Raw genomic sequence first — 57,671 nt, 5'->3', positions numbered from 1 at the left:
AGCTTGGCTCTCAAAGCGATTAAAGCGACAAGATTTTGAGCAATCGCTGCCAGGACAAGATCGCAAGAAGCACTAGCAAAGTCCGTCACCGTTAATCGGCCAAGCATGAGGGGAAGCTTTAGCCGGGAGATGGCTTGCTCCACGGCAATGCGCAAAAGGTAGATTTTCTTCCATAGCTCAGAGTTCCTTGGGACGGGAGTATTTTTTCGGTAGTTGTCCTGGGGATAAGTGTAAACCATCCGGCCGCTTTTAGAGGGGGTACACGGGTCTTGACAGGTGCAAGTATAACCCTTTTTCCCCGGCTTACTTAAGGGGCAGAGCCATTTAATACGGTTTCTGGATTTACAGAAGCCGGCGTATTTAAACTTTAAGGATGGATTTTTGGGGCACACTGGTACTCCCTCGGGAGCGAGCCGGGGCTCAGGCAGCTCTTTAGTATTCCGGGGATTGAGGTTAATAACCGGCTTAAGGTTGCAATCTTGCACCAGGTAACGGAAGTTTTCCGTGCTGTCGAACCCGGCGTCACCGGCAAAAAACTCGTAACGGGAAAGGTCATGGTGCTGCCGGAAATCCTCCAGGACCGGTTTTACGAGAAGCGAATCTTTCTGTCCTTCAAAAAGCATCACATTCCGGACGAGGCCGAAACCGTTAGTCAGGATAGCAGCGGTGTAGGCATAAGCAAAGTGACCGTTGGTATACATGAGTTTGGCCTTTGGGGCGGCCCTGGCACATTTGGGCATTTTGGCAATAGTCATGGCATAAATCTCGTTTTCAGGTTTTTCAGGGGCTCCCTTCTCGACCTGGTTTTTCAAGGAATAAAAGAACTTCGGGTTATTTTCTCTTACCGGCACTTCTAAGCCGGTTGTATCCAGGACGAGAAGGGAGGCCGCAAAAGGGTCGAGCTTTTTTAAGTAGGGCTCGGTTAGTTCCACCAAACGGTCTAAGATTTTTTTAAGCTCCTTTGGCCCGATTTTATCTTTAAACCTCGAGAAAGTAGCGGGGTCAGGAACGCTTTGAGTAAAGCCGCAAAAGTCTCTCAGGGGCTCTGACAATTCAAGGAAGGTAACCAAAAGTTCAACTGTGGGAATGGATAAGATCTTCTGGAGGATTAAGGCAGACAACATGGACGCTAAAGAATAAGGGGGGCGACCAGTGGATTTGTAGTAAGCCAGTTTAACCTCTAAGGGGATAATCTCTTCGATGTCTACGTAATCGGTGAGCATTTTCAGTTTGTCTTTGCTTGAAGCCTGTTCAAATTCTTCGTAGAGATCACACAAGGAAATTTGCTTATGTTTGGGCAACAGGGGCTCACCTCCAGAGTAATTTCTCCTAAGTATTTCGATGAAAACTGGAGGAAACCCTGCTTAAAAAGCCTGCAAAATCCCTTGTCTCTCAAGACCTCTGGGGTTTTGCAGGAGGCTAAAAAAACATCAAAAAGGAGGTGGAGTCCATAGTTTGCAGGACAAGCTATGGACACATGATGCGTAAAGGATGGCGTTTCATACCAGTGCTGCTCCTGGCCTTGGTGGTAGCTGTATTTGCCGCCGGCTGCGGCGGCCAGAAACCGGCCGGGAACAGCCAGAGCGGGGAAAAGCCGGCCGCAGGGCAGGCTGCAGACCAGAAAATGAAGGTCGCCTTTATTTATGTGGGACCGATTGGTGATGCCGGATGGACCTGGGCCCATGAGCAGGGACGCAAGTACCTGGTGGATAAATTACCCTGGGTGGAAGCCTCTTATGTAGAAAACGTCCCCGAGGGGGCCGACGTAGAAAGGGTTTTAACGGAACTGGCGGAAAAGGGTAATAAGGTCATTTTTGCTACCAGCTTCGGCTACATGGATTACGTAATCAAGGTGGCCCAGAAATACCCCAACGTCGTCTTTATGCACTGCTCCGGCTATAAGACGGCTGCCAATGTCGGTACTTACTTTGGCGCTATGGAAGAACCCCGTTATCTTTCCGGCATGGTGGCCGGCAAAATGACCAAGACCAACGTTCTGGGGTATGTAGCAGCCCACCCCATTCCGGAAGTAATCCGCGGCATCAACGCCTTTACCCTGGGGGCGCGTTCAGTTAACCCCAACGTTAAGGTTAAGGTAGTCTGGACCAATACCTGGTATGACCCGGCGGCCGAAAAACAGGCGGCTTTAAGCCTTCTAGATGCCGGCGCCGACGTTATCGCCCAGCACCAAGACACCCCGGGACCGCAGCAGGCAGCCCAGGAGCGGGGTAAATACGGCATCGGTTATAACAGTGACATGCGCCAGTTCGCTCCCAATGCCAATTTGACCTCGCCGATCTGGAACTGGGGTCCGTATTATGTAAAGACGGTTGAAGCCGTCAAAAATGGGACGTGGAAATCTGAGGACTACTACGGAACTATGAAAGACGGTGTGGTTGACCTCGGGCCCTTCAGCGACAAGGTGCCCCAGGAAGTGCGTGACCTGGTGAACGCCAAGAAACAGGAAATTATCGACGGCAAGTTCTATGTCTTCCAGGGCCCCATCAAGGACCAGAGCGGGAAAGTACGAGTGCCTGAAGGACAGAAGATGAGTCACCAAGATGTACTCGGTTTTGACTGGTTTGTTGAGGGCGTTGAAGGCGATATTCCCAAATAAAAGCGGGTAACATTTTGATAGGGGGGCCGTGGGATTTGCTTCCACGGCCTCAATTGTAAACCGGTAGTTAAATAACATGATATTTTTGGGAAGAAAATTTAATAAAATTATATAAGGGAGAAGGAATTTTGTCAAAGAGCGGCGAATCAAATAAATAGTTCAGGCCGATGGGGAGGAGAGCATTTATTCATGACAGCACCCCTGATAGAGATGCGGGGCATAACTAAGGTTTTTCCCGGTGTGGTGGCTAACGACGGCGTCAATTTAACCGTACGGGCGGGGGAAATTCATGCCCTTTTGGGCGAAAACGGTGCCGGTAAGAGCACCTTGATGAGCATTCTTACGGGGCTTTACCGCCCTGACGGCGGCGAAATCTATATCGACGGGCAAAGGGTGAATTTCCGTTCACCACGGGACGCCATTGCGGCGGGTATCGGTATGGTTCACCAGCACTTTCGCCTGGTGGCGCCTTTTACCGTAACGGAAAACGTAGCTTTAGGCCTTAAAGGCGGCTTTCGCCTCAACCTCAACAGGCTGGCCGAAGAAATTGCCGCCCTTTCTAAAGAATACGGCCTCCAGGTTGACCCCCAGGCGCGCATCTGGCAGCTTTCGGTAGGCGAGCAGCAGCGGGTGGAAATCATCAAATTGTTGTACCGCCATGCCCGGGTGCTGATCCTCGATGAGCCGACGGCGGTTTTAACCCCCCAGGAAGCCCGGGATTTATACCGTACGTTGAAAAAGATGGCGGCCCGGGGATGTGCCGTAATCTTTATTACCCATAAACTGCAGGAGGTAATGGATGCCGCCGACACCATTACCATTTTAAGGGGCGGTAAAACCATTGCCACCGTTAAAAAAAGTGAAACGAACGAGAAAGAACTGGCGCGAATGATGGTGGGTCGAGAAATACTTTGGCAGATAGATAAACTGGCAGCCAGAAAAGGCGATAAAATCCTGGAAATAAAGAATTTAAAGGCTTTTAACGATAAAGGTTTGCCTGCCTTAAAGGGCGTCAACCTGACGGTTCATGCCGGCGAGATTCTGGGAATTGCAGGGGTGGCCGGCAACGGCCAGCGGGAACTGGCAGAGGTTATTGCCGGTTTAAGACCCTTTCATGAAGGGACCGTTATTATCGCCGGGGAAGAATTAGACCGGTGCGATCCTTGCCGGGCCATCAACGTGGGTGTCAGTTACATTCCGGAAGACCGCCTGGGAATGGGGTTGGTGCCCAATATGGGGGCCGTTGATAACCTGCTCCTTAAAGAGTACCGCCACCCCCGCTGGGGCCGCACCCTTCTTGACCGGCGTGCGGCGCGCCGTTGGGCCAAGGAGCTGGTGGAGCGTTTCCAGGTTAAGACGGCGGGCCTGGATGCGCCGGTAAAGCTAATGTCCGGCGGCAACCTGCAGAGGTTGCTGCTGGCCCGGGAAATATCGTCCAGGCCGCGCCTCCTGGTGGCCGTTTATCCGGCCCGAGGACTAGACATAGGGGCGACGGAAACAATCCATCGCCTGCTTTTGGAACAACGGGCGGCAGGGACGGCCGTATTATTAATCTCCGAGGACCTGGAAGAGCTTTTTCGCCTTGCCGACCGCATCGCCGTTATCTACGAAGGCGAAATTATGGGCCTGATGGCGGTGGAGGAAGCTGATGTTGAAGAAATAGGCCTGATGATGGCCGGAGCGAAAAGAATGGAGGTCGGCGCCTGATGGCTAAAACCTCTTTTATCACTTGGGAAAAACGTCTCGAACCTTCCCGGGCATTGGCCGTAGTCGTGCCTGTGGCTGCCGTCATCATGGCTCTGGGTGTCGCCGCCGTTTTCCTGGCGGCTACCGGATATAGACCTTTACAGGTTTATCAGGATATGCTGGCAGGGGTCGTCGGCTCCAAATACGGCCTCTCGGAAACGGTTGTCAAGGCAATACCACTAATGCTGGCCGGGTTGGGCGTTTCCGTTGCCTTTAGGATGCTCCTCTGGAACATTGGGGCGGAGGGGCAGTTTTACATGGGGGCCTTTGGGGCGAGCTGGGTGGCCCTGACCTTTCCCCACCTGCCGGCCTATATAATGCTTCCCGCTATGTTTTTGGCGGGGGTGGCCATGGGCGGCCTGTGGGCCGTGCTTCCGGCTTTGCCTAGGGCCAAATGGGGCGTGAACGAAGTCATTACCACATTAATGTTAAATTATGTGGCCATCCTGTGGGTAGATTATTTGGTTTACGGTCCGTGGAAGGATCCTAAAGGTTTCAATTTTCCCTTGACAGCACCTTTCAGCGAAGCCGCCACCCTACCGACAATAGGCGGTACCCGCATTCATCTGGGCCTGATTTTCGCCCTGGTGGCCGCCGTTCTTTTGGCCGTCGTTCTCTGGCGGACGCGCTGGGGTTATGAAATCCGGGTTATAGGTGAAAGCCCTCGGGCGGCCCGCTATGCCGGTATTAAAATAGAAAAAAACATCATCCTGGTGATGTTGTTGAGCGGAGCCCTGGCCGGATTAGCCGGCATGAGCGAAGTGGCCGGCATCACCCATCGCCTGCAGCACGGCATTTCCCCGGGATACGGCTATACGGCCATCATAATCGCCTGGTTGGCCAAACTCCATCCGGCGGCCATAGTTTTAGTGTCCTTCCTTTTCAGCGCCCTCATTGTCGGCGGCTATAGCGTTCAAACTGCCGGCGTGCCGGCGGCGACGGTGTCCATGCTCCAGGGGGCCATCCTTTTCTTTGTCCTTGGAGGAGAAATTTTCACCCGCTACCGCCTGCGCTTGAGAAGCAAGGAGGTAAGATGATTTATGGAAAACTCCATTTGGATAGCTACCCTGGCGGCGGCCATTACCGCCGGAACACCCATCCTTTATGCGGCCCTGGGAGAAATTCTGGCCGAACGGGCCGGAGTTTTAAACCTGGGAGTGGAAGGCATGATGCTGGTCGGGGCCGTGACCGGCTTCATGGTTGCGGCCCGCACGGGCAGTCCATGGCTGGGCTTTTTGACGGCCTTGCTAGCGGCAGGTGTTATGGCGGCCCTTTTCGCCTTTTTGACCATCACCTTACGGGCCAACCAGGTGGTCACGGGTCTGGCTCTGACCATATTCGGCACTGGTTTGAGCGGTTTTTTGGGCAAACCTTACATCGGTATCCCTCTGCCTTTGAGCTTTAAGCCGGTGGCCGTACCCGTCCTATCCGGTATTCCCGTGATCGGTCCGGTGCTTTTTAACCATGATCCCCTTGTCTACCTCACTTATTTCCTGGTTCCCCTGCTCTGGTACTTTCTATATCACACCCGGCCGGGCCTTAATTTACGGGCCACGGGAGAGAATCCGGCGGCCGCCGATGCCCTGGGAGTCAACGTTTTTGCCCTGCGCTACCTTTATGTCATTATCGGCGGCATGCTGGCCGGTGCCGGGGGAGCCTTCCTTTCCCTGGCCTATGCTCCCAGCTGGCTGGAAAACATGACGGCCGGACGGGGGTGGATAGCCGTGGCCCTGGTGATCTTTGCCGTTTGGGATCCGGTTAAAGCCCTTCTCGGCTCGTACCTTTTCGGCGGCGTGGATGCCCTTTCCTATACACTGCAGGCGGCTACTAAAATCGCCATACCTTCCTTTTTCTTAAAGATGTTGCCCTATATATTGACCCTGGTGGTCTTGATTGTCGCCACCCGTCAGACGGTGGTCAAGCATATTGGGGCCCCTGGAGCCCTGTCCGTACCCTATGATCGGGAAGAAAGGTAAGGAGGTGGGAGACGCGGTTTCGTCGGCATCATTATGGTAATTTGCAGGGAGGGATAACATGGGCGATGTAATGCGACCGCTGCCGTTTAGAAAACTTTTAACCTGGGTCCTTGAGGAGAAAGAAAAATACGGCACCATTTTCGGTATTCCCCAGGAAAAGTTCTTTAAGAAAGAGAACGGTCCTCGCCTGCAGCTCTTCGGCGAGGACTTAGAAACGCCCATCGGGCCGGCAGCCGGTCCCCACACGCAACTGGCCCAGAATATTGTGGCCGCTTATCTTTGCGGCGGCCGGTTTTTCGAACTAAAGACCGTCCAGGTACTGGATCAACTGGACATTGCCAAACCGTGCATCGATGCCGAAGACGAGTGCTACAACGTAGAATGGTCCACGGAGCTCACCGTAGAAGAGGCCTTTGCCGAGTATGTAAAGGCGTGGTTTTTGCTGCATGTCCTGCAGAAAGAGCTCTGGAATGAGGACCGGCGCGGTTTTATCTTCAACATGAGCGTAGGTTATGACCTGCAGGGTATAAAATCCCCCAAGGTCGATCAATTCATCGAGGGTCTCAAGGATGCTGCCTCAACGGCCGTATTCCAGGAATGTAGGCAGGTTTTAAAAGAAGAATGCCGAAAGTTTACCAGGGTTGACGAAGATTTTATCGACGGCATCTCACCCCATATTTGCCGTTCGGTAACCCTTTCCACCCTTCACGGCTGTCCTCCGGCCGAGATAGAAACGATCTGCCGTTATCTCGTGGCGGAGAAGAAGCTAAATACCTTTGTCAAGCTCAATCCCACCCTCCTAGGCTACGACTTTGTCAAAGAAACCCTGGCCGCCATGGGGTACAATTACATTAGCCTGAAGGAGGAATCTTTTAGCCACGACCTGCAGTATGAAGATGGCCTGGCCTTATTAAAGGGATTAAAAGAATTCGCCCGGGAACAGGGAAGGAGCTTCGGCGTCAAGCTCTCCAATACCCTGCCGGTAAAGAACACCAGGGGGCAACTGCCGGGAGAAGAAATGTATCTCTCAGGAAGGGCGTTATATCCCCTGACGATAAACCTGGCCGCCAGGCTGGCTGCCGCATTTGCCGGTGAGCTGAAAATCTCCTTTGCCGGCGGCGGCGACGCCTTTAACGTCCCGGATATCTTTGCCGCAGGGATATGGCCCATCACCGTGGCCACAACCCTCTTAAAACCCGGTGGCTACACCCGGCTGCTGCAACTGGCCAGGGAACTGGAGCCCAGGCTTACGGGGGCCATGGACGAAAAAATAGACGTGGATTTCCTGGACGCTCTTGCCGCGGGTGCCGCGAAAAAGAGCGACTATCTCAAGGAAAAACGCGGTGTCAACAGGCGGAAGCTGAACAAAAAACTGCCTTTGACCGATTGCTTTATCGCCCCGTGTACAGTGGGCTGTCCCATCGGCCAGGATGTACCGGAATATATCAGGCTGGTGGGGGAGGGGAGATACTGCGAAGCCTATGAACTTATAACGGCCAAAAACCCCCTACCCTTTATCACCGGTTCCATTTGCCCTCAGTTCTGCGCCGCCAAATGTACCCGCCTGGATTATGATGAACCCGTATGCATCCGCGCCGTAAAGAAGGCGGCGGCCGAAGGCGGCTATCTTAAGTATCGGCAAAGGCAGGGGCAAAGCTCTGGAGCTACCTCCGCCAGGGTGGCCGTCATCGGAGCGGGTCCCGCCGGCCTGGCTGCAGGGTACTTCCTGGCAAGGGTCGGAATGAAGGTTACCATTTTTGACAGGATGGAAAAACCCGGCGGCACCGTCCAATACGTAATTCCGCCCTTTCGCATTGACGGCGAAGCAATCGCCAGGGACGTGGAGCTGGTCAGAGGAACGGGCGTCGAGTTGCGCTTAGGAATAGACCCGGAATTTTCCGTTGAGGCCCTTAAAAAGGAAGGCTATAAATACATCTTCCTGGCAATTGGTGCGGGCAGCAGTCAACCCCTTAAGCTCAGTACCGGCGGGGAAAGGGTTATTAGCGCCGTTGATTTTCTCACCAGGTTTAAAGCAGGCGGAAATAAGATGAACCTCGGCCGCAAAGTGGTCGTAATCGGCGGCGGGGATGTGGCCATGGATGCCGCCCGGGCGGCCATAAGGGTAGATGGGGTGGAACAGGTATCTATCGTTTACCGGCGGACTAAAGAATATATGCCGGCAAATAAAGAAGAACTGCAGGCTGCCCTGGCTGAGGGCGCGCTTTTAAAGGAGCTTCTTGTACCCGTTTCCTGGACCGGGGGCGTGCTGCGTTGTCAGAAGATGGAACTAAGTGCACCCGAACCCTCCGGCAGGAGGAGCGTGGTTCCTCGGGAAGGAGAATTTGAGGAAATCGAAGCCGATATCGTCATTGCGGCCGTCGGCCAGGCGGTTGATTACGACATCCTCCAGAGAAACGGCATAAGGGTTGACAACCGCGGTAGAGTAGTGGTGGATCCCGCCACCAACGAAACTAATGTAGAAAATGTATTTATCGGCGGCGACGCCCTGAGGGGCCCGGCGACGATTGTGGAAGCCATAGCCGACGCCGTCAAGGCGGCTCGGGCCATCCTGACGAGGGAAGGCCTGAGTTTGCCGGAACGCCCTGAATATCCCGAGGCGCCGGATAAGGCGTGGGGCCGGATTACGTTAAAGAAAGGCGTGCTGCAGAACGCCGCAAGTGATGCGGCAAAGGAACACGAAAGGTGCCTGGAATGCGGTACCATCTGTAACATTTGTACGGAGGTTTGCCCCAACCGCGCCAACATTGCCGTTAAAGTAGACGGCGGCTTTAAGCATGGCGAGCAGATAGTCCACGTGGACGGCATGTGCAACGAATGCGGCAACTGTGCGACCTTTTGTCCTTACGACGGCGCTCCCTACAAGGATAAGCTGACCCTATTCTGGAGGGAAGACGACTTTAACGCCAGCGACAACAGCGGCTTCCTGCTGGTGTCCGGAGGAGAGCGTCCCATATTCAAAGTAAGGTTGGAGGGCAGGGTATTTGAAGTTGCCCTTGATGATTCCTCTTCTTCAGGTGATAAAGATTACGAAGAAATATTACCCATCATTAGGACCGTTTACGAGAAGTATAACTATATTTTTTAAGATAAATTTATGGCAGCCGCAGCGGTAGCCGGCACCTTCGGTACCAGGATTGTTGCCGGGTAAGGTGGAACCGGCGGCGGTATAATACTTAAGGGGTGGCGGCGGTGGATGCCTTCGACGTTATCGGCCCGGTGATGATCGGGCCTTCCAGTTCCCATACGGCCGGAGCCGTGCGCATAGGTCGCCTAGGCCGGGCCATCCTTGGCGAACCTCCCGTACGGGCGGAAATTTTCCTCCACGGCTCCTTTGCCCGGACCTACTGGGGGCATGGTACCGACCGTGCTTTGGTAGCCGGCCTCCTTGGTTTTGATGTCGATGACGAGCGGGTGCGGGAAGCCCTGGACCTGGCGCCGGCAGAGGGCCTTGAAGTATCTTTCGGCGAAAAGGATCTCGGCGACGTCCATCCCAATTCGGTGCAGTTGAATTTAGAGGGTCGGTCGCAGACCGTCAGCGTGGTGGCTTCCTCCCTGGGAGGAGGTCAGGTGGTGATTAAAAAGATCGACGCTTTTAGTGTAGACATGGGCTGCGAGTTGCCGACTCTGGTGGCTACCTATCCCGACAGGCCGGGGGTCATCGCTGCGGTCGCCGCCCTCCTGGCCGGGGGTGGAATAAACATCGCCAGTATGCGGGTTTCCCGGGAAGCCGCCGGCCGCCAGGCCTTAATGGTTATGGAAACGGATCAACCGGTGCCGCCGGGTTTGCTGACGGCCATGCGTTCTTTACCAATGATGGAGCGGGTGATAGCCATTGACCCGGTATAGTTTTAGGAACATGGCCGAACTCCTGGCGCTGGCGGGGAATGAAGGGCTTTCCCTGGCGGAGACGGTCATCCGTTACCAGATGGAAGCCGAAGGGAAAACCCGGGATGAGGTCCGCGCAAAGATGGCTGGCAGGCTAAAGATAATGCGGTCCGCCGCCCAAAAGGGTTTAACTGAGGATGTTCGTTCTCAAAGCGGTCTTGTGGGCGGCGGCGGTAAACTCTTGGAAGAGTGGCGGCGGTCGGGGAGGGGGCTTTCCGGCACCGTTACGGGACGTGCCATTGCCATAGCTACCGCCGTGGCCGAAGTTAACGCCGCCATGGGCCGGATTGTAGCGGCTCCCACGGCCGGCTCCTGCGGTATTATACCGGGGGTACTCCTTTCTTTGGAAGCGGAAAAGGGTTTCATGGAAGAGCAGTTGATAGACGGTTTATTTACCGCCGCCGCCGTGGGCATGGTGGCGGCCAAACAGGCTTCCCTTTCCGGGGCGGCTTTAGGATGTCAGGCGGAGTGTGGCGTAGCTGCGGCCATGGCGGCGGCTGCGGCCGTGGAGATGGCCGGTGGAAGTCCGGAACAGGCCGCCGGCGCTGCCGGAGTGGCCCTGCAGGGATTGATGGGGCTGGTCTGCGATCCGGTGGGAGGCCTGGTGGAGCTGCCCTGCGTGCTGCGCAACGCTACGGGGGCGGCCCATGCCCTGGCGGCCGCCGACATCATTCTGGCCGGCGTACCGTACTACCTCCCCTTTGACGAAGTCATCGCCGCCATGGTTGAGGTGGGCAGTTCCCTGCCGGCTTCCCTGCGGGAAACCGGGACGGGAGGGATAGCCGCCTGTCCTACCGCCCGAAGGCTGGTGGCTCACCTCTTCAGTGGTGAAAAGGACAGACAGCGGATAAAAGACTAAAAGAAGGATTTTAAGAGGATTAAGCGAATATAATTATTATAAAATTAAAACTGCATAGCGGGTGGATGAAGGGAGTGGAAGAGACCCTTTTACCAGGGCGCCGAAGGAGCAAGCTTTCCCGGTCGGGGTGACGGGGGAGGGAAACTCTCAGGCAAAAGTACCGCTCCCGGACCCGACTCTGGAGAGATCCCCGGCGGCCGGAAGGGGAAAACGGGCGGCGGGGACACCAAAGGGGAAGGCTTTTTTGCCTAATCTCTCAGGTACCAGGACAGAGGCCATCACCGCGTAGTTGCGGCGATGGCTTTTATTTATGGTTATACTAACATGGGCGAGGTGGAAAAATGGCGGACTTAAAAAAGCCCCCTCTGTATGAAGAACATCTGGCCGCCGGAGCCAAAATGGTGGAATTCGGCGGCTGGATGATGCCCCTCCAATATACGGGCATCATCGAAGAGCACCGCAGAGTACGCAGCTCAGCCGGGCTCTTCGACGTTTCCCACATGGGGGAAATCGTCGTTAAAGGGTATGATGCCTTTAAACTGGTGCAGAAATTAATCACCAACGACGCCGGCCGGGCCCGGGGGGACCGGGTTATTTACAGCCCCATGTGTTACCCGGACGGCGGCGTCGTCGACGACCTGTTGGTCTATCCCCGGGACGGAGGAGAGTACCTGCTGGTGGTCAACGCCGCCAATAAAGATAAAGACCTGGCCTGGATTCGGGAAAACGCCGTTGGCCTGGCGGCAGAGGTGGAGGACGTGTCGGCGGCGACTGCCCAGCTGGCCATCCAGGGACCGAAGGCATTAGAAATCCTTCAGCCTTTGACGGAAGGAGAACTTGCTTCCCTGGGGTACTACCGCTGGACCAGGGGGCGGGTTCTGGGGGTCGACTGTCTGATTTCCCGCACCGGCTATACCGGGGAAGACGGCTTTGAGTTATATTTTGCAGCGGAAGCGGCTCCGCATGTGTGGCGCCGGCTTTTGGCCGCCGGAAAAGAAAAGGGCCTGGCGGCGGCGGGCTTGGGAGCGAGGGATACCTTGCGCCTGGAAGCGGCCCTTCCCCTCTATGGTCATGAGCTGGGGCCGGACATCAGTCCCCTGGAGGCAGGCCTGGAACGCTTTGTCTGCCTGGATAAAGGCGATTTCAACGGCCGGGCGGCCCTGGCGGCGCAGCAGGAAGAAGGCGTCAAACGCCGCCTGGTGGGGTTGATTATGGTTGACAGGGGCGTTCCCCGGCAGGGTTATCCCATCACGGCCGGGGGACGGGAAATCGGGCGCATTACCTCCGGCTCTTATGCCCCAAGTTTAGAAAAAAACATTGCCCTGGCCCTGGTAGCGGCAGGAACTATCAGCACCGGCGCCGAAGTAGAGGTAAGCATCCGCGGCCGCTTAAATCGTGCCGTGGTGGTGAACCTCCCCTTTTACCGCCGGTCTAAAAAATAAGAAGGAGGAATGGGAATGGAATTTCCCGCTAATTTGTATTACAGCAAAGATCATGAATGGGTAGAAGTAGAGGGCAACCGCGCCCGCATCGGCATTACCGACTATGCCCAGGAATCCCTGGGGGACATCGTCTTTGTCGAGCTGCCCCAGGTGGGCGACGAACTGGCTGCCGGCGACAGCTTCGGCGTCGTCGAGTCCGTCAAGTCGGCTTCCGACGTCTATGCTCCGGTGGGCGGCAAGGTTGTCGCCGTCAATGAAGCCCTCCTGGATTCGCCCCAGGACATCAACGCCGACCCGTACGGCAAGGGCTGGATGATCGAAGTGGAAATGAGCGATCCGGCAGAAATAGAAAACCTGATGGATTCCGGCGCATATCAGCAGTTGGTCAAGGAGGAAAAGGGGGAGTAGGGGATGACATACATTCCCACCACGGCAGCGGAACGCCGGCAAATGCTGGCGGCCTGCGGCGCCGACCGGATGGAAGAGCTTTTTAACGACATACCATCAGCCGTCCGTCTGGGCCGGGAACTCAACCTCCCCCGGCCCATGGCGGAAGGCGAGGTCCTGCGCCACATGGAAGAACTGGCTGGAAAGAATAAAAGGCTGGTTTCTTTCCTGGGAGCCGGGGCCTATGAGCATTTTATTCCCAGCGTTGTCAAACATCTTATAAGCCGCCCAGAGTTTTATACCGCCTATACGCCTTACCAACCCGAAATCAGCCAGGGGACTTTACAGGCCATTTTTGAATTTCAATCTTTAATCTGCCTTCTGACGGGAATGGAAGTGGCTACGGCTTCCCATTATGACGGTGCTACGGCCACGGCCGAAGCGGCTCTGGTGGCCTGCAACGCCACCCGGCGCGGGAAGATTTTGGTTTCCCGGGCCGTCAATCCCCAGTACCGGGACGTCCTGGCCACCTACACTCGGGGCCAGGGAGTAGAGCTTTTGGAGATTCCCCTGGCCGAAGGCTGTACTGATTTGGCCGCTCTGGAAAGGATGGCCGGGAAAGAAGTGGCCGGGGTCATTCTCCAGAACCCCAATTTCTTCGGCCAGATTGAGCCCATGGCCGCGGCTACGGAACTGGCCCACAAAGGCGGAGCTTTAAGCATCGCCGTCGTCGAGCCCATTTCCCTGGGGTTGCTGGCGGCACCGGGGGAATACGGTGCCGACCTGGCCGTGGGCGAAGGCCAGGGTCTGGGTAACCCCCTGAACTTCGGTGGCCCGTACCTCGGCTTTATCGCCGCCCGGGAGAAACTGGTACGGCGCCTGCCGGGCCGCATCGTCGGCCAGACCACCGATGTGGAAGGCAGGCGGGCCTTTGTCCTGACCCTCCAGGCCCGGGAGCAGCATATCCGGAGGGAAAAGGCCACCTCCAATATTTGCTCCAATGAAGCCCTGTGCGCCCTGGCGGCAACCGTGTATCTCGCCTCCTTAGGCAGGGAAGGTCTTAAAGAAGTAGCGCGCCAATGCCTTCTCAAGGCCCACTATGCCTTTGCTAAACTGACTTCCCTCCCCGGGGTGACGCCTATCTTCAACGGGCCTTTCTTCTGTGAATTTGCCATAAAGACGAAGCAAAGTCCCCAAGAAGTGGCGAAGAAACTTATGGCAAAGGGTTTTGCCGCCGGATTCGATTTAAGCCCCTTTTACCCGGAATTTGCTGGAGCCATGCTCTTTGCCGTCACGGAAGTGCGCACCAGGGAAGAGATCGACGCCTTGGCGGCGGCCATGGGAGGGATATTGGCATGAGGACGGAACCGCTTCTTTTTGAACTTGGTGCACCGGGTCGGCGGGGCTATAGACTGCCGGATTGCGATGTACCGGGCAAGGTAGAAGACTACCTCCCGGAAGAGGCGCGCCGCCGTTCAGAATTTGCCCTGCCGGAACTGGCGGAAGTAGAAGTCGTCCGCCATTTTACCCACCTGGCGAATATGAATTACGGTGTGGATACCGGCTTTTATCCCCTGGGCTCCTGTACCATGAAATACAACCCCAAGGTCAATGAAACAGCTGCGGCCCTCCCCGGATTTACCAATCTGCACCCCCTGGTGCCGGCGGAAGCGGCCCAGGGCGCCCTGGAACTTATGTACAACCTGCAGGAGTACCTTGCGGAAATAACCGGTATGGACGCCGTCACCCTGCAGCCGGCCGCCGGGGCCCATGGCGAGTATACCGGGCTGGCCGTCATCGCTGCCTATCACCGGAGCCGCGGTGACCTGGAACGCCGTCAGGTGCTGGTACCGGATTCTGCCCACGGAACCAATCCTGCCAGCGCCGCCATGGCCGGACTGGAGGTAGTCCAGATACCTTCCGACGAACGGGGTCTGGTAGATCTCAAGGCCTTGAAAGCAGCCGTCGGTCCCAGGACGGCGGCAATGATGCTCACCAACCCCAACACCCTAGGTCTTTTTGAAAGCGATATTGAAGCCATGGCCGAACTGGTTCACGGGGCCGGCGGCCTTCTCTATTATGACGGCGCCAATCTGAACGCCATTATGGGCATAACGCGGCCGGGGGATATGGGCTTTGATGTGGTGCACCTGAACCTCCACAAGACCTTCTCCACCCCCCACGGCGGCGGCGGGCCCGGCAGCGGGCCGGTGGGGGTAAAGAAACACCTGGAACCTTTTTTACCGGTGCCGGTGGTGGCCCAAAGCGTTGACGGCAGTTACTATCTGGACTATGACCGGCCTCAGACCATCGGCAGGATACGTTCCTTCTACGGCAATTTCGGCGTCATGGTCAAGGCCTACGCCTATATCCGGACCCTGGGCGCCTCCGGATTGAAGGAGGCCAGCCTGCAGGCGGTCCTGAACGCCAACTACATGCTGGCGCGCCTGCGGCCCCACTTCAAGGTCCCCTTCGATCGGTTGTGCAAACATGAGTTTGTCATCGCCCCGCCAAAGGAGGTAAACGATGCCGGGGTGCATACCCTGGACATCGCCAAGCGCCTCCTGGATTATGGTTTCCACGCACCGACCATTTATTTCCCCCTCATCGTTCCGGAAGCCATGATGATTGAACCTACGGAAACAGAACCGAAGGAAACCCTGGATGCCTTCTGCGACGCTTTGATTGCCATCAGTAAAGAAGCCGTCGCGAACCCGGACCTCCTCCACAGTGCGCCCCATAACACCCCAGTGCGGCGCCTGGATGAGGTGGGTGCGGCCAGGAACCCGGTTTTACGCTGGCAGGGAAAATAGTCGTCCCTGGCGAATAGATACTATCAAAGCCGGCAGCTCAAGACTTGCCGGCTTTGTTCATCTATTTTCGGCATGGCCATTCTGCGAAAGCTAAATAGTAAAGCATAATTATGTTAAATATAGGGATAATCATAAGTAAGCTAAGCTTTCCTGGAAATCCAGCTTTTGAAAATATTTTCCAGAAAGGCCCATATAGACAGTACCCTATAAGGCCCTTCGATAGTTTACATAACTAACCAAGGGTCGCGTAAAGAACTAAATCTATTTAGTTCAGACCATCATTCCATTCCCAATAAGTTAGCCGGGTCAAGCTGGTGAGAGTAGACAGCATGGTAGAGTTGAATGGCATTTTTTAAAAGCTCCCTGGCGAAACGGCTTTTTTTAAGTTCGTCGGGAGTATACACAAAAAGGTCCAGCCCCACGGGAAATTTGCCGGGCAAATAATCCGGTACTCTATCCCAGGGTTTTCTATCGTCATTTGTAACCAGGATCAAAAGGTCGATGTCGCTATAAGGGGTGTAGTTCCCCCTGGCCCAGGAACCGCAGAGGTAAACAGCCAGCACCTCCGGCCTTGACTTCAACCTTGCCGCCAGGTCTTCCAGGGCATTTCTGACAGTATTTTCGTCAACTGAGATGACTCTTACAGAATTCAATGATTTCACCTGCAATCTTGATGGCGGTGTCAGCCTCCCCCGCAGTGTAAAAATCGGTGGGCGCTCCGATTTCAAAACCATTCGGATAGCGGGCCGGGATATAATGCTTGTCGATAACTTTGGCTTGCTCAATCAATTTTCCGGGCACGGCAATTTCCGCAGGAAGATTTGCTAGTAAAATGGAAACGGTATGACCCCAGGCATCAAGGTGCAACTTTTGAAATAATGCTTTTACTGCTTTTTCCGCCGCCTGCTGAGCGGCAAAACAGGACCATTCAAAATCCCCGGCGTTAAACGAATTAATGGCATGCCTTAAGTCTGCTTCTGCTTGCCGCAGCCAGTCGCTGCTTCTTTCAGGCATTTTCAACACCTGCAATATTATTACATATTTTCCCATCTATTTACAGGATAGCATTAGGCGAGAAGTATGTCAATATCAGGGTAAATATTTAAGATTAGTCCCCGGGTGCAGTTTTTAATGGGGATTATATTTCCCGGATCTGTTATAATACAGAAAAACGGAAATAAAAAGAGGTGTATCAGGTATGGAGCGGGGACACGGTACCAGCCTTCGCCTTGTCCCGGTTGACTGGCACCCCAGGCAACAGGAATATTTCTGGAGCGAGGAATGGCAGGAAAGGATGCAACGGAGCTTGCAGCATCTGGCGGAAGGGCGAGTTAAGGCTTACGGCAATGTTGAAGAATTAATAGGAGAACTAGAGAATGCCTCAGATAATAAGGACTGATAGTTTCCTGGAACAGTTTCAAGAGTAAAGCAAAGAAGCTCAAAAGCACGTGTTGAAAACCATACGCTTCCTGGCGCAAAACCCGTGCCATCCTTCCCTCAAGGTACACCGTATTAAAGGAACACCCTTTTGGGAAGCCTATGCGATCTAATCAGTTCAGGACCAGGGGGGTAAATCTATGCCGGCTGAAACCTGGCGGCTATTAGATACCGGTGTGGCCGATCCTTACACCAACATGGCCGTGGACGAGGCCATCCTGCTGGAGCACCGGGAAGGCAAAACGCCGCCAACCTTACGTTTTTATGCCTGGCAGCCGCCAACCATCTCCTTGGGTTATTTCCAGCAACTGGAGAAAGAAATCGACGTGGTGGCTGTCAGGGAGCGGGGGCTGGGGCTGGTGCGCCGCTTAACCGGCGGCCGGGCCGTCCTTCACGATAAAGAAGTAACCTACAGCGTAGTGGCCCGGGAAGACCATCCCCTTATGACCGGCGGGATTCGCCCATCTTATCTGCGTCTTGCAGAGGCCTTGGCTTTGGGATTGAGGGAGCTGGGAGCGCCGGTGGAGATTGCCTCAGGCCGCAAAGGAGGCCAGGATGAGCATACTTCGGCCGCCTGTTTTGATGCCCCCTCCTGGTATGAGATAACCTGTGGCGGCCGCAAGCTGGTAGGCAGCGCCCAGACACGTAAGGGGGGCGTGGTCCTCCAGCACGGGTCGATAGTCATCGCCTTAAATGTTGACGACCTTTTTGCCGTCCTAAAAATGCCTTCGGAAGCCGTACGCCAGCGCCTCAAGGATAAATTTTACCACCAGGCCTGCGGCCTGGAGGACATTTTAGGCCGCCGGGTCGAAGGAGAGGAAATAAAGGCCGGTATAGCCCGAGCCTTTACCAGACTCTACGGTTTAGAATTTATACGGGGAGAGCTGACAGATGGGGAAAAAGGGCGATTGGAGGAGCTAAGGGCGAAATATGCCAGTAAAGACTGGTTGGAAAGACGGTAAGTTCCTAAAGAACCGACCTGCATCTCTAAACTCATTTTTCGCGCCTGGTGTCTGAGAACAGCGCTATTACCGGACCGGCGAGAAAGTAGCAGTTTTTGCATAGCCCGGCCTGGCTCCAGGGAAACTAATTTTAGAAACTTTCCCTGGGGAGGTTATAGATTTGGGCGATAAAAACCGCAGCCGCTTTATAAGCGATAAACGAACGCGCCTGCAGCAGATGCGGGCGGCCGAATATCCCGGCGGGGTGGTGGTGGACCCGGTACCCATTACCGCCGGCGATGAAGTGACCATCCTTTACCACGGCCTCCTTGATGCCTGCGGCGCCGACCAGGTATGGATGCATACTGGTTACGGGGACGCCAATAACTGGCAGAATATCTATGATTACCGCATGGAGCGTACCGGCTACGGCTGGGTGAAAAACATCCGGGTGGAAGACGGCAGCCGCCTGAACATCTGCTTCAAGGACAGCGCCAACAACTGGGACAACAATAACGGCCTCAACTGGAGCTTTGAAATCCACAACGGCAAATAATACGCCGGTCCCCCATGAGGGGGGCCCTTTAATTTGCCGGCAGGATTTATTGGCTGAATATAGAATTATTGTATAAAAACCGTTAAGCTCCTGTACGACCCGGGCGAGGTGGTTGCTTCATGGCCATAGACAAAAATTCCTTTGTGCCTCCTTATTACCAACTAGCCCAGATCCTGGAACACCAAATAAAGACTGGCGCCTACCGACCGGGTGAAGCGTTACCCTCCGAGGCGGAATTGAGTGAAAAATACGGATTAAGCCGCATGACCGTCCGCCGCAGCTTGAGTCACCTGATCAGAGCCGGTCTCATCCGTGCCGAACGGGGAAAGGGCACCTTTGTCTCCCGACCCGAGTTAGACCGGGCGGTTTTTGTCATGGAGGAGTTCCACAAGGATGCGGCTGCCCGGGGCATGGCCGCAAGCTCCCGGCTCCTGGAGGCCCGGCTGGTACCCGCCCCGGAAAAGGCGGCAGCCATGCTTCAAGTACGCCAGGGAACAAAAGTCCTATTTGTTCGCCGCACCCTCCTGACCGACGGCGAGCCCCTGGCATATGACCGTAAATATCTGCGTTACGACCAAGGAAGGCCGATTCTGGAAAACGAACTCCAGTATCAGGCTTTTCCCGATATACTGGAAAAGCACGCCGCCGCCCTGCCAATGAGCAGCAAAATGATTTTAAAAGTGACAAATCTCAATGAAGAAGAGGCCCGTGCCTTACGCACTTCTCCCGGTTCCCCGGCTTTTTTGGTGGAACAGTTTTTGCTGGCGGCCGACAATCGGCCGGTAGGTTGGGGATGGTGCCTTTACCGTGGGGACCGGTATCAATTGACCTCGGTCACAGCTACGATTTAGCCGGCTGCGAATCGTAAAAGGGAGGGGGTGTTTTTTTGGGTCCCTTAACCCTGGCGATGGCGGAATTAGAGGAAAAGAGAGTCCTGGAACTGGTGAGGAAGGCCCTTAACGAACAGGTAGCGCCCCTAACGATAATAGAAGAGTGCCGGCAGGGAATGAAAATGGTCGGCGATCGTTACGCGGCAGGAGAATATTTTTTATGTGACCTGGTGATGTCGGCGGAAATCTTTCAGGAAGTGCTGGGAATCCTTGATCCCTTTCTGGCATCTCCCCCCATTTCTTCCGGACAGCCGGAACGGGCCGATATTGTTTTTGGTACGGTGGAAGGGGACATCCACGACATCGGTAAAAACATCACCATATCCCTCTTGAGATGTGAAGGCTTTCGCGTTTTTGATGCCGGAGTGGATATCCCGCCAGAGGAGTTTTTAAACATCGTTAAACAGACGGGAGCCAGGGTTTTAGGGTTGTCGGCCCTCCTCTCTACTTCTTTTGAAGCCATGCGCCGCACCGTCCAAAAGGTACGTACGGCGGCGGTAGGGCAGGAGGTCAAGGTGGTTATCGGGGGCCTGGTGGACGAACGCGTCTGCCGCTATGTGGGTGCCGATGCTTGGGTACGGGAGGCCGTGGAAGGGGTGGCCGTCTGCCGGCGCTGGCTGGGGATGCGCCTTTTAACCTAAAGAGGTGATTTTTTCACCTGAATAAGAAGGAATTCTCGGAAATGCATAGAATATATTTGTATATACAGGTAGATAAGTATACCGGAACTACCACAATATTGGATGGGTTTTTAACATGGTAAATAGATTGGAGGCGTAAACCAGTGCTTATCATCGGAGAAAAATTGAACAGCGCCATACCGGCAATCCGCCAAATCATCAACGATAAGGACAAAGCCGCTGTACAGGAACTCGCCCGCAGGCAGGCGGCGGCGGGAGCTGCTTATTTGGATGTCAATACGGCCCACTGCAACGAAGAAGCCGATATGGAGTGGCTGGTTCAAGCGGTTCAGGAGGCGACGGAGGTACCCCTGTGCATTGACAGTACCTCACCGGCCGCCGTTAAAAAAGCCCTGGCGGTCTTAAAGGGCGATAAAAGCGCAATTATAATCAATTCCATATCTATGGAAAAGAGTCGCCTGGAGGGTATATTGCCCCTCGTATTGGAGCACGGCTGTCCGGTAATCGGACTAACGGTAGATGACAACGGCATTCCCAAGACAGTGGCGGACAGGCTCAAAATCGCCGAGAAGTTGATAGAAATCCTTTCCCGCCATGGTTATGATCTGGAGAAGCTGTACATCGATCCCCTGGTGCTGCCCCTGGCCGTCAATCATACCAATGCTTTAATGTTTTTCCAGTGCCTTACGGAAATTAAGCGTCAATTTAAGGTAAAAACGGTATCGGGTTTGAGTAACATTTCTTTCAACATGCCCAAGAGAAGGCTAATCAATCGTTATTTTCTGGCCATATGCATGGCCCACGGCATGGACGCCGCCATCCTCGATCCCCTGGATGCCAAAATCATGACTTTGCTGACGACGGTAGATTTATTAATGGGTAACGATCCCTTCGGTAAAAGATTTTTAAAAGCCTACCGGGCCGGCGCCCTTGAGGATTAACATGATATTGGGGTTATAAGGAGGTGACGGGTAAGGCAATAGAAGAAGACAGGGTTCGAACCGGGCTTTTTATTCTAGACCAGGGAGGGAATTAGAAAATGAGCGATAAGGAAAAGCTTTATCAAGAAAGGTTTGCACGTTACACGACGGCCCTGGACTGCGGCAAGCCGGACAAAGTTCCCGTCGTGTTTCCCATCGGTGAATGGTTCGTCAAATACACCGACACCAACATGCAGGAAATATACTACGACGTAGATAAATCCACGGCCATAATCAGCGACCTGATAAAGGATTTGGATTTTGACACTATGTTCGGTTCCCCCAACTTGTGGTGGCCGCCCATGTTCGACGCCATCGGCTGCAAGCTGTATAAATTCCCGGGCATCTATTTTGAGGAAAATTCTGGTTTTCAATATATAGAAGAAGAGTATATGAAAGCTGAAGATTACGATGAGTTTATCGCCAATCCGACTTACTGGCTGGCAACTAAATACCTGCCGCGGATATGCGGGGAATTCAGCGAACCGGGCTCCTACCGTGCCAGCGTGGCCCTGGTAAAAGGCGCCGCCGCCTTTGCCATGCACAACGACAAGATGGCCAGAGCCTCGGAAAAATGGGCAAAGGAATACGCTGTAGTGCCTGCCACTTCAGGCATGACCAAAGCCCCCTTCGATACGCTGGGCGATGCCCTCCGGGGTACGAAGGGAATACTGGTAGATCTCAGGCGGCGGCCGGATAAGGTAGTGGCCGCCTGTGAGGCTATCGTCCCCCACAATATTGCCTACGCCATGATTACCGCCGCCGGAGACACAACGTTTCCCTGCTTTGCCCCTCTGCATAAAGGTGCTTATCCTTTCTTGAGCCCCGCCTTCTGGGAGAAGTATTATTGGCCCACCTGGAAGGCAGTGATTGAAGGCCTTTGGTCCATGAGGAAGAGGACATTCTTCTTTGCCGAAGGAGACTGGACGCCTTATCTGGAAAAGATAGCCGAACTGCCGGATAAGAGCATTGTTTTCTGCATCGATTTAACCGACGCCAAGAAGGCGAAGGCAGTTTTGGGCGGGCGTTTCTGCCTGTACGGCGGCGTTCCCACCACCCTTTTAACCTACGGTACGCCCCAGGAAGTAAAGGACTGCGTAAAGAAAGCCATCGATGAACTGGCCGGGGACGGCGGCTTTATCCTCGCTGCGGGCGGCGTGGTGATGAGCGATGCCAAACGGGAAAATATAATGGCCATGCTTGAAGCGGCGCGGGAATACGGCGTGTATTAAGATAACAGGAATGGAGGGGATAAGATGTTCGTACCAGAAGCCGGCACATGCGTACCCTGGGACATAAAGAAAAAGGAGTTTGGCACGATAGCAGGCAATGAAGAGCTCGTGAAAAAAGAATGGACAGGTCTTGATGCTTTGGCTTACGCCTTTATATGGTTCTGGGTGCAGCGTTAGAATAGATGATCGATTTAAGGAAAGGGTGTGGCAAAATATGCAAAAAGATGCATTGGCCCGGGCCATGGCCGAATTAGAAGAAGCCCAGGTAGACGCCCTGGTCAAAGAATTTCTGGACGCCGGGGCGGCGCCGCTGGAGATCGTGAAGGCCCTGCAGGAGGGAATGGTCGAGGTAGGCAGCCGGTTTGAAAGCGGTGACTATTTCTTGAGCGAGCTGGTCATGGCGGGCGAAATCATGAAAAACGCCATGGATATTTTGGAACCCTATTTAAAGGGCGAAGGAACCGGCCATAAGGGGACTATCGTTATCGGCACGGTTAAGGGCGACATCCACGATTTAGGGAAAAACATCGTGATTATGCTCCTTAAAGGTGCCGGGTACAATGTGGTAGACCTGGGCGTGGATGTACCTAAAGAAAAATTTGTAGAAGCGGTAAAGGAGACGGGAGCGCCATTGGTGGGCATGAGCGTTCTCCTTACAAGCTGCCAGGCAGCGCTAAAGGAAACTGTCGAGGCCATTCACGACGCGGGGTTGTATCCCAAAGTGGTCATTGGTGGCAACTACGTTGATGAGGCCGTGAAAAAGTATGCTGGCGCCGATTACTTTGCCACTACCGCCGGCGACGGCCTCCGGGTGGCCGCCGAGGTCTTTGGCGCTTAATTGGCTAAAGTTTTGCCCCCTCTCTTCCCAAGGGGAAGGAGGGGGCTTTAATATTTTTGGAGGCACCCGGGATTCATATCTCAATGTAGCCATGGCAATACTACTTTGTGTATTATTCTGGCTCGTTCGAGGTGGCTTTATGGCCTACGGAGTTACCCTGGGGGCTACGTACCTGGGCCAGGGACGCTGCCGTTTTCGCCTCTGGGCACCGCTGGCCAGGGAAGTAGCGGTACGGATAGTGGCGCCTACTGAGCGCGTGGAGTTTTTAAACCCTGGGGAACGGGGTTATTATGAGGGCGAGATGGAGGGAGTGGAACCCGGTAGCCTTTACTACTATATCTTAGACGGACAGAAATTGCCGGACCCGGCCTCGCGCTTTCAACCCCAGGGCGTCCACGGACCGTCCCAGGTGATGGCTAAAGAAGACTTTCTCTGGTCCGATACCGGCTGGCGCGGCCCCATCATGGAAGAACTGATTTTTTATGAGCTGCATGTAGGCACTTTTACTCCTGAAGGTACCTTTGAGGCCGTCATTCCCCATCTGGGCACCTTGACGGCGTTGGGGGTTACGGCCGTTGAATTAATGCCGGTGGCCCAGTTTCCGGGGAGCCGCAACTGGGGATACGACGGCGTTTTTCCCTTTGCTGTCCAGGCTTCTTACGGTGGGCCGGATGGGCTGCGGCGTTTGGTAAACGCCTGTCACGGACATGGCCTGGCCGTTTTTCTCGACGTCGTTTACAACCATCTGGGCCCGGAAGGTAACTACCTGGCCCGTTTCGGGCCTTATTTTACCGAACGTTATCGGACACCATGGGGGCCGGCCCTTAACTTTGACGGTCCGGGCAGCGACGAGGTGCGGCGCTTTTTTATCGAAAATGCCCTTTACTGGTTGATCGAGTTTCATATAGACGGACTGCGCTTGGACGCCGTCCATGCCATTATGGACAATTCCGCCATGCCTTTTTTAGAGGAACTGGCATCAGCCGTGAAGGATGCGGGAGAAAGGTTGGGACGCCGGGTGTACCTCATTGCCGAAAGCGACCTGAACGATCCCCGGCTCATCCGTCCCTCCAGTTTTGGGGGGTATGATCTGGACGCCCAGTGGTGTGACGATTTTCACCACGCCCTGCATGCCTTGCTTACCGGGGAAAGGAATGGTTATTACCGTGACTTTGGTAGCCTGGGCAGCATGGCCCGGGCTTTAAAGACAGGTTATGTTTACACCGGCCAGTACTCCGCCTACAGGCAGCGGCGACATGGTCGACATCCCCATCTCACGAGGGGGGACAGGCTGGTAGTTTTCGTCCAGAATCACGATCAGGTCGGCAACCGTGCCCGGGGGGAAAGGTTGAGTGTGCTGGTTCCTTTTGCCAGGCTCAAACTGGCGGCTGCCGTAGTGCTCCTTTCCCCCTTTATCCCCCTTTTGTTTATGGGTGAAGAGTATGCCGAGACGGCGCCCTTTTTATATTTCACCAGCCATTCCGACCCGCAACTGGCGGCGGCGGTACGCGAAGGGCGGCGGCAGGAATTCGCCGACCACAATTGGGAAGGCGAGGTCCCCGATCCCCAGGAGGAAGCCACCTTTCTGGATTCTCGCCTCAATTTCAACCTGCGGAGGCAGGGGCGGCACGGCGTTCTCTGGGAATTTTACCGGCAGTTAATTCAGTTGCGTCGGCAGCTTTCGCCCCTGGCGGCATTGAATCTGGAAAATATGGAAGTCATCGCCTATGAACAGGAACGGGTCCTGTTTGTGCGCCGCTGGAGCGACGACAGCGAGGTAAGCCTCATTTTCTCCTTTAACGACAGCAGCAGGGACCTTACCCTGCCGCTCCCGCCGGGACGCTGGCAAAAAAGATTGGATGCCGCTGAGGAACGCTGGCTGGGTGACGGCAGCCCCGCACCTGCCATGGTCGTGTCGCCGGGTGAGGTGCAGATTGCCGTAAGCCCGTGGTCCTGTCTGCTCTATGAACGCCTGAAGGAGGCCTGTGCTAACTGATGGATAAATACATTTGCATCCACGGCCACTTTTATCAGCCGCCGCGGGAAAATCCCTGGCTGGAGGATATCGAACTCCAGGATTCAGCCAGTCCCTATCACGACTGGGATGAACGCATTAATGCCGAATGTTACGAGCCCAATACCGCCTCGCGCATCCTCGACGGCGAGGGCTGGATCAAAAAGATCGTCAACAACTACAGCAAAATCAGCTTTAATTTGGGTCCCACGCTCCTTTCCTGGATGGAAACCAATGCCCCGGAGGTTTACCGGGCAATAATAGCCGCCGATGAAGAGAGCCGCCGGCGCTTCTCCGGTCATGGATCCGCCCTGGCCCAGGCCTATAATCATATGATTATGCCTCTGGCCAATACCCGGGATAAAATAACCCAGGTTGTCTGGGGAATTAAAGATTTTGAACTGCGCTTCGGCAGGCGGCCGGAAGGCATGTGGCTGCCGGAAACGGCCGTTGATATGGAAACCCTGACTATCTTGGCCGAGCACGGCATCCGTTTTACCATTCTGGCACCCTGGCAGGCGCGCCGCGTACGCCCTCTGGGCGACGAACACTGGCAGGAAGTCCACGGCGGCATCGATACCACCATGCCCTACCAGGTGCGCCTCCCCGAAACCGACCGGACCATTAACGTCTTTTTTTACCACGGCGAAGTGGCCCGGGCCGTAGCCTTTGAAAGGCTTTTAAACAACGGCGAACGTTTTGCCAGGCGTCTTTTAAGTATTTTTGATGAAGGTCGCAACGCACCTCAGTTGGTCAACATCGCCACCGACGGCGAAACCTACGGTCACCATCACCGGCACGGGGACATGGCTCTAGCCTATGCCCTGGATTTTATAGAAAGCAATAAGCTGGCACGTCTGACCAATTACGGCGAATTCCTGGAAAAACATCCGCCTACCCACGAGGTAGAAATAAATAACAACACCTCATGGAGCTGTGCCCATGGAGTGGAAAGATGGCGGACCAACTGCGGTTGCAATACGGGCATGCATCCCGGCTGGAGTCAGGCCTGGCGGGCCCCACTGCGCGATGCCCTCAATTGGTTGCGCAACACGTTGGCACCAAAGTTTGAGGAAAAGGGACGGCAGTTTTTGAAGGATCCCTGGGCCGCCCGTAACGATTACATTACCGTTATCCTCGACCGTTCACCGGAAAATGTGGACCGCTTTTTTGCAAAACACGCCCTCCGTCCCTTAGATCAAAAAGATAAGGTTACGGTTTTAAAGCTCCTGGAACTGCAGCGGCACGCCATGTTGATGTTCACCAGTTGCGGCTGGTTTTTCGATGAAATTTCCGGGATCGAAACGGTGCAGGTTATTAAATACGCCGGCCGCGTCATCCAGCTGGCCGAGGAGTTATTTGGCTTCTCCCCCGAGGGGCAATTTCTGGAACGACTGGCCCAGGCCAAAAGCAACATTCCCGAGCACCGCGACGGGGCCCATATCTATGAAAAATTCGTCAAGCCGGCGATGGTCGACCTCTTGAAGGTCGGGGGCCACTATGCCCTGTGCTCTCTATACGAAACCTACGATCAACACTCCCGCATATATTGTTACGACGTTTACCGGGAAGACTGCCACAACCGGCGGGCGGGAACGGCGCGGCTGGAAGTAGGGAAGGCCCGCATCACCTCACAGATAACCCAAGAAGAAATGCTCATCGACTACGGCGCCTTTACCCTAGGCAATCACAACGTCAGCGGCGGCGTGCGGGTTTACCGGAATGAAGAAGGCTACGAGCAAATGGTGCGGGAATTAACCGCGGCCTTCGACCGGGCCGACTTTAACGAAGTCATAAGGCTTATAGATCAGCATTTTGAGGGAACCACTTATACCCTCAGGCAGCTTTTCCGCGACAAGCAGCGGGTAGTGTTGGACATCATCCTGGAATCCACCCTGGCGGAAGTGGCCGAAGATTATCGTCGCATCTACGACGTCCATGCCCCACTGATGCGTTTCCTTAAGGATCTAAATATCCCCCAGCCCCGGGCCCTCCAGGCCGCTGCGGAGTTTGTTTTAAACACCAGCCTGCGCCAAGCCTTTGCCCGGGACGAACTAGACTTGGACCATATTAAAGCCCTTTTGAACGAAGCCGAGATGTCCGGGGTTTCCCTGGACGGTGAAGTTTTGGGATATGTTCTAGAACGGAATCTAAAGGAAATGGCGGAAAAGCTGTTAGCCCACCCCGACGACCGAACCTTTATCGAACATCTGAACGGAGTCATCGGCCTGGTAAGTTCCCTGCCCTTTGAAGTCAACCTCTGGCAGGTGCAAAATGCCTATTACCGTCTGGTCCAGTCTGTCTATCCCGCCTACCAGGAAAAAGGGCGTCGGGGTAATGAAGAAGCCAATACCTGGCTCGACCTGTTTAACTCTTTGGGTGATAAACTTAAGGTGCGTAGGTAAGGATGGAAAATCTACGTATTCCCGTTGCCACCTACAGGTTACAGTTCAACCGGGACTTTGACTTTAATGCGGCGCGTCGGGTGGTACCTTACCTTCATGCCCTGGGCGTTACCGATGTCTACGCTTCCCCCCTGTTGCAGGCCAGAAAAGGAAGCCTCCATGGGTACGATGTAACCGACCCGGGACGCTTAAATCCTGAGCTGGGAAGCGAGGAGGACTTTGCCGCCCTGACGGCCGCCCTCAAAGGGTACGGTATGGGGCTGTTGCTGGACGTGGTGCCCAACCATATGGCCGCCAGCGAGGAGAATCCCTGGTGGTGGGACGTTCTTCGCTTTGGGCGTGCTTCGGCCTACGCGACCTACTTTGATATTGATTGGGAGTCTGCAAGGCCGGGCCTGGCGGGTAAAGTGCTCTTGCCCATCCTGGGGGAACCCTTCGCTAAGGTGCTGGAAAACCGCCGGTTGAAACTGCAACTGGCGGAGGATGGTCTGGTGCTATGTTACTTTGGGCGACGCCTGCCCTTAAACCCCTCTTCCTCCCTCCGCATCCTTGCATGTACGGCTGCCGCACCGGTGCCGGCGCCGCTACTTCCTTTGATTCCTGAGGAGGGTTCCGACCCCCTTTTTTGGCGGAAGCTCTGGCAGCTATATCAAAATAACCCGGCGGTCAGGGAATATATCGATGACAAACTGCAACAGATGAACGGCGGCGAGAATGACCGGGGGAGTTGCAATGTGCTGGAGGAGATCCTGGCGGAACAGTTTTACCGTTTAGCCTACTGGCGTACGGCCAACGAAGAGATAAACTACCGACGCTTTTTTGACGTCAGCGATCTGGTTGCCGTCCGGGTGGAAGACGAAAGGGTGTTTGAAGCGCTCCATTTCAAGGTTTGGGAATTGGTGCGCAGGGGGCAGGTAACTGGGGTGCGCATTGACCATATAGACGGCCTTTACGATCCCCAGGGCTATCTCATCAGGTTACACCACGTCCTTGGCAAACAGGCGGCTTCTCCCGGCTTTTATGTGGTTGTGGAGAAAATCCTGGGCGATGAAGAGGAGCCGCCGGAAGCCTGGAAGGTATATGGGACTACGGGTTATGATTTTTTGAATGCCTTAAACGGCATCTTCGTTGATCCCAAGGGCCTGGCCGACCTGGAAGAGTTTTATAATGAGCATTGTGATATTTTTGATCTGCCGGGCGTAGTCTATGATTGCAAGTTGAGGGTAATGGAAAAGCTTTTCGCGGCCGAAATCCGCAGCCTGGCAAGGGATCTGGAACGGCTGGCTGCCGAACACCGCCAGGGCTGGGACCTTACCTTGTCGGAATTGAAAGAAGCCCTGGTACATGTTACGGCCGGTTTGGAAATTTACCGGACTTATATTCGCAATTTTAACGTCAGCCAGCGGGATCGGAGCTATATCGAAGGTGCCGTCGCCGCAGCCGCCCGGCGGTGCACGACTGCTGCGCGGGCTTTAAACTTCTTACGCCGGGTGCTGTTGCTCGAGGAACAGAGACAAACATGGCTTGGTTTTGTCATGCGCTGGCAACAGTTTACCGGACCGGTCATGGCCAAGGGTTATGAGGACACCGCCCTTTATGTCTATAATCCCCTGGTTTCCCTCAATGAAGTAGGCAGCAGCAGCCGGTCCCGGTATCTGTCCGTGGAAGAGTTTCACCGTTTTAACCAACGGCGAGTGGAGGCCTGGCCCCATACCCTTAACGCCACCTCTACCCACGATACCAAGCGCAGCGAAGATGTGCGGGCCAGGCTCAACGTCCTGACGGAAATTAGCGGTCCCTGGTTGGAGGGGATCAAGCGCTGGCACAGGTGGAACGCGGAGAAAAAAATAGATCATAAAGGCAGGCCGGTACCGGATAACAACATGGAACTCTTTATCTACCAGACCCTCGTCGGCGCCTGGCCCCTTCAGGAAGACGAGGTTCCCGAATTTATTGAACGCCTTAAGGCTTATTTAATAAAGGCGGCCCGGGAAGCCAAGACGTGGACCGATTGGCTCGAACCGGACACCGTTTATGAAGAGGCGATATTAAATTTTGCCCTTTCCTTGTTAAACCCTGCGCAGGAGAACCGTTTTTTTGCCGACTTTCTTCTTTTTCAAAGGACGGTGGCCTATTTTGGGGCCTGGAACTCCCTGGCCCAGGTGCTCCTTAAAGGCGCCAGCCCGGGCGTGCCCGATTTTTACCAGGGAACTGAGTTGTGGAACTTCAGCCTGGTCGATCCCGACAACCGTCGGCCGGTCGACTTTAAACGGCGGGCCGAACTTTTAACCGGCCTTATCGCGGAAGAAGGGGAAGACAGGAAAGCTTTAATAAAGAACCTCATCAACAGCTGGTGGGACGGCCGCATCAAACTATATCTTACCTATAAGGTATTGCAATTCAGACGCGAGCACCGGGAGTTGTTCACCTTCGGAGATTATGTTCCCGTGGCGGCGGCCGGTACTGTCGCCGGGCACGTCTGCGCCTTCGCCCGCCACCGCGGCAAAGAATGGGTCCTGGTAATCGCCCCGCGTTTGCCGGCGCGGCTGACGGCAAGGGGTGGGGCGTCAAGGGGCGGGTTGCCTCCGGTCGGTGCCGTTCTCTGGGGCGAAGCCGTCTGGCGGGACACGTTTCTTGTTCTACCTGAACCTGCTCCGAAGATATGGCATAATATTTTGACGGGCGAGGTAGTGGAAGTCAAATCGACGTCGCAAGAAAAACATCTATCCCTTGCTGCGACATTATCCAGTTTTCCCCTTGCCCTCCTGGCTGGAATGTTAAAATAAGGAAGGGAGAACCTATGCTACGAAAGGTAAGCCTTAAGGATTATGAAGGAGTATGCGGCAGGTCCCTTATTGAGGAAATTAAATCTTTAGGCGAGGTATTGAAGGACTACAAGGTTTGGCATGTAAACTCTACCATCATCGGTGGTGGGGTAGCGGAGATTTTGAGCTCCCTGGTGCCCTTGATGGAAGAAGTGGGTTTGCAGGTCGAATGGAAGGTTTTAAGCGGCACCCCGGAATTCTTTAATACCACCAAACAATTTCATAACGGCATGCACGGCCAGCCGGTCAATATAACTGGGGAGATGTTGGAAAGTTATCTGGCTACAGCCCAAAAAAACCGCCGACTTTTAGAAGGGTATGCCGATCTGGTAGTTATTCACGACCAGCAGCCCCTGGGGTTGACGGCCTTTCGCAGTGGGCACAAGGGCCGTTGGCTCTGGTACTGTCATGTAGACCCGCGCTACGCCGTGCCGGCGGTGTGGTATTTCCTGGCTCCTATGATAGCCACCTGCGACGCGGCCGTTTTTCACCTGCCGGAGTATGCCCGGGACTTGCCAATCCTGCAGTATTTTATGCCGCCGGCCATTGACCCCCTATCCGACAAAAACAGGGAGGTTACTCCCGAAGAATACAGAGGGGTGTTGGAAAGGCTGGACGTCGATCCGGAAGGCCCACCGGTAATCCTTCAGGTGTCGCGTTTCGACCGCCTCAAGGACCCCTTCGGCGTCATCGAGGCCTTCAGACTGGTGAGGAGGAACGTTTCCTGCCGTTTGATATTGGCGGGGGGTGGCGCCAACGACGATCCGGAAGGAGCCACCGTCCTGGAAGAAGTGCGGATGATGGCGGCAGGGGATCCCGACATCACCATCCTGGCCTTAAGGCCCGACGCCAACCTGGAAATAAATGTATTGCAAAGGCGTGCCGACGTAATTGTGCAGAAATCCTTGCGGGAGGGTTTCGGTCTGACGGCCACCGAGGCCCTCTGGAAGGGGAAACCTCTGGTGGCGACTGCCACCGGCGGCCTGGCTCATCAGGTGCTGGACGGCGAAACCGGGTTGACTGCCGATACGACGGAAGAGATGGCCGCTCAGATTGAGCGCCTTCTGACCAACCCCGACCTGGGCAAACGCCTGGGGGCGGCGGGGCGCGAGCACGTACGCCAGCGCTACATTTTACCGGTGTACCTGTACAACTGGCTCCGGCTGATAAACCTCCTCGAGGGACGGCGCGACGGATGGTAGGGATAGAAAAAGGCCCTGGACAGGCCGGAAAGCGAGGCCGATCTAGGGCTTTTTTAAACCCGGTTATTCATTGACGGCCTTCATCCGCGCGGCCGTCCTTTTATGAAGGGCCTCCCGGTACATATCCTCATATTGACCTGCCGAAGCGTTCCAGGAAAGGTCGGCCGCCATGCCCCGTCGTACCAGATTGTGCCATGCTTCTGGCTCGTTGCGGTATACGTGGAGGGCGCGGTTAATGGCATCCAGGAGGGCCTGGGGTTGATAGTCGTGGAAGGAAAAACCGTTGCCATTGCCCGGATGCTGGTGGAAATCCTTAATGGTGTCTTCCAGACCTCCGGTGGCCCGCACCACCGGGACGGTGCCGTAGCGGAGGCTAATCATTTGCCCGAGGCCGCAGGGTTCAAAGCGGGAGGGCATGAGGAAGATGTCGCAGCCGGCATAAATCCGCTGGGCGAGTACCGGGTCAAAGCCGATTTTGACGGCCATTTTGTCGCGGTATTTGACTTTGTAGCGGGAGAAAAGCTGCTGGTAATAATCTTCGCCGCTGCCCAGGAGGACGAACTGCAGGTCCTGCTGGAGCAGGGGATCGAGGATGGCCGCCAGGAGATCCAGGCCTTTTTGGTTTACCAGGCGGGAAATAAGGCCCAGGAGGGGAACGTCCTTCACCGGCAGTTCCATTTCCCTCTGTAGGGCCGCCTTGTTCTCTTTTTTCTTATCCAAATGGTCGGCGTCGTAATTGACGGCCAGACGCCTGTCGGTGGCCGGATTGAATTCCTCGTAGTCAATCCCGTTTAAAATTCCCCGCAGATCGGCGGCACGTTTCCTCAGCAGACCGTCCAGGCGCTCGCCGTATTCGGGGGTCTGGATTTCCAGGGCGTATTTTTTACTCACGGTGTTGATTAAATCGGCGTATAAAATGCCGGCCTTCATGAAACTGACCTGGCCGTAAAACTCGAGGCGTTCGGGAGTGAAAAATTCTTCGCCCAGGGCCATGATTCTCAAAGTTTGGCGGGGGAAGGTGCCCTGGTACTGGAGGTTGTGGATGGTATAAACGGTTGCCGTATCCCGGTAAAAGGGGTTGTCTTCATGTTTGACCTTCAGGAACAGGGGGATGGGGCCCGTCTGCCAGTCGTTGCAGTGGATAATGTCCGGACGGAAATTCAGCCACGGCAGCATGGAGAGGACGGCCTTGCAAAAAAAATTGAACCGGGCGGCGTCGTCGGCATAGCAGTACATTTCATCGCGCCAGAAAAACTTATAGTTATCGATGAGATAGACGGGTATGGAGCCCTCACCGGGGAGGCTTCCCCGGCGAATGATGGCCGTTTCCAGGCTGCCGTCCATCTCCACCGGCAGATCAGTCAGGTAATCGACGTCCTTGATCTGGCGGTAGCGGGGCATGACCACCCGCACCTCATGTCCCCGGGCGGCCAGGGCCTTGGGAAGGCTCCCGGCGACATCGGCCAGCCCTCCGGTTTTGGCTAAGGGGGCCACTTCGGGGGATACGAACAGGATTTTCAAGGGTTCAGTCATTAACCTTCCTCCTCAGGGCTTTAGGCTTATTTCATTGAGGGATTGGGCCGCTATTTCCGGCGGCGTAGGGTTGATGTACATATCAGTTCCCCATTCGAAGCCGGCGACAATCGTCAGCCGCGGCAGGATTTCAAAATGCCAGTGGTAGATAACTTCTCCCTGACGCAAAGGAGCCGTATGCAGGACGAGGTTAAAGGGCGGGTCATTGGCTGCCTGCTTTAAGCGGCTTAAGGTTTCCTGGAGAATGGCGGCCAGCTGTACCAGCTGATCGTCTTCGCAGGCACCGAAACTGGCCTGGTGGCGCCGGGATATAATCCACATCTCCATGGGAAAACGCGAGGCGAAGGGGCAAAAAGCCAGGAATTCGTCGTTAAAGGCGATGACTCTGGTGCCGGTCTTCAGTTCGGCGTCTACAATATCGCAGAAAAGGCATTTATCCTTTTCTTTCCAGTAAGCCCTGATCCTGGTCATTTCCGCCGTAACTGCTGCCGGTACAAGGGGGGTGGCGATGAGCTGGCTGTGGGGGTGTTCCAGGGAAGCCCCGGCGGTAGGGCCGTGGTTTTTAAAAAGCTGTACGTAGTGCATCCGTTCGTCCCGTTCAAGTTGCAGATAGCGCTGGCGCCACGCTTTAAGTACCAGGACCGCATGTTCGGGGGCCAGATCGGCAAAATAGGTGTCGTGGTCCGGCCCTTCGATGATGACCTCATGAACGCCGGTGCCGGAAAGGGTCTGGTAGATGCCGTTTCGTTCACCGGCTACTTCCCCGCCCGCCGTCAGGGCAGCAAACTTGTTGGGCACCACCCGCACCTGCCAGCCGGGGGTGTCAGGCTCAGTGCCGACGTCACGGAAGGCCAGCACTTCTGGCGGCGTTTCCTTTTCGTGGCCGGGACAGAAAGGGCAGCCGACGTTACCCTTCTTTTCCTTATGGGGAGGTTTAAAGTCCGAGGGCCTTTTGGCCCGTTCGGTGGCTATAATCACCCAGCGCTGGCTAACTGGATCCTGGCGTATTTCGGGCATACCTTAACCTCCAAATTCAGCAACTTGCTACTAGGTTTTATCGGGAAAGGATAAATTATGCGGTATAAGTTCGGCGGTGATTGTAATAATAAATTAAGGTAAAAATTTGGTGCAGGTGATTATTAGGTGCGTATCCTGATGCTTTCCTGGGAGTATCCCCCCCAGAGCGTCGGCGGCCTGGCCCGGCATGTCGAAGACCTGGCCGTTTCCCTGGCGCGTTTGCGCCACACCGTCCACGTCTTGACTTTAGGCCGGCCGGGACAGGCCTTTGAAAGGCGCGAAGACGGAGTAATGGTCCATCGCGTCGACCCCTACCCGGTCCAGGCTCCGGATTTTCTCACCTGGGTGTTGCAGCTAAACGCCCGTTTTCTGGAAGAAGCCATGATTATCACCCGCAAGTATGGACCTTTTCAGCTCATCCACGCCCACGACTGGTTGGTGGCTTTCGCTGGCCGGGCCTTAAAACACGCCCATCGTTTGCCCCTCATCGCCACCATCCACGCCACCGAGGCCGGCCGCAACCGCGGATTATATAATGATATGCAGCGTTACATCAACAGCGTAGAATGGTGGCTGACCTATGAAGCCTGGCGGGTCATCGTCTGTAGCCGCCACATGCGCCAGGAAGTGCAGGGTTTATTTCAGTTGCCGGCCGACAAAATCACCATCATCCCCAACGGCGTCTACAGCCAGAAGTTTGCCGACATAAAGGTAGATCCGGCCGTGCGGCAGCGTTATGCCGCCCCCCACGAAAAGATCATTTTTTTTGTCGGCCGGTTGGTTGTGGAAAAAGGCGTGCAGGTTCTGCTGGAGGCCATGCCGCGGATACTGGCATCCTGCCCGGAAGCCAAATTGGTGGTGGCCGGCAAGGGCCCTATGGAAGAGCAGCTCCAGAGCCGGGCCCGGGAACTGGGCATCGGCTACAAGGTCACCTTTGCGGGTTACATCGACGATTCTACCCGCAATCAGCTCTACCGCGCCGCTAGGGTGGCGGTGTTCCCCAGTTTATACGAGCCCTTCGGCATCGTGGCCCTGGAGGCCATGGCGGCGGGAACCCCGGTGGTGGCCAGCTCCACGGGAGGCTTGGCGGAAATTATCACCCACCGTGTTGACGGGATGCTCGCCTTCCCCGGCAATGCCCCTTCCCTGGCCGACAATGTCCTTGCCGTTTTAAACGATGAAGCCCTGGCGGAAAGCCTTAAGGTCGGCGGGCTCCGTCTGGTGCGGGAAGTTTATGATTGGGAAAATATTGCCCGTCGGACCCTTGATGTTTACCAGGAGGTTTACAATCAGTACCGGCGCACCTCCTGGCCGGAACGGCCTTCCGTCGTCGCCCGCCTCTGGCGTTTTACGCCGACGGCAAGTTCTGAAACGTCCGGAGAGCAGCCGCTGCCCCTATGGGGGCGCTACGATCTGCCCCTGCGTCGGGCCGCCCTAGTAAACCGGAGCCGGGGCAGGGGAGAAGTTTAACCTTGATTTTTATGGGAACTTTTCCTCCATAATGGCGTCTATAAGAATCAGAAACGAAACAATATGGGACGTGCAGTTTTTAAGCAAGGGAGTAAGGGAAGAGGACCAAACTAACAGAAGGAGGAAGGGCAAATGTTAAAGCAGTGGCGGGTTTTTCCAGTACTGGTGCTGGCGTTTTTGTTGCTGGCGTTTGTTTACCCACCTTCAGCTACGGCTGAAGAAGCTGGCGCATTTTCATTGGAGCAGGCCATTCGTCTCGTTAAGGCCAACTTCGATATTCCCCAAGAATACACCAATTTTACCTCTAATTATGACAGTTATGACGGCCGTCAAACCTGGTCCCTGCACTGGAGCGCCCCCAGTGACGGCGGTAGCTTCCATGCCGACGTCGACGCACGTACCGGCGAAATAATCAACATGAACACCTGGAGGCCGGCACCGGAGCCGGGAAGTAGTGCAGGGTCTCCCTCTGTGTCCTTGGAGGCGGCCCGACAGACGGCCGAAGAGCTGTTAAACCGCCTGGCGGCCCGGCACGTCCGGGAACTGCAATTGTTGCCCATTGATGATCAGCTCATTCCTTTAAATAATTCCGGCCCGCCGACCTACACCTTCCGCTGGCAGCGGCTGGTCAACGGCATCTCCTTCCCCGCCGACGGCGCAACTGTAACCGTCCGCGGCGATGACGGCCGGGTGACGAATTACAGCCTCAACTGGACGGAGGCCGATTTTCCCGCGGCTATGGGTGGTATCACCCCGGAAAAGGCGCGGCAGGTGTTTGCCGAGGCCGGCATGCTGGAGCTTCAGTATTTCCTGCCGGCGCCTGTGAAACCCCTGGCAGCCGGCGAGAAACGTCCGGTACTGCTGGTGTACCGGCTGAGCCACCCTTCCCAGGGTCTGATTGATGCATTGAGCGGCCAACCCCTAAATCTGGGCAACGGGGCATGGTTTGACAGCGGGGGCAGGAGCGAAGTAAATCTGGAAATGGCCCGCAAGGCCGCGGCACTCCAGGACGGCGTCCCCGCTAAACTTTTAAGTCCCGAAGAATTGAAGGAAATCGAAAAAACGGCCAAATTAATCAGCCGGGAAGAAGCCGTTGCCGCCGTTAAGAAATGGGTGGATATCCCGACCGGGCTAACCTTGCGCAGCGCCAACCTTTATGCCGACTGGCAGGACCCGGAAATACGTACCTGGAACTTGACCTGGAGCAGCGATAGTCCCGAAAATGGTAAACCCGGTTTTATGAGCGCCAGGGTCAATGCCATTAACGGAGAACTAATGGGCTTCGACCTGCCCATAACTTCTTCTGGGAACGATAAGGAAGTTAAACTTGACCGGCAGGCGGCCCGGCGCTTGGCTGAGGAATTCCTACAAAAGGTGCAACCGCAGCGTTTTAAAGAAGTCCGGCTGGACGAAAACAACCCTTCCGGCGGTGCACCTACGGTTCAGTATTTTAACTACCGCCGTCTGGTCAACGGCATCCCCTTTTCAGGCAACGGTATTAACATTACCGTTGATGCGGTGGCAGGCCGCATCACCAGCTACAACCTTAACTGGGGCAATTTCGATTTCCCGGCGGCTACGGGTATCCTTGATGCCCGGCAGGCCGTAGAAACCTTCTTGCAAAACCGTCCCTTGACCCTGAGCTATACCCGCATTTACCGACCGGGCAGCACTGATGGGGGCGAGATACGCCTGGTCTACCAGCCCCTGGGCAATTCTCCCTTTATTACCTCGAACATGATCGACGCCAGGACCGGCCAGTTCCTGGACTGGGAAGGCAAACCCATCGGCCGGCAACCCCGGCCCTATCGCTTTAACGACATCGCCGGCAATTTTGCCGAAAAGGAAATCAGCCTCCTGGGCCAGGCCGGGATCTTCGGCGAGTACAAAGATGCCTTTCACCCCGACGAGAAGGTGACCGTTGTTTCCCTGCTGCGGGCCATGCTTATGTCCCGATACGGCGTCTGGGGTTATCATGACCTGAAGGATGGGGAGATTCTGCAGCGGGCCCGGGAAGAGAAGTGGCTCAAGGAAAACCTCGAGCCCGGGGCCGCCGTCAGCCGGGAACTCCTGGCCAAATTCCTGATCCGCTACCTGAACCTGGAACGGGTCGCCCGCATAGAAGGCATCTACAGGGTACCTTACCGCGATTCATCTTCTTTAAACCCAGAAACTTTAGGTTATGCGGCCCTGGCGTGGGGTTTGGGGATCATAAAGGGCGACGGCTTTACCTTTGACCCGGCCCACGACATCACCCGCGCCGAAGCGGCCGCCGCTCTGGTCCGGACCTTACAGGTGAAACAGTAAGTTTACGCCGTCTGCTTTGCCGGCCACGGGGGATTTTTTAATGTTTTAGGTAGGAACTTAAACCCGGATGGAGAATTAAGTAAAATAAACGCACCATCAGAGAAAACACGAGAAGGGATGGAAGTGGCAACTGCCGTTGAACCTCTATACGATAAACGCTACCAATGCCTTTTCTGCGGTCGGGAATTCACCAATAAAAAGCTGCGCTTGAGCCAGATACGCCAGGTGAAACGCGATAGCGATTTGTGTACCTATTTTGAAGGCGAAAACCCCTATTTTTACGAAGTGGCCGTTTGCCCCCATTGCGGTTATGCTTTTACCACCAACTTCGGTCCTGTCAAAAAAGAACGCCGGGAATTGATTTTGAAGGAATATATCCAAAAGATCACCCACAAGGATTATACCGGTAGGCGTAATTTGCATGAGGCCTTAAACGTACATAAGCTGGGTTTACTTTGCGGCAACTTGAATCAAGAAAAGCGATCGGTACTGGCCGGTTTGTGTTTGCACATTGCCTGGTTTTACCGCTATGAAGGGAACGAAGAGGAGGAGAAAAAGTACCTCCGTTATGCCTGCGACCTTTATCAGGAAGCCTACCAGAAGGAGAGCCCCGGAGGAGGAAACGCCAACCTGATTATTTATTTAATCGGAGAATTAGAGGGACGTTTGGGAAATTATCTAACCGCCACCCAGTGGCTGGCACGATTGCTGCAGGTACGAAATTTAGAACCTTATCTGCGGGATTTACTGCGCGATCGCTGGGAAGTCTACCGGAATCACCTGAAAGAAAAGACACCTTCCGCCGGACCGACGGAAGGGCGGCATACATTATAGGTGGCCCCAGAAAAAATACGGCTTTGTAAATCAATAGCCGTCCCGCTTGATAAACGCAGGTACTAAGTTGAATTAGAAATTACCTGTAAAAATTTTTCTACCAGATAGGGATCAAATTGGGTTCCGGCATGGTGGCGTAGCTCGGCAACGGCTTGGACGTGACTCATGGCCCGGCGATAGGGTCTTTCGCTGGTCATTGCATCGTATGCATCGGCGATGGCCAGGAGGCGGCACTTCAGCGGTATATCCTCAGCTTTAATCTGCAGGGGATAACCCCGACCGTCCCACCATTCATGGTGCTTTAAGATCAAATCCACCACGATAGCTGTGCCTGGCGGTCGTTTGACGCACTGCCTCGCAAATCGCTTATATCCCGGGCGATAACCGAAGCTCCCAGAATCTTCCTGTTTTCATTTTTTACCGACGAGACTGTGATGGATACAAAGACCTTCCGCCCGTCTTTAGCTAATCGTAAAGCATCATAATTTCCGGGTTCTTCACCGGCAGCTATCCTGGTAAGTAAAGCATCTGCTTCATCCTTGCCTTCAGGCGGGAAAAAAAGGGTGAGCGGACGCCCGATGATTTCTTCGGCCGTATAACCGAAGAACTCCTCCGCACCTTTGTTCCAACTGTGAAGCGTTTTTCCCATGCTCAGACTTTAAAAAAAGCAGACACCGTGGGAGGAACGGTGTCTGCCGGCGTGAGTCTTTTTACCCTGGCTGTTGCCCAGGGTTCACTTTTCCAACATATTACTCATATTACTGCTGGACGGAAGGCGTAGGCTCCGCTTGGCGGACCTTTCCTGCATGTCCGCCAAATCTTCCGAGTTTGTTTAGATCCATTTGCTGAAGGCGCGAAAGAATTTTATTTTCGTTATCCTGGGTCATTTTGCCCTCGGCTACTTTTTGGTCTAATGCTTGTTTTTCCTGGGCCACCAGCTTCTCTTTGATCTGATCGAGTGTCATGCCCTTTTCCTGCGCTATGTCCGCCAGGGTCTTGCCGCTCTTAAGTTCGCTAGCAAGATCGGCCGGGCTCATACCCAGAATGGAGGCTATTGAGGCCTGGCCACCAAAGGGCATCTTGCCGGCGGGCTTTCTGCCGAATTGCGGCCCCAGGAAAAGCCCCAGCCCGTTCCAGTTGCCGTTTTCAACAGCTTGTTTAATCTGGTTTGCCCTTTCCTGATTGATTATGCCCTGGGCTACAGCTTGATCCACAGTTTCAAGAGCCGATTGCTTGAAGGCCTGCTCTAATTGAGCTGTGTCGATGCCGAGGTTGGCAGCCAGACGGGAGACAAAAAACTGTTTCAATTCGGCAGCTTGCTGACCGGGCGCAGTATTAGCTGCAGCAGCCACTCCGGCTCCTACGGCCATCACCAGCACAAGAGCTGTCACTCCAATGAGCCATCTTTTGCCTCTCAATTTGAGCATTTTGAAACCCCCTTCAACGATGATTTTTGTTTGCAAGCTAATTATACGATCTTCATAAAATATTTACCTTAAAACTGGTTAAGAATTACGGGCAACTGGCTTAAAATATAAGCGGCAAACTATCAATAAAATTTCAAAACGAAGGGAGAAACTCGGTAACTGTGAATGAAATCTGTTTCCATCGGGGCCGGGGGTATTACGTGTGGGCGGCGCGTAATCGGTCTCGCCTATATATGCCCAAGCAAGAAAAAACGCCAATCTTTGTTTACGGCACCCTGATGAGCATCCACAGCAATCGTCTGCAACGCCTCGGCGGCTACGGGCCGTATTTCGGCGTTCTGTACGGGTACGCCATGTACCAGGTGGCGCCCGATTTTCCGGGAATCGTCCCTGAACCCGGAGGGAAAGTAATGGGTGAAGTGTTTTATATTCCCCAACAAGCGTTTGCAAGCCTGGACCGCTATGAGGGCGTCCCCGACTTCTACTGCCGGGAGGAAGCGGATGTAGAGATGGCTGGAGGCGGGACGGTCAGGGCGCAAGTTTACGTATGGAACGGCAAACCGGAGGGCCGAAAAATACCTTTCAGCGAACAGCCCTGGCGGATGTTTCTCATACCATCGTGATACGAGCAGATAATGCCATTTTGCCTGCAGGGGGCGCAAAAAAAGTTTTACCCCAGACACATCAACAATGCTAATTAGAGCGGGCCGCTTTGCTTACCTGAGTACCTGCCGGCGTAGTTTGGTTGCTATCCTGGGTGGTACGATTGTTGCTTTTAGCTCCTGCAGCAGTTGCTTTTGCAGAAGCCTGTGCATCGCCAGTTGTTTGCTGCCAGATGTTGGGGGAATGTTGTGCGGTGGTCTTAACCTGTTGGTTATTGGCTGCTTCTTGACCAGTTTTTGGTACCGCCGGCTTAACCTCCTTTAAGGATGCCTTTGGAGTTACCTGGCTTTCGGCAGAAACACTTTTGTTACTAGAGGTTGCGGAACGGCGGCCTGCTATGTTAGGCTGGATAGGTGTATTCAGGACAATTTCATTTGTTGTTTTACCATAGAAAAATAATTCCTGAGCAACCTGCCGCGCCTGGTCCGGATTAACCCCCCAGTAACTTATGCCGTTTAAGTTCAAAAAATAGCCCGGCAAAGTTTGGCTAACAACAGTTATATTTTTAAGGTTGGCTGCTGTTTTGGCTATGGCAATTAACTCATCAAGGCTCATATTCGTTTCGACATCTCTATAAATTTCCGGTAGGAGTCGAGGTAATTTCAGCAAAGTTGCCGGCTGCATAACCTGTTGTACCAATGCTTTAAGGAGTTCCTGCTGCTGCCCGGTACGGTCAATATCACCCAGCGCTTCCTCCCTGAAGCGTGCAAAAGCCAGGGCTTGATGGCCATTTAAGTGCTGAATACCTTTATGCAAAGCAATTTTGTATTCCGGTCCATCGACAGGATCGTAATAATACATATCCTGCTTTATGTTTACAGTTACGCCCCCCAGCATATCGATAATATTGATGAAGCCGTTCCACCGTATCAAAGCGTATTCAGTCACGGAAGTTCCAATTAGATCTGACACGAGCCTGGCCGTTAGCATAGGTCCACCATAGCTGTAAGCGGCGTTTATCTTATCCATGCCATGATTCGGAATAAATACACGGCTATCGCGAGGTATGGAAAGCAAGGCCAGCCTGTTTCCCTCGAAATGGGCAACGATAATGGTATCGGTATTACCGATTTTTTCACCCGGCCGGGCATCGGTACCCAGAAGTAGAATATTGAAAGACCCGCCAGTTTCGCTGGGGGTATCATCGCCAGTCTTTATTTCCTGGTTTTCCGGTTCTTGAAACCGGAAAAATTGCCTGGCAATAATCGTCCCACTGCCCAAAAGGCTGAAAGCCAATAGCAAAGCAATTAGTTTTAATTTACCCCTAAACATAAATATGCCCCACTTTTTTAATGCCTTTTTAAATTATTCTTCGTGGTTAATAGTAAAATTCCTGCCAGCCATATTTCAGTACCAAGAAGGCTCCTCTAAACAGCTTAAGCAGTTTAAAGAGTACCTTTTTGGCGATGCTGTTTCCCGGTCCGCAGTTCGGTATTTACACAGTAGCCTTACTTACCTACCGAGGTAGGCGAAAATAGGCGCAAACCGGCAAAGCCTTTATAGGTTCTGGAAAACCCCCTCTTTCTTGGAACTAGAATTATCAAAGGGTGAAACATCAATATCCAAAGGGACATATTGGCGCTTTTGTTCCCCTGAAACCAGGGTAACAAGAGTGACCGGTGCGTTAAGTTTCTTAAGGAATCTGGCCGTTTCCTCGAGGATAATCTCCTGGTAAGATACGCTATGAGCTATCATATCCAGGCGTTGACGCAGGGTAGGGCTTGCAGGCGCATCCTGAATACCTAGCGCCGAAGAAAAAACTTAATATAGGCCGCTAGGTTATGTTCATATCATAGAAAGAAAGTGAGGATTTGGGTAATGAAAGCAATAATGTTTTACGGTATTAAAAAGCTGGAGTTAGTCGATATCCCGATTCCTAGTACTAAAAGCGATGAAATGCTTATAAAAGTTGAAGCATGCTCTATTTGTGGTAGTGATTTAAGGATTTTTAACCATGGAAGTCCCAGGATACAACAACCTACTATTTTGGGGCATGAAATAGTCGGTACCATTGAAGTTCTTGGTGAAAATATTAAAAGTAGATATGAAGGTCTTTATTATGAGGGACAGAGGGTGGGAATATCCCCAGCCGTCCCATGTGGAAGATGTTATTGGTGTAAAAATAAATCCCAAAATGTATGTGATAATCTAAAAATCTTCGGCTATGAATTTTGGGGCGGTTTTTCTCAGTTTTTGCACATTCCCGCTGTTGCAATTGAGAATAGATGTATAATTCCGGTTCCAGAAGTATTATCAACGAGTGAAGCAACGCTAATTGAACCCCTTGCTTGTGTTTTAAATGCCCAACAATTTGTAGGTGTAAATTCAAGCGATACAATTTTAATTATCGGTGCTGGGGTTATGGGATTGTTGCATTATAAATTAGCTAGTTTCTATGGGGCCCAAGAAATAATTATCTGTGATAAGGTGCCAGAAAGAATTAGAAATGCTAAGGCTCTAGGCATAGAAAATGCTTGCATTAATAGTGAATTAAAACAAAGGCTCAATGAAAGGGGCGCTGATCTGGTTATCGTAGCTGCTGGTACTAAAAGCGCTCTTGAAGATGCGTTTAAATATGTGGCAAAACGAGGTAAAATTGTTCTATTTGCAGGTCTGCCAGGCGAAGAAGAACGACAAATAATAAGTTGTAACCAGATTCATTATAATGAATTAACTGTAGTAGGAACTCATGGCTCAACTCCTGAACAGTATAAAGAGGCGCTTAGGATTGTTCTGGAGGGCAAATTGAGTTTAAAAGACTTAATAAAAAAGGAAGTTACCTTGGAAGAAGCCATTGCGATATTTAGGCAGCCGAATTTTTCAAACGATAAACCCGGCCGGGTAATAATATTCCCCAATAAATAAGGGGAATTTTTTTATTAGCATAGCAGGATTTTAAATTCTAATGTAGAATAATATACATTGAAAAAATGAACATTAAGGGTGAAAAAAATTTCATAGATGGATATTAAGAAATTATTAAAGATAGCCCGCCTTTATTACGAAATGGGTTTAACCCAGGAACAGATAGCCCAACAAGAAAAAGTATCGCGGGCAACTATTAGCAGGGCTTTAGATGCCGCTATAAAACAAGGTATTGTCGAAATTAAGATTAGATATCCTTTAAATTCGGTTGAATATCTTGAAGAAAAACTAAGCAAAAAGTATGCCCTGAAAAAGGTTTTCGTAGTCCCTGTAATTGTGTCTTACCCTGAAATTATAAAAAAAGATGTCGGGCGTGCTCTATTTCGATTTTTGAAGCAAATAGTAAAGGATAACGATATTATAGGGATTTCCTGGGGCATGACTATGGCTGCTGTGGCGGAGCAATTGGAAAGAGTAGAAAGGACTGGTGTGAAAATAGTGCAGCTTAATGGCGGCGTGGGGAAGAGTTATTTTGCTACTAATGCAAGCACAATTTTGGAGGCTTTTACTAATGCTTTTTCCGCAGTCCCATATTCATTGCCCGTACCAACTATAGTAGATTCGCCAGAGATAGTAAATGTCATTTGCAGCGATTCGAGGATAAGAGATACATTAGAGCTTGCTAGTAATAGTAGAATCGCAATATATGGTATAGGAAAGGCCTCAACAGATTCTATACTTTTCAAGACGGGATACTTTACACCAGAAGAATATGAAGAATTACTTAATAAGGGCGCAGTTGGTGATATATGTTCCAGATATTTTAATATTCAAGGCGAAATATGTGATAAATATTTAGATTCGCGGACTATAGGGATACCTTTAAATTTGTTAAAAGGAAAGGAGTATGCTATTGCCGTTGCGGTTGGGGAAGACAAAGTAAAATCCATTATAGGTGCACTACAAGGAGGATATTTAAATTGTTTATTTACAGATGAAATAACTGCAAATGCTATACTCAATTATCAAGAAAGGGGACGTATTAATGAAAGCAGTTAGGCTATATAAGGCGGGGGATTTACGAGTAGAAGATATTCCAGTGCCTGAACCTAAAAACAAAGAAGTGTTAGTAAAAGTAAAGGCTGTAGGTGTATGTGGTTCTGATATACCTCGTATACTTTACGTCGGTGCTCATAAAGAGAAGATTACTGTTGGCCATGAGTTTTCAGGAGAAATTGTGGCAGTAGGTAAAGATGTTAAATCGTGGCATGTTGGCGATAGGGTAGTAGTAGCGCCGCTGATCCCGTGTTACCAATGCCCTTCATGTCTAAAAGGAGATTATTCCTTATGCATGAATTATGATTATTTCGGTTCAAGACGTGACGGGGCAATGGCCGAATATGTAGTGGTACCAGAGGGTAATTTACTTAGGTTACCTGAAAATGTAAGTTTCGAAGTGGGGGCAATGACTGACCCTGCTGCCAATGCATGGCATGCAATATGGCGGTCAGGGGTAAAGAAGGGTGAAAATGTTGTTATTTTCGGTGTTGGCCCAATAGGAATGCTGGCACTACAGGCCGCAAGAATTCAAGGAGCAAAGAACATTATTGCTGTTGATATTATTTCAAGCAAGTTGAAAATAGCCGAGAGTTTGGGCGCTACTTATATAATCAATTCAAGCGAAAAAGATGTATCTAATACAATACTGGAAATCTTAGGAAAAGAACCAGAAGTTGCAATAGATTTTACAGGAGTGCCTTCAGTACAAGCAGAAGCTATTAAGACAGTAGGACGTCATGGACGTGTCGTCTTTTTGGGTATTAGCCATAAAGGTTTAAATTTGTTGGAAGAACATGTAGATAGGATTTTACGTTATGAGTTAATTATTTTAGGTTCCTGGAATTCCTTCTCCAAACCTTTCCCGGGAAAAGAATGGACTACATCAATCGAACTTTTTGCGGAAGGGAAAATGGTTGCTGAACCGATTATTACCCATCGTTTATCCCTCGATGAGGCACCTGAAGTGTTTAGGAAAATTAAAGAAGGATCCATTGAATACAATAAAATAATGTTTTTGCCTTAACAGCAAAGGTGAGCAGAATGGAAAAAATACCTGCAGTAATGGGAATCGATGTCGGTACTCAAGGAGTTAAAGTCGGCCTTTTTACTTTGAATGGGCTTCATACGCTTTCATACAAAAGATACAATACACATTTTCCCCATCCCGGCTGGGCCGAACAAAACCCCCAAGATTGGTGGAAAGCAATTAAAGAGGCCGTGAGGGAATGTGTATCGTCCGCACCAAACACAGCCGTTAAGGGGATATGTGTCAGCGCAACTTCTTCAACGGTGCTCTGTGTCGACCGGGAAGGTGCGCCGCTGGCGCCGGCGATAATGTGGATGGATATGCGAGCTTCGCAAGAAGCCAGGGAAATCTCCAATATTGATGACCCAATTCTTCGCTACAGTGGTGGAGAAGTATCAGCGGAATGGATGCTACCTAAAACTCTTTGGCTAAAGAGAAATAGGCCGGAGTTATACAAGCAAAGCTATAAAATTGTAGAACAGTTAGATTGGATTAATTATCTCTTGACAGGTAAATGGGTGGCATCGCAATGTAATACAACATGTAAATGGGGTTATTCAAGTAAAGACGGCGGTTGGAAAAGCGAATTTTATACTGCTGCTGGTCTCAGGGATTTTTATGAAAAGTGGCCCACTGAAGTAATACCCATGGGTGAGCTCATAGGGCCGCTGACCAAACAGGCAGGCGAAGATTTAAATCTCGACGCGGATATTCCGGTATTTCAAGGTGGAATTGACGCTTATGCGGCAATGATTGGTCTTGGTGTCGTCAATGAAGGACAGATGGCAGTAATAATGGGGACAAGCTTTGTACATTTAGTTTTATCAAATAAACCTTACTTTCATAAGGGCTTATGGGGGCCTTATCCGGATGCTGTTTTTAAGGATATGTGGGTATTGGAAGGTGGGCAGGCTTCATGCGCCTCTATAGTTAATTGGGTAGTAGATGAAATGGCGCGGGAATATGGCGATGATAGTATTAAGGCCCACCAGAAATTAATAAATGAAGCCAGTGAATTAGGTCCTGGAGCAAATGGGCTAATTTCCCTTGATATGTGGCAGGGAAATCGAACACCTTTTCGTGATTCGCTGATTACAGGTGTTATTGCCGGGTTGACTTTAAATACTAATCGCGCTGCAATATATAGATCATTAATGGAAAGCGTTGCCTTTGGTACAAGGGCAATTATAGATATTTTTAAAAGTAATGGCTATCAGATTAATGGCGTAGTTGCATGCGGGGGCCCAACGAAAAACAGTTTATGGTTACAAATTATAGCAGATGTATTACAAATACCCATCACGATAAATAAATTTACCGAGGCCGGTATTTTGGGAGGAGCTATATTAGCGAGCGTCGGTGCAGGATGGTTTCATTCGATTGAGGAAAGCGCCAAAAATTTTGTTAAAGCAGGATATACTGTATATCCCAATAAGGATGTTACCGCGGAGTACAGTTTTTATTACCAGTGTTATTTGGACCTTTATAAGTCTATTAAACCTATCCTTCATCGCATCTACAATTATAGGGCAAACTCCAGGAGGTTATCTTAATGAATATCCTGGAAATGAAAGGTATAAACAAGTCTTTTCCCGGAGTTAAAGCTTTAAAAGAGGTAGATTTTATTGTCAAGAAGGGTGAAGTGCACTGTCTGGCCGGTGCTAATGGGGCCGGGAAATCCACCCTCATGAAAATATTGAGCGGCGCTTATCAGGCTGACAGCGGCGAAATTTGGATTGAAGGTAAAAAAGTAAATTTGCGGAATCCCATTGATGCTTTAAAGGCAGGTATAGGCACCATTTACCAGGAGTTATCAGTGGTCCCGAAACTTACGGCAGCGGAAAACATCTTTTTGAACAATTATCCAGTAAAAGGGCCGATTGTTGATTGGAGAAAAATTTCACAATTATCCCGAGATATGTTCGCCGAGATAGGCATAAAAAATATCGATGTAGATAAGCCCGTCGAAACGTTGACCATTGGGCACCAGCAGCTTGTTGAACTGGTTAAGGTCTTGGCGCAGAAGGCAAAAATTATTATAATGGACGAACCTTCGGCGACATTATCAGCGGAAGAATTTAATGTCCTTAAAAGTGTTATTAATGATTTAAAAAAGAAAGGCATTACCATTATTTATATCTCGCATCGGTTGGAAGAACTATTAGAATTAGGGGATCGCGTAACAGTCTTGCGTGATGGTTCTCTGGTTGGAACATTTAATATCGAAGATTTGGATCATGATAAGCTTGTCGAGCTTATCGTCGGTCATTCTATTACTAATAGTACCCCCAATCGGGGCCTTAGTACGGGCAAAGACATTGTCCTTGCGTTAAAAAATGTTTCTAACCATAAGCTTAAAGAAATAAATTTAAGCGTAAGGGCAGGGGAGGTTGTCGGGCTCTTTGGACTTGTCGGTTCAGGGAGAACGGAAGTATTAAGGGTTATTTTTGGCGCCGATAAAATATATAGCGGTGAGATCGAGCTTTTCGGCCAGACAATTAATCCCAAAACTTATTCCCCTACTAAAGCCTGTCAAATGGGATGTGCTTTAGTACCAGAAAATCGTAAAAGGGAAGGACTTGTATTAAGTTTAACCGTGTGGGAGAATTCAATCCTCCCGGCGTTAAAAAGGTTTACTAAATACGGCATAATAAAAAATCGCCAAATCAACACTAGTGTAGCCGAACAAATAAAGAACTTGCGGATAAAGACACCTTCCCATCAATTTTTCGTATCAAAACTTAGTGGCGGCAATCAACAAAAAGTCGTTATTGCCAAGTGGCTTTTAAGCGAATCGAGGTTGTTTCTTTTTGATGAACCAACACAGGGAATTGATGTTGGAGCTAAAGAAGAAATTTATAACATTATTAATCATTTAGCTTCTTTAGGCAAAAGCATTATTATCGCCTCATCAGAATTGAGCGAGCTGACCAGGTTGTGCAATAGGATTATTGTTATGTATGACGGGTGTTTGGTGGATGAATTTTATCCTGTCTCCACATCCGAGGAAAAAATTTTACAATGTGCAGTTGCTGGAAGGAAAGTGAGGGTTAATTAAAATGGGAGCTGATATAATAAGAAAATCTAGTATGATTTTAAGGCGCTATAGCATTTTATTCTTGCTGTTAATTTTAGTCATTGTTGCCTCCATGCTTTCTCCGCGCTTTTTCACGGTAGGTAATTTCTTGAACCTGCTCCAACAGTCTTCTGTTATTGGCATTGTATCCATTGGTATGACGTTTGTGATTATAACGGGGGGGATTGATCTTTCTGTCGGCTCAATTTTGGCACTAGCCGGGATGATAGTGGGTATATTGCTAAAAAATGGGATGGCAATCTCCTTAGCCATTTTTATCACTTTAGTTGTGGGAGCGTTACTCGGTGGAATAAACGGTTTTATAACTACTAAAGCAAGGGTACCGGCTTTCCTTGCTACTTTGGCTATGATGGTGGCTGCGCGTGGTATGGCATTGCTAACCACCGATGGACAACCTGTATTTGGATTGCCCTCAAAATTTAATGTTTTAGGCGCAGGCTTTTTGTGGGGAATACCTATTAGTGGAATTATATGGATATTATTAACCCTTATTACCGCTTTTATATTAAAATACTCGGTCTTTGGAAGACGTCTTTATGCAGTTGGCGGCAACCCTGAAGCTGCTTATTTATCGGGCATAAACATTAATAAGGTTATTGCAACAACATATATAATTTCTGGTTTATTATCAGCTTTTGCAGGTATTGTGTTGGCCTCCTGGCTCACGGTATCTCAGCCTACGGCTGGGAATGGTGCAGAGCTAAATGCAATTGCGGCTGTGGTTCTCGGCGGGGCCAGCCTTTCTGGCGGTACTGGAGGTGTAATGGGAACCTTTATTGGAGTTCTACTAATGAGTATCATTACTAATATATTTAATTTGATAGGTTTATCATCTTATTATCAGTCTATTTTTATGGGGGTGATCATTGTATTAGCTTTGGTATTGAATGAATTTGTAGTTGGAGGGAGTGAAAAGTAGCAAGAGAGTAAGCAAGAAAAGTTTCTGCAATTACTTAAAGAGCCTATTTGAATTTAATTTAATGGAGGTAAAGGGCAAATGAAAAAATTTATGAAAAAAGCTTCTCTACTATTAGCAGCGGTATTTGTATTTATGCTTGCTGTGGGATGTGGTCAGAGTCAGAAGCAAACCTCAAGCTCCTCATCTCCTTCTTCGACCAGTGAGCAGAAAAAGGTTATCATTGGCTTTTCCCAGGTTACTTTACAGTCCCCTTTTTATGTTGAATTAATGAAGGCGGCGGAAAATGAAGCAAAGGCTAAAGGAGCACAATTAATTTATGTAGATGCTCAAGAGAATATTCAAAAACAGAATAATGACGTTCAAGATTTAATTACTAAAGGAATTAATGTGCTCTTGCTAAACCCTGTAAATCCGGATGGTGTTGCGCCAGCCCTTGCAGCGGCTGAAAAGGCTAATATTCCTGTAGTAACAGTAGATAGACCAACTACTGCTAAAGTAGCTACCTTTGTTGGACGTGACAATAAAGAAATGGGTAGGCTTGCTGGTAAAAAGGCAGTTGAATTGTTAGGTGGAGCTGGTCAAGCTAAAGGCGTAATAGTTGAAATTCAAGGTGCCGCTGGTGATAAGGTTATGATGGCCAGACGGGATGGGTTCCATGAAATAGTTGATAAGGAGCCCGGCATTAAGGTAATTCAGAGCCCGTATTGTGATTATACCCGTTCCAAAGCGGTCAAGGCTTTCCAGGATATACTCCAGGCAAATCCCAAAATAGATTTGGTATACGCCCACAATGACGATATGGCTTTAGGTGCTGTACAGGTATTAGAACAGAACAAGATTACTGGGGTTAAAGTTGTAGGTGTTGACGGCTTAATGGAAGCTTTAGTAGCTATAAAAGCCGGTAAATATGATGCAACAGTCCTTAATGATCCCCAGTATCTAGGTAAATTAGCCGTCGATACAGCTTTAGGGGTACTAAATGGTGAAAAATATCCTGAGTTTATAGATGCTGGCACCGGGTTAGTAGACAAGCAGAATGTTGACCAGTATTTAAATACCAGTTTAACTTTCGCTCCGAGTAAAAAGTAATGACGTTGTAGTAGATTTAATAGGTAGTGCTAGGCAGACTGATGAGGAGATTTGGGTCTGCCTAGCACAAAAATATTGTAGGAGGAAATTCTGTTGATGTTTTGGGATAAAAAAGCTCTAGCGGCCGTAATTGATCATACTTTATTAAAACCTCAAGCTACGCCGGAAGATATAGTGCGCTTATGTGAAGAGGCAATTAATTACCGTTTTGCCAGTGTTTGTATTAATCCGTGTTATGTATCTTTAGCCTCTAGAGTATTAAGGGGAACTGGTGTAAAAACATGTACGGTGATAGGATTTCCTTTAGGTGCAAATGAAACTAGTATAAAGATAAAAGAAGCACAAAAGGCAATTGAACAAGGTGCCTCTGAAATTGATATGGTAATTAATATAGGCATGTTAAAAAGTAAAGAATTCAGTTATGTAGGTAAAGAAATTAAAGATATTGTTGACGTCGCTACTAAAGAACAAGCCATTGTTAAGGTAATTATAGAAACATGTTTATTAGACAAAGAAGAGAAGATAGCTGCTTGTAAATTAGCTATAGAAAATGGAGCAGCTTTTGTAAAAACAAGTACAGGCTTTAATGGACCTGGAGCAGCGGTAAGCGATATAATTTTGATGCGGGAAACTGTAGGCGATAAAATAAAAATTAAAGCGTCTGGTGGAATAAGGGATTATCAAACAGCGATTGCCATGCTTGAAGCAGGTGCAAACAGAATTGGTACAAGCTCGGGGGTAGCAATAACAGAGGCAATTAGGAATTCATAAGGAAGCAAAATAAGATAAGCATTGGGAGTGTAAATCATTTTGTGTAAATGGCAGAGCACTTCATAAAAAATGGGGATACTATAACTGGCTCTTAGCCGGCAGGAGAATAGGGCAATGCTGAGGAGCAACCCGAGCACCTACCGGTATTCTGCCGGAGAATGGGGAGGGTTGGGTAGTAACCTTCCACCTCCTCTCCCCATTCCCAGGTATTCATACTAATTATCCCTTGGAGAATTAAAGCGATAAACCTCGGGGGTTTGGGGGCAGAGCCCCCAAGAACTACCTCAGTTCGTATTCTGAGAAGGATTATCCCCTATACTTAAGGATGGTGCCAAGGTGGGTTGTATTTGACACTTACGTGGCATTATGGAAATTCCCGGCGGGTCTTCAGGATTAAAGGCCCGCCGGGAATTTTTTGTGGGGAGAAAGGGCAAAATGCTAAAAAGTGCTAATCTGGATCTTGCAGGAGGTTAGATATGAAAGCAATTATCATGGCCGGTGGGGAAGGGTCGCGGCTCAGGCCCCTGACCTGTAAGCGGCCCAAACCCCTGGTGCCGGTGGCTAACCGTCCTATAATGGAGTACTGCGTCGACCTGTTACACGGTCTGGGCATCAAGGAAGTAGGGGTTACCCTGCAGTACCTGCCGGAATTGATTCAGGAATATTTCGGTGACGGCAGCGATTTCGGCCTGAACCTCCATTATTTTATAGAAGATAAGCCCCTGGGTACCGCCGGCAGCGTCAAGAACGCGGCTTCCTTTTTAGATGAAACCTTCGTGGTGGTAAGCGGCGATGCCCTTACGGATTTTGATCTCAGGCCGGCCATCGCCCGGCACAAGGAAAGCGGAGCCCTGGCTACCCTTGTGCTGACGACCGTCGACAACCCCCTGGAGTACGGGGTGGTGATTACCAACCCCGACGGCAGCATTCGTTCCTTCCTGGAAAAACCGAGCTGGGGCGAGGTTTTCAGCGACCAGGTCAACACCGGCATCTATATCCTAGAGCCGGAAGTCCTGGAACTGGTGCCGGAAGGGGAACCCTTTGATTTCAGTAAAGACCTTTTCCCACGCTTGTTAAAAGATAGAAAGCCCCTCTTTAGCGTAACCCTGGCTGGCTACTGGTGCGATATCGGTAACCTGATCCAGTACCGGCAGGCCCAGGAGGATATCTTGAGGGGTAAAGTTAAAGTTAGGGTCGTCGGGGAAGACCGGGGCGGGGGCGTGGTAACCGGCGAAGGGGTGGAGATCGATCCCAGAGCCAGGATCGAAGGCCCGGTTCTCCTGGGCAGCTATTGCCGTATCGGGCCCGGGGCCGCGGTCGGCCCCTATACCGTACTGGGGCCATATACTCGGGTGGAAGCCGGAGCCAGTATCAAACGCTCCATCATTTGGGATAGTGTCTATATCGGGAAAGAGGCCAATCTGCGGGGAGCGGTTGTCTGCAGTCGAACTAGTCTGCAGCGGCAGGTACGGATTTATGAAGGCGCGGTAATCGGCGACGGCAGCCGGCTGGACACCGGCGTCGAGGTACGGCCGGAGGTAAAGATCTGGCCGGAAAAAGTTTTAAGCCGGGACACGGTGGTGCATGAAAGCTTGATCTGGGGGCAGGGGACCGGACGGCCCCTCTTTGTCGGCAGCCGGTCTCCCGGCTACCTGCAGGGGGGGTTAACACCCTTTCAGGTCACCCGCATGGGGTTGGCCTACGGGGCTACCTTTAAACCGGGGGCCATGGTAGGCTTGAGCACCTTTGCCGGCGGGGTTGGGGAGATGCTCTTTAAAGCCATGGCCGCCGGCTTGATGGCGGCCGGGGTCAGGGTTGCCGATCTGGGTCGGTTACCGACACCGATCCATCGCTATGCCGTGCGCAGTTTGAGGCTGGCCGGCGGCTGTCACATTAAACAAGACGCCGCCGCCAGGGATAAAATCTGGTTGCACCTCGTCAATGAGCGCGGCCATGATTTGGCGCCGGGAGCGGTACGTAAAATCGAAAACCTCTACTGGCGGGAAGATGGCCGCCAGGTGAAAGACATTCAGGCCAGCACTTATTTCCCCGCCCTCCAGGAGAGTTACTGTGAATGGCTGCTGACCACCCTGGGAGAAGACGGTATCAAAAAAAGGCCGCTGCGGCTGGCCTTGGGATGCCAGGGAGATATAGCCGCCCTGGCCGCCACGGTTTTACAGCGGGCCGGGGCCGAAGTGATCCGGTTGGATTTCGATCCGGCCAAGGACTGGAGGGCCATTCAGGATGACCTGCCCTTTTTTGCCGCCGAAATGGGGCGCTATGGCGCGGAAATGGGGGCGGCCCTGGATCAAAACGGCGAAGTCTTAATCCTTTTTACCGGTGAAGGACGTCCCTTGACAACTTCCCAGCAGCAGGCCCTCCTGGCTCGGATTTATTTAGAAGCCAACCGGGAGGCACGGCTGGTCCTGCCGGTGACGGCTTCCCATGCGGTGGAACTGGTGGCCGAACGCTTTGGGGGTAAGGTCGAGCGGGTGAAAAGCCACCCCGGTATCCACCACGAAGCCATGGCCCGGGTGGACGGCGACGGATACCCGACCCAGGAGCACCTGCAACTGGACGCCCTGGCGGCCCTCCTCTATACGCTGGACTGGCTGGCCCGGCGGGATGAAAGCCTGGCAGAAGCAGTCGCGGCCCTGCCGGTTGTGCACACCGTGAGCCGCAGTGTGCCCTGCCCCTGGGAGGCCAAGGGCCGGGTGATGCGTACCTTGATCGGCGAAATACCGGCCGAAAAGGTGCAACTCCTGGACGGCGTCCAGATCTACCATAAAGACGGTTGGTCTTTGGTATTCCCCGACGGGGAGGAGCCCCGCTACCGGATATACAGCGAGGCCTTTTCCCAGGAAACGGCCGAAGAACTGGCTGCCTTTTATGAGCAGCGTCTCAAGGAATTAATCGGTCGGGAGAAGGAATAGAATCGAGGGCCACTGGAGCAGTGGCCTTTTTTATTGACAAATATTACTTGCTACTGATATTACCTGGTGGTAAAATATGAAGTGGGAGGTAATAAAATGTTGCAGGTTCGCTGGCATGGCCGCGGCGGCCAGGGCGCCGTCACCGCGGCGCGTATCTTCGGCCTGGCGGCGGCCGTTTACGGCAAGTGGTACGCCCAGTCTTTCCCATCCTTCGGCACGGAAAGGCGGGGCGCCCCGGTAACGGCATTTACCCGCCTGGATGATCGACCCATCCGCGGCCGCAGCCAGATTTACAACCCTGATTACGTGGTGGTATTGGACGCCACCCTGCTGGACAGCGTAGATATTTTCGCCGGGCTGACGTCTGCAGGCGCGGTTCTCATCAACAGCGGCCGGGAGTTGGAACTCAGCCTGCCGCCGGGAGCCCGGGTCTTTTTCCTGGACGCCACCCGCCTGGCCCGTGAGGTGCTGGGGGTTCCCCTGGTAAATACGGCCATGGTGGCGGCTCTGGCTGGGGCCACGGACCTCCTTTCCCTGGAGGCAGTGGAGAAAGCCATTGCCGACGTCCTACCCCGGGAACTGGCGGCCAAAAATATCGCTCTGGCCCGGCGGGCCTATGATTTGGCAAAGGAAGGCAAAGGTAAGGAGGCGACGGCCTCCTCGGGGAAGGACGACTTTCCCGAGGGGTAAAAAGGGAGGCTTTGTTTTATGCTGGAGGAAAGGGATTTAAAGAGAGGCCCCAACCTGGCAACACCTTTACTTACCACGACTACCGCTTCCTGGCGGCTGATGCGGCCGGTTTTACATCCCGAACGCTGCAATAATTGCCTGGTCTGCTGGCTCTTTTGTCCGGAAGGCTGCTTTGAAAGGGGCACAGGGACGGTGGAGCTGCATCTCGATTTTTGCAAGGGCTGCGGCATCTGTGTGGCGGAGTGCCCGCGGGGGGCCCTGGCCCTGGTGGAAGAGGGGAGCGGCGATGCGCGCCTATCTGAACGGTAACGAGGCGGTGGCGGCGGCCGTGAAGCTCGCCCGCGCCGAGGTGGTGGCCGCCTACCCTATCACCCCCCAATCGACCATTGTCGAAAAAATAGCGGAATACATAGCCGAGGGTTCTATGGCGGCGGACTACATAAGGGTGGAATCCGAACATGCCGCCCTGGCGGCCTGTTACGGGGCGGCGGTAACGGGGACGCGGGTTTTTACGGCCACCTCTTCCCAGGGGTTGGCCTACATGTTTGAAATGCTCCACTATGTAAGCGGATGCCGCATCCCCATGGTTATGGCCGTGGCCAATCGCGGCCTGGCGGCTCCCTGGACTATCTGGGCCGATCACCAGGACGCCGTTGCCTGCCGCGATACGGGCTGGATCCAGCTTTATGTGGAGACGGCCCAGGAAGCCCTGGACACCTGCCTGCAGGCCTATAAAATCGCGGCCCATCCGGAAGTGCTAACGCCGATCATGGTCTGCCTGGACGGCTATGTCCTGTCCCACACGGAAGAAATTGTGGACGTACCGGACCAGGAGGCCGTGGACCGCTTCCTGCCCCCCTACCGGCCGGAATATAAGGTGGATACCGGGCGACCCTATGTCTTTGGCGTCGGCGCCGGGCCCGACGTCTATCCCGCCTTTAAATTTTATCAGCAGCAGTCCATGATGAAGGCTAAAGAAGTTATCAAAGAAATCGACCGGGAGTTTGCCAACCTTTTCCGGCGCAGTTACGGCGGTCTGGTGGATCCTTATTGCTGCAGCGACGCCGAGGTAATCCTGGTGGTCATGGGCGCCACCGCGGGAACGGCCCGGGAAGTGGTGGATTTTATGCGCCGGCAGGGCGAAAGGGTGGGGCTCCTGCGCCTGCGGAGCTTCCGGCCTTTTCCCGTCGAAGACCTGAAAGAACTTTTAAGGGGGGCAAAGGCGGTGGCCGTCCTGGACCGGGATTGTTCCTTTGGTTATGAAGGGGTGCTGGCCACGGAAGTAAAGGCGGCCCTGGCGGAACTTCCGGCAAGGCCGCAGGTTGCCGGCTTCATCGGCGGCCTGGGTGGCCGCGACCTCACCCCGGAGGACCTGGCCGGCATTTTTCGCCAATGTTTGGCAGGTGTACGCCGCCTGGATAAGGGTGAGGCGATTATTATAGGCGGCGGCTGGCAGAAGTAGAGGTGGAGGTAGGTAATATTGATTAAAATAAGAGAATTACCGGAAGAAGAATTGGTACAGGGTTCCTACGCCTGCGCCGGCTGCGGCGGGATTCTGGCCGTCCGCCTGGCTTTAAAAGTCCTGGGGCCGGAAACGGTCATCGTCACCACGCCGAGCTGCCTGCTGGGGGTGACCACCTTCTATCCCCAATTGGCCTTCAAAGTCCCCTGTGTCAACGTCACCTTTCCCAGCACGGCGGCCGCGGTTTCCGGGGTGGCGGCAGGATTAAGGCGCCGGGGGAAAAAGGGAGTTAAAGTCGTGGGCCTGGCCGGTGACGGCGGCACCGTGGATATCGGCCTTCAAGCCTTATCCGGGGCCCTGGAGCGGGGCGACAACTTTATCTTTATTTGCTACGACAATGAGGCTTATATGAACACCGGCGTGCAGAGAAGCGGGGCAACCCCTTTGGGAGCCAGGACTTCGACGACGCCGGTGGGCAGCGTCGGCCGGGGCGAAGAGCGGCCCAAAAAGGATATGCTGCGCATCGTCGCTGCCCATAACATCCCCTACGCGGCCACGGCCAGCATCGGCTATCCCCAGGATTATCTGACCAAGGTAAAGAAGGCCATGGAAGTGGAGGGACCTGCCTACATCCAGGTATTATCCCCCTGCCCGCCGGGCTGGGGCTATCGCAGCGACCTGACGGTAAAACTCGCCCGCCTGGCCGTCCAGACGGGGCAGTGGCCCCTGGCCGAATACGTAAATGGAGAGCTTACGGTAAAAGAGATTCGCAATCCCAGGCCCTTGAACGAATACCTGGCG

The 57,671-nt window shown here is 52.6% G+C and carries 49 protein-coding genes, 1 pseudogene and 2 riboswitches (2 of these 52 only partly in view); of the genes and pseudogenes, 41 read left to right on the top strand and 9 right to left on the bottom strand.

Annotated elements, in window-relative coordinates; genetic code table 11:
• On the bottom strand, positions 1-1,301 hold the 5' portion of the coding sequence (locus MHFGQ_RS10875; RefSeq protein ID WP_211292901.1) for a transposase. Its footprint begins 40 nt before the window's first position; 1,301 of the gene's 1,341 nt are visible here — the first part of the coding sequence; its start codon is at positions 1,299-1,301; its stop codon lies beyond the left edge, outside the window.
• A gap of 176 nt (positions 1,302-1,477) precedes the next feature.
• Here MHFGQ_RS10875 and MHFGQ_RS10870 point away from each other — a divergent pair, with 176 nt between their 5' ends.
• The 11 genes from MHFGQ_RS10870 to gcvPB all read left to right on the top strand — a co-directional run bounded on the left by MHFGQ_RS10870 (position 1,478) and on the right by gcvPB (position 15,746).
• A complete protein-coding gene (locus MHFGQ_RS10870) occupies positions 1,478-2,617 on the top strand; it encodes a BMP family ABC transporter substrate-binding protein (RefSeq protein WP_245907819.1) in 1,140 nt (379 codons plus the stop codon).
• Positions 2,618-2,806: 189 nt separating this feature from the next.
• Positions 2,807-4,324 carry an ABC transporter ATP-binding protein gene (locus tag MHFGQ_RS10865; protein WP_106005182.1) on the top strand — a complete coding sequence of 506 codons (1,518 nt, stop codon included), beginning with the start codon at positions 2,807-2,809 and terminating at the stop codon, positions 4,322-4,324.
• The gene (locus tag MHFGQ_RS10860) at positions 4,324-5,400 is read left to right on the top strand and encodes an ABC transporter permease (protein ID WP_106005183.1); all 1,077 of its coding nucleotides are present in this window, start codon (positions 4,324-4,326) and stop codon (positions 5,398-5,400) included. The genes MHFGQ_RS10865 and MHFGQ_RS10860 overlap by 1 nt, the downstream gene beginning before the upstream one ends.
• Positions 5,401-5,403: 3 nt before the next feature.
• The gene (locus tag MHFGQ_RS10855) at positions 5,404-6,339 is read left to right on the top strand and encodes an ABC transporter permease (RefSeq protein ID WP_106005184.1); all 936 of its coding nucleotides are present in this window, start codon (positions 5,404-5,406) and stop codon (positions 6,337-6,339) included.
• A gap of 58 nt (positions 6,340-6,397) precedes the next feature.
• Positions 6,398-9,445, top strand: a complete 3,048-nt coding sequence (gene ygfK / locus MHFGQ_RS10850; RefSeq protein WP_106005185.1) for a putative selenate reductase subunit YgfK — start codon at positions 6,398-6,400, stop codon at positions 9,443-9,445.
• A 104-nt stretch (positions 9,446-9,549) separates the two neighbouring features.
• Positions 9,550-10,206: an L-serine ammonia-lyase, iron-sulfur-dependent subunit beta gene (gene sdaAB / locus MHFGQ_RS10845; RefSeq protein ID WP_106005223.1), complete on the top strand. Its 657-nt coding sequence runs from the start codon at positions 9,550-9,552 to the stop codon at positions 10,204-10,206.
• A gap of 10 nt (positions 10,207-10,216) precedes the next feature.
• A complete protein-coding gene (gene sdaAA / locus MHFGQ_RS10840; protein ID WP_170066238.1) occupies positions 10,217-11,104 on the top strand; it encodes an L-serine ammonia-lyase, iron-sulfur-dependent, subunit alpha in 888 nt (295 codons plus the stop codon).
• A gap of 65 nt (positions 11,105-11,169) precedes the next feature.
• Positions 11,170-11,277, top strand: a riboswitch (glycine riboswitch).
• A gap of 1 nt (position 11,278) precedes the next feature.
• Positions 11,279-11,380, top strand: a riboswitch (glycine riboswitch).
• Positions 11,381-11,445: 65 nt separating this feature from the next.
• Entirely contained in the window at positions 11,446-12,546 is a 1,101-nt protein-coding gene (gene gcvT / locus MHFGQ_RS10835; protein ID WP_106005187.1) for a glycine cleavage system aminomethyltransferase GcvT, read from the top strand.
• 15 nt (positions 12,547-12,561) lie between these two features.
• Complete coding sequence (gene gcvH / locus MHFGQ_RS10830; RefSeq protein WP_106005188.1) at positions 12,562-12,954, top strand: glycine cleavage system protein GcvH; 393 nt, start codon at positions 12,562-12,564, stop codon at positions 12,952-12,954.
• 3 nt (positions 12,955-12,957) lie between these two features.
• Positions 12,958-14,292, top strand: a complete 1,335-nt coding sequence (gene gcvPA / locus MHFGQ_RS10825; RefSeq protein ID WP_106005189.1) for an aminomethyl-transferring glycine dehydrogenase subunit GcvPA — start codon at positions 12,958-12,960, stop codon at positions 14,290-14,292.
• Positions 14,289-15,746: an aminomethyl-transferring glycine dehydrogenase subunit GcvPB gene (gene gcvPB / locus MHFGQ_RS10820; protein ID WP_106005190.1), complete on the top strand. Its 1,458-nt coding sequence runs from the start codon at positions 14,289-14,291 to the stop codon at positions 15,744-15,746. Before gcvPA ends, gcvPB begins: the two co-directional genes overlap by 4 nt.
• Positions 15,747-16,024: 278 nt before the next feature.
• On the opposite strand, the gene MHFGQ_RS10815 is transcribed toward gcvPB, so the two are convergent.
• Positions 16,025-16,399 (bottom strand): nucleotidyltransferase domain-containing protein, encoded by a 375-nt coding sequence (locus MHFGQ_RS10815; RefSeq protein ID WP_170066236.1) that lies wholly within the window; start codon positions 16,397-16,399, stop codon positions 16,025-16,027.
• Positions 16,371-16,760 (bottom strand): HEPN domain-containing protein, encoded by a 390-nt coding sequence (locus MHFGQ_RS10810; protein ID WP_054936616.1) that lies wholly within the window; start codon positions 16,758-16,760, stop codon positions 16,371-16,373. The genes MHFGQ_RS10815 and MHFGQ_RS10810 overlap by 29 nt, the downstream gene beginning before the upstream one ends.
• Positions 16,761-16,944: 184 nt before the next feature.
• On the opposite strand from MHFGQ_RS10810, the gene MHFGQ_RS10805 reads away from it, so the two are divergent.
• From MHFGQ_RS10805 to MHFGQ_RS10745, 13 genes are all read left to right on the top strand, one after another.
• Entirely contained in the window at positions 16,945-17,145 is a 201-nt protein-coding gene (locus tag MHFGQ_RS10805; protein ID WP_211292879.1) for a hypothetical protein, read from the top strand.
• 178 nt (positions 17,146-17,323) lie between these two features.
• Complete coding sequence (locus MHFGQ_RS10800; protein ID WP_106005192.1) at positions 17,324-18,145, top strand: lipoate--protein ligase family protein; 822 nt, start codon at positions 17,324-17,326, stop codon at positions 18,143-18,145.
• 160 nt (positions 18,146-18,305) lie between these two features.
• Positions 18,306-18,680: a carbohydrate-binding protein gene (locus tag MHFGQ_RS10795; protein WP_106005193.1), complete on the top strand. Its 375-nt coding sequence runs from the start codon at positions 18,306-18,308 to the stop codon at positions 18,678-18,680.
• Between the two features lie 119 nt (positions 18,681-18,799).
• Complete coding sequence (locus tag MHFGQ_RS10790; RefSeq protein ID WP_106005194.1) at positions 18,800-19,531, top strand: GntR family transcriptional regulator; 732 nt, start codon at positions 18,800-18,802, stop codon at positions 19,529-19,531.
• A gap of 35 nt (positions 19,532-19,566) precedes the next feature.
• Complete coding sequence (locus MHFGQ_RS10785) at positions 19,567-20,211, top strand: cobalamin B12-binding domain-containing protein (RefSeq protein ID WP_245907820.1); 645 nt, start codon at positions 19,567-19,569, stop codon at positions 20,209-20,211.
• A 143-nt stretch (positions 20,212-20,354) separates the two neighbouring features.
• Positions 20,355-21,152, top strand: coding sequence for a dihydropteroate synthase (locus MHFGQ_RS10780; RefSeq protein WP_106005195.1), 798 nt, complete (start codon positions 20,355-20,357; stop codon positions 21,150-21,152).
• A 98-nt stretch (positions 21,153-21,250) separates the two neighbouring features.
• Positions 21,251-22,423, top strand: a complete 1,173-nt coding sequence (locus MHFGQ_RS10775) for a uroporphyrinogen decarboxylase family protein (RefSeq protein WP_106005196.1) — start codon at positions 21,251-21,253, stop codon at positions 22,421-22,423.
• A 24-nt stretch (positions 22,424-22,447) separates the two neighbouring features.
• A complete protein-coding gene (locus MHFGQ_RS10770) occupies positions 22,448-22,600 on the top strand; it encodes a hypothetical protein (RefSeq protein ID WP_170066237.1) in 153 nt (50 codons plus the stop codon).
• A gap of 37 nt (positions 22,601-22,637) precedes the next feature.
• Positions 22,638-23,261, top strand: a complete 624-nt coding sequence (locus MHFGQ_RS10765; RefSeq protein ID WP_106005197.1) for a cobalamin B12-binding domain-containing protein — start codon at positions 22,638-22,640, stop codon at positions 23,259-23,261.
• Between the two features lie 139 nt (positions 23,262-23,400).
• Positions 23,401-25,257, top strand: a complete 1,857-nt coding sequence (gene treZ / locus MHFGQ_RS10760; protein ID WP_106005198.1) for a malto-oligosyltrehalose trehalohydrolase — start codon at positions 23,401-23,403, stop codon at positions 25,255-25,257.
• The gene (locus MHFGQ_RS10755; RefSeq protein WP_106005199.1) at positions 25,257-27,680 is read left to right on the top strand and encodes a DUF3536 domain-containing protein; all 2,424 of its coding nucleotides are present in this window, start codon (positions 25,257-25,259) and stop codon (positions 27,678-27,680) included. Before treZ ends, MHFGQ_RS10755 begins: the two co-directional genes overlap by 1 nt.
• A gap of 2 nt (positions 27,681-27,682) precedes the next feature.
• Complete coding sequence (treY, locus tag MHFGQ_RS10750; RefSeq protein WP_106005200.1) at positions 27,683-30,466, top strand: malto-oligosyltrehalose synthase; 2,784 nt, start codon at positions 27,683-27,685, stop codon at positions 30,464-30,466.
• Between the two features lie 14 nt (positions 30,467-30,480).
• Positions 30,481-31,707 (top strand): glycosyltransferase, encoded by a 1,227-nt coding sequence (locus MHFGQ_RS10745; RefSeq protein WP_106005201.1) that lies wholly within the window; start codon positions 30,481-30,483, stop codon positions 31,705-31,707.
• A 63-nt stretch (positions 31,708-31,770) separates the two neighbouring features.
• Here MHFGQ_RS10745 and glgA read toward each other — a convergent pair whose 3' ends face one another.
• Both glgA and galT read right to left on the bottom strand, forming a co-directional pair.
• On the bottom strand, positions 31,771-33,240 hold the full coding sequence (gene glgA, locus MHFGQ_RS10740; RefSeq protein ID WP_106005202.1) for a glycogen synthase GlgA: 1,470 nt from the start codon (positions 33,238-33,240) through the stop codon (positions 31,771-31,773).
• A 12-nt stretch (positions 33,241-33,252) separates the two neighbouring features.
• The gene (gene galT / locus MHFGQ_RS10735) at positions 33,253-34,257 is read right to left on the bottom strand and encodes a galactose-1-phosphate uridylyltransferase (RefSeq protein WP_106005203.1); all 1,005 of its coding nucleotides are present in this window, start codon (positions 34,255-34,257) and stop codon (positions 33,253-33,255) included.
• Between the two features lie 126 nt (positions 34,258-34,383).
• Between galT and MHFGQ_RS10730 the strand changes: the two genes are divergently transcribed.
• The 3 genes from MHFGQ_RS10730 to MHFGQ_RS10720 all read left to right on the top strand — a co-directional run bounded on the left by MHFGQ_RS10730 (position 34,384) and on the right by MHFGQ_RS10720 (position 38,868).
• Positions 34,384-35,727: a glycosyltransferase family 4 protein gene (locus tag MHFGQ_RS10730; RefSeq protein WP_106005204.1), complete on the top strand. Its 1,344-nt coding sequence runs from the start codon at positions 34,384-34,386 to the stop codon at positions 35,725-35,727.
• 132 nt (positions 35,728-35,859) lie between these two features.
• Positions 35,860-38,034, top strand: coding sequence for a YcdB/YcdC domain-containing protein (locus MHFGQ_RS10725; RefSeq protein WP_106005205.1), 2,175 nt, complete (start codon positions 35,860-35,862; stop codon positions 38,032-38,034).
• A gap of 123 nt (positions 38,035-38,157) precedes the next feature.
• On the top strand, positions 38,158-38,868 hold the full coding sequence (locus MHFGQ_RS10720) for a DUF2225 domain-containing protein (RefSeq protein ID WP_106005225.1): 711 nt from the start codon (positions 38,158-38,160) through the stop codon (positions 38,866-38,868).
• A 62-nt stretch (positions 38,869-38,930) separates the two neighbouring features.
• Here MHFGQ_RS10720 and MHFGQ_RS10715 read toward each other — a convergent pair.
• The 3 genes and pseudogenes from MHFGQ_RS10715 to MHFGQ_RS10705 form a co-directional block, all read right to left on the bottom strand.
• A pseudogene (locus tag MHFGQ_RS10715) lies at positions 38,931-39,203 on the bottom strand (HD-GYP domain-containing protein); the annotation flags it as partial.
• Positions 39,176-39,517 carry a PAS domain-containing protein gene (locus MHFGQ_RS10710; RefSeq protein ID WP_106005207.1) on the bottom strand — a complete coding sequence of 114 codons (342 nt, stop codon included), beginning with the start codon at positions 39,515-39,517 and terminating at the stop codon, positions 39,176-39,178. The gene MHFGQ_RS10710 and the pseudogene MHFGQ_RS10715, both read right to left, overlap by 28 nt.
• Positions 39,518-39,626: 109 nt before the next feature.
• A complete protein-coding gene (locus MHFGQ_RS10705) occupies positions 39,627-40,247 on the bottom strand; it encodes a hypothetical protein (RefSeq protein ID WP_146127131.1) in 621 nt (206 codons plus the stop codon).
• Between the two features lie 209 nt (positions 40,248-40,456).
• Here MHFGQ_RS10705 and MHFGQ_RS10700 point away from each other — a divergent pair, with 209 nt between their 5' ends.
• A complete protein-coding gene (locus tag MHFGQ_RS10700) occupies positions 40,457-40,918 on the top strand; it encodes a gamma-glutamylcyclotransferase family protein (protein WP_106005209.1) in 462 nt (153 codons plus the stop codon).
• 70 nt (positions 40,919-40,988) lie between these two features.
• On the opposite strand, the gene MHFGQ_RS10695 is transcribed toward MHFGQ_RS10700, so the two are convergent.
• Positions 40,989-42,230, bottom strand: coding sequence for an LCP family protein (locus MHFGQ_RS10695; protein ID WP_106005210.1), 1,242 nt, complete (start codon positions 42,228-42,230; stop codon positions 40,989-40,991).
• A 546-nt stretch (positions 42,231-42,776) separates the two neighbouring features.
• Here MHFGQ_RS10695 and MHFGQ_RS10690 point away from each other — a divergent pair.
• From MHFGQ_RS10690 to MHFGQ_RS10630, 13 genes are all read left to right on the top strand, one after another.
• Positions 42,777-43,823 (top strand): alcohol dehydrogenase catalytic domain-containing protein, encoded by a 1,047-nt coding sequence (locus MHFGQ_RS10690; protein WP_106005211.1) that lies wholly within the window; start codon positions 42,777-42,779, stop codon positions 43,821-43,823.
• 96 nt (positions 43,824-43,919) lie between these two features.
• Positions 43,920-44,882 (top strand): sugar-binding transcriptional regulator, encoded by a 963-nt coding sequence (locus MHFGQ_RS10685; RefSeq protein WP_106005212.1) that lies wholly within the window; start codon positions 43,920-43,922, stop codon positions 44,880-44,882.
• Positions 44,869-45,906, top strand: a complete 1,038-nt coding sequence (locus MHFGQ_RS10680; RefSeq protein WP_106005213.1) for a galactitol-1-phosphate 5-dehydrogenase — start codon at positions 44,869-44,871, stop codon at positions 45,904-45,906. The genes MHFGQ_RS10685 and MHFGQ_RS10680 overlap by 14 nt, the downstream gene beginning before the upstream one ends.
• A 17-nt stretch (positions 45,907-45,923) precedes the next feature.
• Complete coding sequence (locus MHFGQ_RS10675; RefSeq protein ID WP_106005214.1) at positions 45,924-47,462, top strand: FGGY-family carbohydrate kinase; 1,539 nt, start codon at positions 45,924-45,926, stop codon at positions 47,460-47,462.
• Positions 47,462-48,967 (top strand): sugar ABC transporter ATP-binding protein, encoded by a 1,506-nt coding sequence (locus MHFGQ_RS10670; protein WP_106005215.1) that lies wholly within the window; start codon positions 47,462-47,464, stop codon positions 48,965-48,967. The genes MHFGQ_RS10675 and MHFGQ_RS10670 overlap by 1 nt, the downstream gene beginning before the upstream one ends.
• 1 nt (position 48,968) lies before the next feature.
• Positions 48,969-49,925 carry an ABC transporter permease gene (locus tag MHFGQ_RS10665; RefSeq protein ID WP_106005216.1) on the top strand — a complete coding sequence of 319 codons (957 nt, stop codon included), beginning with the start codon at positions 48,969-48,971 and terminating at the stop codon, positions 49,923-49,925.
• Between the two features lie 78 nt (positions 49,926-50,003).
• Entirely contained in the window at positions 50,004-51,014 is a 1,011-nt protein-coding gene (locus tag MHFGQ_RS10660) for a substrate-binding domain-containing protein (RefSeq protein WP_211292880.1), read from the top strand.
• 96 nt (positions 51,015-51,110) lie between these two features.
• A complete protein-coding gene (gene deoC, locus MHFGQ_RS10655) occupies positions 51,111-51,785 on the top strand; it encodes a deoxyribose-phosphate aldolase (RefSeq protein ID WP_106005217.1) in 675 nt (224 codons plus the stop codon).
• A gap of 476 nt (positions 51,786-52,261) precedes the next feature.
• The gene (locus tag MHFGQ_RS10650; RefSeq protein WP_106005218.1) at positions 52,262-54,718 is read left to right on the top strand and encodes a sugar phosphate nucleotidyltransferase; all 2,457 of its coding nucleotides are present in this window, start codon (positions 52,262-52,264) and stop codon (positions 54,716-54,718) included.
• 96 nt (positions 54,719-54,814) lie between these two features.
• The gene (locus MHFGQ_RS10645) at positions 54,815-55,408 is read left to right on the top strand and encodes a 2-oxoacid:acceptor oxidoreductase family protein (RefSeq protein ID WP_106005219.1); all 594 of its coding nucleotides are present in this window, start codon (positions 54,815-54,817) and stop codon (positions 55,406-55,408) included.
• Between the two features lie 18 nt (positions 55,409-55,426).
• The gene (locus MHFGQ_RS10640; protein ID WP_106005220.1) at positions 55,427-55,717 is read left to right on the top strand and encodes a 4Fe-4S binding protein; all 291 of its coding nucleotides are present in this window, start codon (positions 55,427-55,429) and stop codon (positions 55,715-55,717) included.
• Entirely contained in the window at positions 55,695-56,870 is a 1,176-nt protein-coding gene (gene porA, locus MHFGQ_RS10635; protein WP_106005227.1) for a pyruvate ferredoxin oxidoreductase, read from the top strand. Before MHFGQ_RS10640 ends, porA begins: the two co-directional genes overlap by 23 nt.
• Positions 56,871-56,888: 18 nt before the next feature.
• Positions 56,889-57,671: the 5' portion of a thiamine pyrophosphate-dependent enzyme gene (locus MHFGQ_RS10630; protein WP_106005221.1), read on the top strand. The gene runs 30 nt beyond the window's last position; only the first 783 of its 813 coding nucleotides appear in the window; the start codon lies at positions 56,889-56,891; the stop codon falls past the right edge of the window.

Origin of the sequence: Moorella humiferrea (assembly GCF_039233145.1) — a bacterium.
Lineage (GTDB): Bacteria > Bacillota > DSM-521 > Neomoorellales > Neomoorellaceae > Neomoorella > Neomoorella humiferrea.
Note: the sequence above shows the minus strand (reverse complement) of the source record. Positions and strands in the feature narration are given on the sequence as shown.

Bases quoted from the DNA above. Each gene is read 5' to 3' on its own strand.
- MHFGQ_RS10870 (WP_245907819.1), top strand. From the start codon at position 1,478: ATGATGCGTAAAGGATGGCGTTTCATACCAGTGCTGCTCCTGGCCTTG.
- MHFGQ_RS10865 (WP_106005182.1), top strand. From the start codon at position 2,807: ATGACAGCACCCCTGATAGAGATGCGGGGCATAACTAAGGTTTTTCCC.
- MHFGQ_RS10860 (WP_106005183.1), top strand. From the start codon at position 4,324: ATGGCTAAAACCTCTTTTATCACTTGGGAAAAACGTCTCGAACCTTCC.
- MHFGQ_RS10855 (WP_106005184.1), top strand. From the start codon at position 5,404: ATGGAAAACTCCATTTGGATAGCTACCCTGGCGGCGGCCATTACCGCC.
- ygfK (WP_106005185.1), top strand. From the start codon at position 6,398: ATGGGCGATGTAATGCGACCGCTGCCGTTTAGAAAACTTTTAACCTGG.
- sdaAA (WP_170066238.1), top strand. From the start codon at position 10,217: ATGGCCGAACTCCTGGCGCTGGCGGGGAATGAAGGGCTTTCCCTGGCG.
- gcvT (WP_106005187.1), top strand. From the start codon at position 11,446: ATGGCGGACTTAAAAAAGCCCCCTCTGTATGAAGAACATCTGGCCGCC.
- gcvH (WP_106005188.1), top strand. From the start codon at position 12,562: ATGGAATTTCCCGCTAATTTGTATTACAGCAAAGATCATGAATGGGTA.
- gcvPA (WP_106005189.1), top strand. From the start codon at position 12,958: ATGACATACATTCCCACCACGGCAGCGGAACGCCGGCAAATGCTGGCG.
- gcvPB (WP_106005190.1), top strand. From the start codon at position 14,289: ATGAGGACGGAACCGCTTCTTTTTGAACTTGGTGCACCGGGTCGGCGG.
- MHFGQ_RS10810 (WP_054936616.1), bottom strand. From the start codon at position 16,760: ATGCCTGAAAGAAGCAGCGACTGGCTGCGGCAAGCAGAAGCAGACTTA.
- MHFGQ_RS10805 (WP_211292879.1), top strand. From the start codon at position 16,945: ATGGAGCGGGGACACGGTACCAGCCTTCGCCTTGTCCCGGTTGACTGG.
- MHFGQ_RS10800 (WP_106005192.1), top strand. From the start codon at position 17,324: ATGCCGGCTGAAACCTGGCGGCTATTAGATACCGGTGTGGCCGATCCT.
- MHFGQ_RS10790 (WP_106005194.1), top strand. From the start codon at position 18,800: ATGGCCATAGACAAAAATTCCTTTGTGCCTCCTTATTACCAACTAGCC.
- MHFGQ_RS10775 (WP_106005196.1), top strand. From the start codon at position 21,251: ATGAGCGATAAGGAAAAGCTTTATCAAGAAAGGTTTGCACGTTACACG.
- MHFGQ_RS10770 (WP_170066237.1), top strand. From the start codon at position 22,448: ATGTTCGTACCAGAAGCCGGCACATGCGTACCCTGGGACATAAAGAAA.
- MHFGQ_RS10765 (WP_106005197.1), top strand. From the start codon at position 22,638: ATGCAAAAAGATGCATTGGCCCGGGCCATGGCCGAATTAGAAGAAGCC.
- treZ (WP_106005198.1), top strand. From the start codon at position 23,401: ATGGCCTACGGAGTTACCCTGGGGGCTACGTACCTGGGCCAGGGACGC.
- MHFGQ_RS10755 (WP_106005199.1), top strand. From the start codon at position 25,257: ATGGATAAATACATTTGCATCCACGGCCACTTTTATCAGCCGCCGCGG.
- treY (WP_106005200.1), top strand. From the start codon at position 27,683: ATGGAAAATCTACGTATTCCCGTTGCCACCTACAGGTTACAGTTCAAC.
- MHFGQ_RS10745 (WP_106005201.1), top strand. From the start codon at position 30,481: ATGCTACGAAAGGTAAGCCTTAAGGATTATGAAGGAGTATGCGGCAGG.
- glgA (WP_106005202.1), bottom strand. From the start codon at position 33,240: ATGACTGAACCCTTGAAAATCCTGTTCGTATCCCCCGAAGTGGCCCCC.
- galT (WP_106005203.1), bottom strand. From the start codon at position 34,257: ATGCCCGAAATACGCCAGGATCCAGTTAGCCAGCGCTGGGTGATTATA.
- MHFGQ_RS10725 (WP_106005205.1), top strand. From the start codon at position 35,860: ATGTTAAAGCAGTGGCGGGTTTTTCCAGTACTGGTGCTGGCGTTTTTG.
- MHFGQ_RS10710 (WP_106005207.1), bottom strand. From the start codon at position 39,517: ATGGGAAAAACGCTTCACAGTTGGAACAAAGGTGCGGAGGAGTTCTTC.
- MHFGQ_RS10695 (WP_106005210.1), bottom strand. From the start codon at position 42,230: ATGTTTAGGGGTAAATTAAAACTAATTGCTTTGCTATTGGCTTTCAGC.
- MHFGQ_RS10690 (WP_106005211.1), top strand. From the start codon at position 42,777: ATGAAAGCAATAATGTTTTACGGTATTAAAAAGCTGGAGTTAGTCGAT.
- MHFGQ_RS10685 (WP_106005212.1), top strand. From the start codon at position 43,920: ATGGATATTAAGAAATTATTAAAGATAGCCCGCCTTTATTACGAAATG.
- MHFGQ_RS10680 (WP_106005213.1), top strand. From the start codon at position 44,869: ATGAAAGCAGTTAGGCTATATAAGGCGGGGGATTTACGAGTAGAAGAT.
- MHFGQ_RS10675 (WP_106005214.1), top strand. From the start codon at position 45,924: ATGGAAAAAATACCTGCAGTAATGGGAATCGATGTCGGTACTCAAGGA.
- MHFGQ_RS10670 (WP_106005215.1), top strand. From the start codon at position 47,462: ATGAATATCCTGGAAATGAAAGGTATAAACAAGTCTTTTCCCGGAGTT.
- MHFGQ_RS10665 (WP_106005216.1), top strand. From the start codon at position 48,969: ATGGGAGCTGATATAATAAGAAAATCTAGTATGATTTTAAGGCGCTAT.
- MHFGQ_RS10660 (WP_211292880.1), top strand. From the start codon at position 50,004: ATGAAAAAATTTATGAAAAAAGCTTCTCTACTATTAGCAGCGGTATTT.
- deoC (WP_106005217.1), top strand. From the start codon at position 51,111: ATGTTTTGGGATAAAAAAGCTCTAGCGGCCGTAATTGATCATACTTTA.
- MHFGQ_RS10650 (WP_106005218.1), top strand. From the start codon at position 52,262: ATGAAAGCAATTATCATGGCCGGTGGGGAAGGGTCGCGGCTCAGGCCC.
- MHFGQ_RS10645 (WP_106005219.1), top strand. From the start codon at position 54,815: ATGTTGCAGGTTCGCTGGCATGGCCGCGGCGGCCAGGGCGCCGTCACC.
- MHFGQ_RS10640 (WP_106005220.1), top strand. From the start codon at position 55,427: ATGCTGGAGGAAAGGGATTTAAAGAGAGGCCCCAACCTGGCAACACCT.
- porA (WP_106005227.1), top strand. From the start codon at position 55,695: ATGCGCGCCTATCTGAACGGTAACGAGGCGGTGGCGGCGGCCGTGAAG.